Origin of the sequence: Microbacterium marinilacus (assembly GCF_019753765.1) — a bacterium.
GTDB lineage: Bacteria > Actinomycetota > Actinomycetes > Actinomycetales > Microbacteriaceae > Microbacterium > Microbacterium marinilacus.
Window position 1 is genome coordinate 115,343 of record NZ_JAIJZW010000008.1, and the last position, 54,857, is coordinate 170,199.

At 71.9% G+C, this 54,857-nt stretch carries 58 protein-coding genes and 1 tRNA gene (2 of these 59 running past the window's edge); 25 read left to right on the forward strand and 34 right to left on the reverse strand.

Annotation, left to right across the window (positions count from 1 at the left end):
* Together K5S26_RS13715 and K5S26_RS13720 are read left to right on the forward strand one after the other, a co-directional pair.
* On the forward strand, positions 1–177 hold the end of the coding sequence (locus K5S26_RS13715; RefSeq protein ID WP_221859139.1) for a CoA-acylating methylmalonate-semialdehyde dehydrogenase. The gene continues 1,317 nt to the left of window position 1, outside the view; the window shows 177 of its 1,494 coding nt (coding positions 1,318–1,494); the start codon falls outside the window, past its left edge; it ends in the stop codon at positions 175–177.
* Between the two features lie 150 nt (positions 178–327).
* On the forward strand, positions 328–2,127 hold the full coding sequence (locus tag K5S26_RS13720) for a hypothetical protein (RefSeq protein ID WP_221859140.1): 1,800 nt from the start codon (positions 328–330) through the stop codon (positions 2,125–2,127).
* Between the two features lie 63 nt (positions 2,128–2,190).
* On the opposite strand, the gene K5S26_RS13725 is transcribed toward K5S26_RS13720, so the two are convergent.
* Positions 2,191–2,841: an SDR family oxidoreductase gene (locus tag K5S26_RS13725; protein ID WP_221859143.1), complete on the reverse strand. Its 651-nt coding sequence runs from the start codon at positions 2,839–2,841 to the stop codon at positions 2,191–2,193.
* 67 nt (positions 2,842–2,908) lie between these two features.
* Positions 2,909–3,442 (reverse strand): TspO/MBR family protein, encoded by a 534-nt coding sequence (locus K5S26_RS13730; protein WP_221859145.1) that lies wholly within the window; start codon positions 3,440–3,442, stop codon positions 2,909–2,911.
* 99 nt (positions 3,443–3,541) lie between these two features.
* On the opposite strand from K5S26_RS13730, the gene K5S26_RS13735 reads away from it, so the two are divergent.
* The gene (locus tag K5S26_RS13735) at positions 3,542–6,064 is read left to right on the forward strand and encodes a DEAD/DEAH box helicase (RefSeq protein WP_221859147.1); all 2,523 of its coding nucleotides are present in this window, start codon (positions 3,542–3,544) and stop codon (positions 6,062–6,064) included.
* A gap of 63 nt (positions 6,065–6,127) precedes the next feature.
* On the opposite strand, the gene K5S26_RS13740 is transcribed toward K5S26_RS13735, so the two are convergent.
* On the reverse strand, positions 6,128–6,961 hold the full coding sequence (locus K5S26_RS13740; RefSeq protein WP_221859148.1) for a helix-turn-helix transcriptional regulator: 834 nt from the start codon (positions 6,959–6,961) through the stop codon (positions 6,128–6,130).
* Between the two features lie 171 nt (positions 6,962–7,132).
* On the opposite strand from K5S26_RS13740, the gene K5S26_RS13745 reads away from it, so the two are divergent.
* Both K5S26_RS13745 and K5S26_RS13750 read left to right on the forward strand, forming a co-directional pair.
* Positions 7,133–8,074 (forward strand): SDR family oxidoreductase, encoded by a 942-nt coding sequence (locus tag K5S26_RS13745; protein WP_221859150.1) that lies wholly within the window; start codon positions 7,133–7,135, stop codon positions 8,072–8,074.
* Positions 8,075–8,149: 75 nt separating this feature from the next.
* A complete protein-coding gene (locus tag K5S26_RS13750; RefSeq protein ID WP_221859152.1) occupies positions 8,150–9,436 on the forward strand; it encodes a glycosyltransferase in 1,287 nt (428 codons plus the stop codon).
* 21 nt (positions 9,437–9,457) lie between these two features.
* On the opposite strand, the gene K5S26_RS13755 is transcribed toward K5S26_RS13750, so the two are convergent.
* On the reverse strand, positions 9,458–10,105 hold the full coding sequence (locus K5S26_RS13755) for a TetR/AcrR family transcriptional regulator (RefSeq protein WP_221859154.1): 648 nt from the start codon (positions 10,103–10,105) through the stop codon (positions 9,458–9,460).
* A gap of 94 nt (positions 10,106–10,199) precedes the next feature.
* Between K5S26_RS13755 and K5S26_RS13760 the strand changes: the two genes are divergently transcribed.
* The 3 genes from K5S26_RS13760 (at position 10,200) to K5S26_RS19045 (ending at position 12,999) form a co-directional block, all read left to right on the forward strand.
* Positions 10,200–11,621, forward strand: a complete 1,422-nt coding sequence (locus K5S26_RS13760; protein WP_221859156.1) for an MFS transporter — start codon at positions 10,200–10,202, stop codon at positions 11,619–11,621.
* 95 nt (positions 11,622–11,716) lie between these two features.
* Complete coding sequence (locus K5S26_RS13765) at positions 11,717–12,676, forward strand: hypothetical protein (protein ID WP_221859158.1); 960 nt, start codon at positions 11,717–11,719, stop codon at positions 12,674–12,676.
* Positions 12,673–12,999, forward strand: coding sequence for a GntR family transcriptional regulator (locus K5S26_RS19045; protein WP_308122984.1), 327 nt, complete (start codon positions 12,673–12,675; stop codon positions 12,997–12,999). The genes K5S26_RS13765 and K5S26_RS19045 overlap by 4 nt, the downstream gene beginning before the upstream one ends.
* 19 nt (positions 13,000–13,018) lie before the next feature.
* Here the strand turns inward: K5S26_RS19045 and K5S26_RS13775 are convergent, their stop codons facing one another.
* From K5S26_RS13775 to K5S26_RS13810, 8 genes are all read right to left on the reverse strand, one after another.
* A complete protein-coding gene (locus K5S26_RS13775) occupies positions 13,019–13,819 on the reverse strand; it encodes an HpcH/HpaI aldolase family protein (RefSeq protein WP_221859161.1) in 801 nt (266 codons plus the stop codon).
* Positions 13,804–14,589, reverse strand: coding sequence for a 2-oxo-hept-4-ene-1,7-dioate hydratase (gene hpaH / locus K5S26_RS13780; protein ID WP_221859163.1), 786 nt, complete (start codon positions 14,587–14,589; stop codon positions 13,804–13,806). The genes K5S26_RS13775 and hpaH overlap by 16 nt, the downstream gene beginning before the upstream one ends.
* Positions 14,590–14,598: 9 nt before the next feature.
* Entirely contained in the window at positions 14,599–15,771 is a 1,173-nt protein-coding gene (hpaD, locus tag K5S26_RS13785) for a 3,4-dihydroxyphenylacetate 2,3-dioxygenase (protein WP_221859165.1), read from the reverse strand.
* Between the two features lies 1 nt (position 15,772).
* Positions 15,773–17,302: a 5-carboxymethyl-2-hydroxymuconate semialdehyde dehydrogenase gene (gene hpaE, locus K5S26_RS13790; protein WP_221859167.1), complete on the reverse strand. Its 1,530-nt coding sequence runs from the start codon at positions 17,300–17,302 to the stop codon at positions 15,773–15,775.
* A gap of 40 nt (positions 17,303–17,342) precedes the next feature.
* Entirely contained in the window at positions 17,343–18,008 is a 666-nt protein-coding gene (locus tag K5S26_RS13795) for a GntR family transcriptional regulator (protein WP_221859169.1), read from the reverse strand.
* A 4-nt stretch (positions 18,009–18,012) separates the two neighbouring features.
* Entirely contained in the window at positions 18,013–19,521 is a 1,509-nt protein-coding gene (locus K5S26_RS13800) for a fumarylacetoacetate hydrolase family protein (RefSeq protein ID WP_308122986.1), read from the reverse strand.
* A gap of 157 nt (positions 19,522–19,678) precedes the next feature.
* A complete protein-coding gene (locus tag K5S26_RS13805; RefSeq protein ID WP_221859171.1) occupies positions 19,679–20,146 on the reverse strand; it encodes a GNAT family N-acetyltransferase in 468 nt (155 codons plus the stop codon).
* A gap of 131 nt (positions 20,147–20,277) precedes the next feature.
* Positions 20,278–21,783, reverse strand: a complete 1,506-nt coding sequence (locus tag K5S26_RS13810) for a P-loop NTPase family protein (RefSeq protein WP_221859172.1) — start codon at positions 21,781–21,783, stop codon at positions 20,278–20,280.
* 340 nt (positions 21,784–22,123) lie between these two features.
* Between K5S26_RS13810 and K5S26_RS13815 the strand changes: the two genes are divergently transcribed.
* Complete coding sequence (locus K5S26_RS13815) at positions 22,124–23,599, forward strand: glyceraldehyde-3-phosphate dehydrogenase (protein WP_246604042.1); 1,476 nt, start codon at positions 22,124–22,126, stop codon at positions 23,597–23,599.
* A 77-nt stretch (positions 23,600–23,676) separates the two neighbouring features.
* On the forward strand, positions 23,677–24,270 hold the full coding sequence (locus K5S26_RS13820; RefSeq protein ID WP_221859176.1) for an asparagine synthase: 594 nt from the start codon (positions 23,677–23,679) through the stop codon (positions 24,268–24,270).
* A gap of 39 nt (positions 24,271–24,309) precedes the next feature.
* On the opposite strand, the gene K5S26_RS13825 is transcribed toward K5S26_RS13820, so the two are convergent.
* Positions 24,310–24,507, reverse strand: coding sequence for a hypothetical protein (locus K5S26_RS13825; RefSeq protein WP_221859178.1), 198 nt, complete (start codon positions 24,505–24,507; stop codon positions 24,310–24,312).
* 213 nt (positions 24,508–24,720) lie between these two features.
* Between K5S26_RS13825 and K5S26_RS13830 the strand changes: the two genes are divergently transcribed.
* Positions 24,721–24,793 (forward strand) — tRNA-Arg (locus K5S26_RS13830).
* 207 nt (positions 24,794–25,000) lie between these two features.
* On the opposite strand, the gene K5S26_RS13835 is transcribed toward K5S26_RS13830, so the two are convergent.
* On the reverse strand, positions 25,001–25,516 hold the full coding sequence (locus tag K5S26_RS13835; protein ID WP_221859180.1) for a MarR family winged helix-turn-helix transcriptional regulator: 516 nt from the start codon (positions 25,514–25,516) through the stop codon (positions 25,001–25,003).
* 170 nt (positions 25,517–25,686) lie between these two features.
* On the opposite strand from K5S26_RS13835, the gene K5S26_RS13840 reads away from it, so the two are divergent.
* The 4 genes from K5S26_RS13840 (at position 25,687) to K5S26_RS13855 (ending at position 31,026) form a co-directional block, all read left to right on the forward strand.
* Complete coding sequence (locus K5S26_RS13840) at positions 25,687–26,016, forward strand: DUF7882 family protein (RefSeq protein ID WP_221859182.1); 330 nt, start codon at positions 25,687–25,689, stop codon at positions 26,014–26,016.
* A 262-nt stretch (positions 26,017–26,278) separates the two neighbouring features.
* A complete protein-coding gene (locus K5S26_RS13845; RefSeq protein WP_221859184.1) occupies positions 26,279–28,429 on the forward strand; it encodes an LPXTG cell wall anchor domain-containing protein in 2,151 nt (716 codons plus the stop codon).
* 98 nt (positions 28,430–28,527) lie between these two features.
* Positions 28,528–30,738 carry an AAA family ATPase gene (locus K5S26_RS13850; RefSeq protein ID WP_221859186.1) on the forward strand — a complete coding sequence of 737 codons (2,211 nt, stop codon included), beginning with the start codon at positions 28,528–28,530 and terminating at the stop codon, positions 30,736–30,738.
* Positions 30,739–30,756: 18 nt separating this feature from the next.
* The gene (locus K5S26_RS13855; protein ID WP_221859188.1) at positions 30,757–31,026 is read left to right on the forward strand and encodes a helix-turn-helix domain-containing protein; all 270 of its coding nucleotides are present in this window, start codon (positions 30,757–30,759) and stop codon (positions 31,024–31,026) included.
* A 231-nt stretch (positions 31,027–31,257) separates the two neighbouring features.
* On the opposite strand, the gene K5S26_RS13860 is transcribed toward K5S26_RS13855, so the two are convergent.
* Positions 31,258–31,698: a MarR family winged helix-turn-helix transcriptional regulator gene (locus tag K5S26_RS13860; protein WP_221859190.1), complete on the reverse strand. Its 441-nt coding sequence runs from the start codon at positions 31,696–31,698 to the stop codon at positions 31,258–31,260.
* Positions 31,699–31,977: 279 nt separating this feature from the next.
* On the reverse strand, positions 31,978–32,973 hold the full coding sequence (locus K5S26_RS13865; RefSeq protein WP_221859192.1) for an RNA polymerase subunit sigma-70: 996 nt from the start codon (positions 32,971–32,973) through the stop codon (positions 31,978–31,980).
* Between the two features lie 63 nt (positions 32,974–33,036).
* On the opposite strand from K5S26_RS13865, the gene K5S26_RS13870 reads away from it, so the two are divergent.
* A complete protein-coding gene (locus tag K5S26_RS13870; protein ID WP_221859194.1) occupies positions 33,037–33,327 on the forward strand; it encodes a DUF1905 domain-containing protein in 291 nt (96 codons plus the stop codon).
* A complete protein-coding gene (locus tag K5S26_RS13875) occupies positions 33,328–33,996 on the forward strand; it encodes a maleylpyruvate isomerase family mycothiol-dependent enzyme (RefSeq protein ID WP_221859195.1) in 669 nt (222 codons plus the stop codon).
* 59 nt (positions 33,997–34,055) lie between these two features.
* Here K5S26_RS13875 and K5S26_RS13880 read toward each other — a convergent pair whose 3' ends face one another.
* The 6 genes from K5S26_RS13880 to K5S26_RS13905 form a co-directional block, all read right to left on the reverse strand.
* The gene (locus tag K5S26_RS13880; protein ID WP_221859197.1) at positions 34,056–34,589 is read right to left on the reverse strand and encodes a putative immunity protein; all 534 of its coding nucleotides are present in this window, start codon (positions 34,587–34,589) and stop codon (positions 34,056–34,058) included.
* Between the two features lie 67 nt (positions 34,590–34,656).
* Positions 34,657–35,289, reverse strand: coding sequence for an HAD-IA family hydrolase (locus K5S26_RS13885; RefSeq protein WP_246604022.1), 633 nt, complete (start codon positions 35,287–35,289; stop codon positions 34,657–34,659).
* A 58-nt stretch (positions 35,290–35,347) separates the two neighbouring features.
* A complete protein-coding gene (locus K5S26_RS13890; RefSeq protein ID WP_221859198.1) occupies positions 35,348–35,743 on the reverse strand; it encodes a TIGR03618 family F420-dependent PPOX class oxidoreductase in 396 nt (131 codons plus the stop codon).
* Positions 35,744–35,806: 63 nt separating this feature from the next.
* A complete protein-coding gene (locus tag K5S26_RS13895) occupies positions 35,807–36,835 on the reverse strand; it encodes a VanZ family protein (protein WP_221859199.1) in 1,029 nt (342 codons plus the stop codon).
* Between the two features lie 51 nt (positions 36,836–36,886).
* Positions 36,887–37,453: a DnaJ family domain-containing protein gene (locus K5S26_RS13900; RefSeq protein ID WP_221859200.1), complete on the reverse strand. Its 567-nt coding sequence runs from the start codon at positions 37,451–37,453 to the stop codon at positions 36,887–36,889.
* A 62-nt stretch (positions 37,454–37,515) separates the two neighbouring features.
* A complete protein-coding gene (locus K5S26_RS13905; RefSeq protein ID WP_221859202.1) occupies positions 37,516–38,241 on the reverse strand; it encodes an NRDE family protein in 726 nt (241 codons plus the stop codon).
* An 80-nt stretch (positions 38,242–38,321) separates the two neighbouring features.
* Between K5S26_RS13905 and coaBC the strand changes: the two genes are divergently transcribed.
* Positions 38,322–39,533 (forward strand): bifunctional phosphopantothenoylcysteine decarboxylase/phosphopantothenate--cysteine ligase CoaBC, encoded by a 1,212-nt coding sequence (coaBC, locus tag K5S26_RS13910; RefSeq protein WP_221859204.1) that lies wholly within the window; start codon positions 38,322–38,324, stop codon positions 39,531–39,533.
* 21 nt (positions 39,534–39,554) lie between these two features.
* Here the strand turns inward: coaBC and K5S26_RS13915 are convergent, their stop codons facing one another.
* Entirely contained in the window at positions 39,555–41,819 is a 2,265-nt protein-coding gene (locus K5S26_RS13915; RefSeq protein ID WP_221859206.1) for an LLM class flavin-dependent oxidoreductase, read from the reverse strand.
* An 87-nt stretch (positions 41,820–41,906) separates the two neighbouring features.
* Between K5S26_RS13915 and K5S26_RS13920 the strand changes: the two genes are divergently transcribed.
* Both K5S26_RS13920 and K5S26_RS13925 read left to right on the forward strand, forming a co-directional pair.
* Positions 41,907–42,392, forward strand: a complete 486-nt coding sequence (locus K5S26_RS13920; protein WP_246604023.1) for a MarR family winged helix-turn-helix transcriptional regulator — start codon at positions 41,907–41,909, stop codon at positions 42,390–42,392.
* A gap of 41 nt (positions 42,393–42,433) precedes the next feature.
* A complete protein-coding gene (locus K5S26_RS13925; protein WP_221859207.1) occupies positions 42,434–43,273 on the forward strand; it encodes an aldo/keto reductase in 840 nt (279 codons plus the stop codon).
* Positions 43,274–43,295: 22 nt separating this feature from the next.
* On the opposite strand, the gene K5S26_RS13930 is transcribed toward K5S26_RS13925, so the two are convergent.
* The 8 genes from K5S26_RS13930 to K5S26_RS13965 all read right to left on the reverse strand — a co-directional run bounded on the left by K5S26_RS13930 (position 43,296) and on the right by K5S26_RS13965 (position 49,504).
* Complete coding sequence (locus tag K5S26_RS13930) at positions 43,296–43,766, reverse strand: VOC family protein (RefSeq protein WP_221859209.1); 471 nt, start codon at positions 43,764–43,766, stop codon at positions 43,296–43,298.
* A gap of 87 nt (positions 43,767–43,853) precedes the next feature.
* Positions 43,854–45,368, reverse strand: coding sequence for an amino acid permease (locus K5S26_RS13935; RefSeq protein ID WP_221859211.1), 1,515 nt, complete (start codon positions 45,366–45,368; stop codon positions 43,854–43,856).
* Between the two features lie 32 nt (positions 45,369–45,400).
* Complete coding sequence (locus tag K5S26_RS13940; protein ID WP_221859213.1) at positions 45,401–45,610, reverse strand: PLDc N-terminal domain-containing protein; 210 nt, start codon at positions 45,608–45,610, stop codon at positions 45,401–45,403.
* 78 nt (positions 45,611–45,688) lie between these two features.
* On the reverse strand, positions 45,689–46,501 hold the full coding sequence (locus K5S26_RS13945) for a siderophore-interacting protein (protein ID WP_221859215.1): 813 nt from the start codon (positions 46,499–46,501) through the stop codon (positions 45,689–45,691).
* 41 nt (positions 46,502–46,542) lie between these two features.
* Entirely contained in the window at positions 46,543–46,731 is a 189-nt protein-coding gene (locus K5S26_RS13950) for a hypothetical protein (protein WP_221859217.1), read from the reverse strand.
* 19 nt (positions 46,732–46,750) lie between these two features.
* A complete protein-coding gene (locus K5S26_RS13955; protein ID WP_221859219.1) occupies positions 46,751–47,734 on the reverse strand; it encodes a DNA-3-methyladenine glycosylase family protein in 984 nt (327 codons plus the stop codon).
* Between the two features lie 98 nt (positions 47,735–47,832).
* Positions 47,833–48,579: a winged helix-turn-helix domain-containing protein gene (locus K5S26_RS13960; protein WP_221859221.1), complete on the reverse strand. Its 747-nt coding sequence runs from the start codon at positions 48,577–48,579 to the stop codon at positions 47,833–47,835.
* A 394-nt stretch (positions 48,580–48,973) separates the two neighbouring features.
* Positions 48,974–49,504 (reverse strand): hypothetical protein, encoded by a 531-nt coding sequence (locus tag K5S26_RS13965; protein WP_221859224.1) that lies wholly within the window; start codon positions 49,502–49,504, stop codon positions 48,974–48,976.
* A 103-nt stretch (positions 49,505–49,607) separates the two neighbouring features.
* On the opposite strand from K5S26_RS13965, the gene K5S26_RS13970 reads away from it, so the two are divergent.
* The gene (locus tag K5S26_RS13970) at positions 49,608–49,904 is read left to right on the forward strand and encodes a GNAT family N-acetyltransferase (RefSeq protein WP_221859226.1); all 297 of its coding nucleotides are present in this window, start codon (positions 49,608–49,610) and stop codon (positions 49,902–49,904) included.
* 1 nt (position 49,905) lies between these two features.
* On the opposite strand, the gene K5S26_RS13975 is transcribed toward K5S26_RS13970, so the two are convergent.
* A complete protein-coding gene (locus K5S26_RS13975) occupies positions 49,906–50,532 on the reverse strand; it encodes a hypothetical protein (protein ID WP_221859228.1) in 627 nt (208 codons plus the stop codon).
* Positions 50,533–50,753: 221 nt separating this feature from the next.
* Positions 50,754–51,275, reverse strand: a complete 522-nt coding sequence (locus K5S26_RS13980) for a hypothetical protein (protein WP_221859229.1) — start codon at positions 51,273–51,275, stop codon at positions 50,754–50,756.
* Between the two features lie 92 nt (positions 51,276–51,367).
* Here K5S26_RS13980 and K5S26_RS13985 point away from each other — a divergent pair, with 92 nt between their 5' ends.
* Complete coding sequence (locus K5S26_RS13985) at positions 51,368–51,817, forward strand: pyrimidine dimer DNA glycosylase/endonuclease V (protein WP_221859231.1); 450 nt, start codon at positions 51,368–51,370, stop codon at positions 51,815–51,817.
* Here K5S26_RS13985 and K5S26_RS13990 read toward each other — a convergent pair.
* Positions 51,814–52,566, reverse strand: coding sequence for an alpha/beta fold hydrolase (locus tag K5S26_RS13990; RefSeq protein WP_221859233.1), 753 nt, complete (start codon positions 52,564–52,566; stop codon positions 51,814–51,816). The two genes, K5S26_RS13985 and K5S26_RS13990, sit on opposite strands and share 4 nt — an antisense overlap.
* A 34-nt stretch (positions 52,567–52,600) precedes the next feature.
* Between K5S26_RS13990 and K5S26_RS13995 the strand changes: the two genes are divergently transcribed.
* From K5S26_RS13995 to K5S26_RS19225, 3 genes are all read left to right on the forward strand, one after another.
* Complete coding sequence (locus tag K5S26_RS13995; RefSeq protein WP_221859235.1) at positions 52,601–52,993, forward strand: PNPOx family protein; 393 nt, start codon at positions 52,601–52,603, stop codon at positions 52,991–52,993.
* A 91-nt stretch (positions 52,994–53,084) separates the two neighbouring features.
* Complete coding sequence (locus K5S26_RS14000) at positions 53,085–54,239, forward strand: exonuclease SbcCD subunit D (RefSeq protein ID WP_221859237.1); 1,155 nt, start codon at positions 53,085–53,087, stop codon at positions 54,237–54,239.
* Positions 54,236–54,857, forward strand: partial view of an AAA family ATPase gene (locus K5S26_RS19225; protein ID WP_221859240.1) — the 5' portion only. Its footprint extends 2,372 nt past the window's final position; 622 of the gene's 2,994 nt are visible here — the first part of the coding sequence; its start codon is at positions 54,236–54,238; its stop codon lies off the right edge, out of view. Before K5S26_RS14000 ends, K5S26_RS19225 begins: the two co-directional genes overlap by 4 nt.

Sequence of the window (54,857 nt, forward strand, 5' to 3'; positions counted from 1 at the left end):
ATCCCCGTCCCGGTCGCCTATCACTCCTTCGGCGGCTGGAAGACGTCGGCGTTCGGCGACACGAAGGCGTACGGGCGGCAGGGCTTCCACTTCTTCACGCGCGAGAAGGCCGTCACCTCACGCTGGCTCGACCCGAGCCACGGCGGCATCAACCTCGGCTTCCCGCAGAACGTGTGACCGGCGCCGCGGCGAGCAAGCTGCTGAAGGGATAGCGATATTCCGGACTGCGCTCCGTTGACGCGCTCATAGGAGATCCCTAGCCTCGGCACATCTGGAGACGCGGCCACCACCCCCCTCTCGGCCGCCCAGTCGAACGGAGCCCCCACCGTGTCTTTCGTCCCTTCCCTGCCCGGAGTCCGCACGCGCCTCGCCGCTTCCGCCGCTGCTCTCGCGATGGGCGCCACCCTCGTGCTGATCGCGGCGCAGCCCGCAAGCGCAGCGACCTCCCACTCCATCGACTTCGGGGCGGAGGGATACGCGCTCGGGCAGCACAGCCCCGACGGCCAGCCCGCCGAGGCGGCCGCCGCCGACAGTTGGTCCGGCGGTGGCGGTGACTGGGACTACGCGCTGGTCGAAAACAGTGAGTTCCCCCAGTCCGGCCTCGGCGACGGGCGCAGCCTGCGCGTCTCGAACGGACAGGCGCCCGCTCGCAACCGTTACCTCCACAGCCCGAACATCGAGGCGGCAGGCGAGCCGGAGAGCGGCGCGGCGTGGAACACCTTCGAGACGAGCTTCACCGTCGCCTCGGCGAGCGGAGGGCTACAGCCTGGTCTCAGCGTGGACGTCAACATCGACTCGGCCTCCCGGTACGGTGGCGTCCTCAACCTGCACCACGGCGAAGACGGGCTGGAGATCGGATCGTTCTGGGTGCCGGAGGAGGCGACGAGCGCAGCCAATGCTGACTGGGTCTCGACGGTGTTCACGACCGTCGACCCGTCCGTGCCTCACGACATCCGCATCGTGACCGTGTATCGCGCCGATGCGAGCGACAGCTACGACGTGTACGTCGACGACGAGCTCGTCTCCGCGGGGTCCGGGGTCACGACGTGGGAGCACTACACGCGCTTGGTGGGAACGGGGAACGATCACACGGTCGACGAGATCTCTTTCAAGTACGGCGCCAGCGTGCCGAGCGATGACGGTCGCGGCTATGTGTCGGTGCCGGTCGCGCCCGACACCCTCGGATACGGCTACCTGTTCTCGGACATCTCGTACGAGGTGAGCAACACATCGCTTGTGACACCGACACCGACTCCCACGGCGACGCCGACTCCCTCGCCGACACCGACTCTCACGGCGACGCCCACTCCCTCGCCGACCCCGACCCCCACGGCGACGCCCACTCCCTCGCCTGAGCCGACGACCCCGCCGGTCGAGCCCGGTCCGACGCCCACGCCGACCGCGGCGCCGACCTCTCCGCCCGGCGAGCCTTCTCCGGAGCCCACGGTCGCGCCGACCCCGGGCCCGACGGGAGAGCCGACGCCGGACCCGACGGGAGAGCCGACGCCGGAGCCGACGGCAGCGCCTACGCCCGGCCCGACGGCGTCTGCGCCGCCCGAGTCGTCGTCCCCGTCCCCCACGACGAGCCCGGTGCCGACCGACCCGGGATCGAGCCCGACGGCCCCGGGGCAAACTGGCCCGCAGACCCCGGCCGGACCGATCGTGCCGGATGGTCCGACGCCACTGCCCACGACGTCGCCGCAGCTGCCGGCCGAGCCCGATCCCTCGCCCGACGCGGTGGCGGCCGTATCGTCCGACGACGAGATCTCCGCGACGCGGGTCATCTCGTTCCGGGCCGCGGGCTTCCTGCCCTTCGAGAACGTCCACCTGACCTTCTTCTCGACCCCGGTCTTCGGCGGCTGGTTCCAGGCGGACGCCGCGGGGGTCGTCAGCGGCGAGGTCGAGATCCCGGCCGCTCTCGGTGCCGGGACGCACACGCTGCAGTTGACCGGAGAGATCAGCGGGTGGACCGCGGTCACCACGTTCGAGCTCGCGGCGGCTGAGCCGTCTGGGCTCGCCGCCACCGGTGCCGACACGAGCACTCCGCTGCTTGCCGCCGCCGCCCTGCTCGGCGCGGGCGCACTCTTCCTCGGCGGAAGCGCCCTGCGGCGTCGTCGCGCCGGCTGACGGCCGGGGCCGGTGCAGGCCACACGACCCGCACCGGCCCCGTGCCCGGACGCAGCCCCTCGGTCAGCGCGTGAGACGCGCGACGGCCTCCGCCACGGGCGTCGGCCCGTCCGTCAGCTCGACGATCTCGCGCCTGAAGGCGGGGGTGTGAAGCGCCTCGGCGATGAACGCCGCCACGTTGTCCCGGCGGACGTCGCCGTAGTCGATCGCCGGCCCGGCCGTCACCGACCCGTCGCCCGGCTCGTCCCGAAGCGTGCCGGGGCGGACGATGATCCAGTCGAGATCGGTGCCCGCGAGGTGCACGTCGGCGGCCTTCTTCACGCGCATGTAGTGCTCGAAACCCTCGCCGAGCTCGCCGCCGCGCCCGGCGTCCGGGATGACCGACACGAGCACGAAGCGCGAGATGCCCGCACGTGCTGCGGCCTCGGCCGACTTGACGAGCCCGTCGCCGTCGATGGCCGAGGTCTTGTCGGCGCCCGTGCCATGCGCTCCCGCCGAGAACACCACGGCGTCGTGCCCGCGCAGCCGGTCGGCCAGGGTCTCGACGTCGTCGGAGATGAGATCGCCGGTCACGGGCCGCGCTCCGGTCGCCGAGATCGTCTCGGCCTGGGCCGGGTCGCGATGCATGCCCGTCACCTCGTCGCCGCGCTCTGTCAGCAGAGCGGAGAGCCGCCGTCCGATGCCGCCCGCGGCACCGATCTGGAACACCTTCATCGTTCGTCCTCTCGTCGTCTGTCTCGGGGTCAACTCGGGGGCCCCGCGTCCCATTCCTGCGCCGAGATCAGTTCAGCGCGATGATGGCGATGTTCAGGGTCGACGCGAACGCCACCCACAGCGCGTACACGGCCATCACGATCGACGCCACGCGACTGCGGCGCCACGCGGTAGCCGCGAGCCACACGACCGCGACCAGCAGAAGCAGGATGATCGCGGCCGCAAGCCACCACGCCGCCTCACCCAGCAGCGGGTATCCGCCGAAGAACGCCGGCGTCCACGCCGAGTTCAGCGCCAGCTGCACGATGTAGACCGTCAGCCACGCCCGCGCGGTGTTCGGGGCGCCCCGCCCCGCGAACCCCGCGCGCCACACCAGGAACCCCGCCGCGGCGATGCCGGCGTACAGCACGGACCACACCGGCCCGAAGACGCCGTTCGGAGGGTTCCACGGAGCCTTCTGCGCACCGGCGTACCAGCCCTCGACGTTGTCGATCGTGGCGAGCGAGCCGACGAGGGCGATCACGGCCACCGCCGCGAGCAGCACCACGCCCGCCACGACCTGACGCAGTGCCGACGGCTTCTCGGCTCGTGCGATGTCCATGACCAAGACGCTACGGGTGCCGGTCGACCCGGAACAGGGGGTTGCGCAGACCGCGAACGCCGGACGGCGTGCCCGCCCCGATGAGGCAGACTCGAACGGATGCCTGACACCCTGCTCGACGCCGTCCGCGCGACCGGCTCGGATGCCGACGCCCTCTACGACGCGTTCGTGACGTGGGCGGGGGAGAAGGGGCTCACCCTGTACCCGGCCCAGGACGAGGCGGTGATGGAGCTCGTCTCGGGCGCCAACGTGATCCTGGCGACGCCGACGGGGACCGGAAAGTCGCTCGTCGCGATCGCCGCGCACGCCGTCGCGCTCGCCGCAGGCAGGCGTACGTACTACACGGCGCCCATCAAGGCGCTCGTGAGCGAGAAGTTCTTCTCCCTCGTCGAGGTCTTCGGCGCGGAGAACGTCGGAATGGTCACGGGCGACTCGTCGGTCAACCCCGACGCCCCGATCGTCTGCTGCACCGCCGAGATCCTCGCGAACCTCGCCCTGCGACACGGCGCCGACGCCGACGTCGACCAGGTCGTGATGGACGAGTTCCACTACTACGGCGACGCGGACCGCGGCTGGGCATGGCAGGTTCCCCTGCTGCTCCTGCCGCGCGCGCAGTTCCTGCTGATGTCGGCCACGCTCGGCGACACCGCCGAGATCGAGGCCGACCTGCGCCGACGCAGCCTCGCCGCGGGAGTCGGCCGCGAGACCGTGCTCGTCGCCGGTGCCGAGAGGCCCGTGCCCCTGCACCACACCTACGAGCGCAGGGCGGCGCACGAGCTCGTCGAGGCGCTGCTCGAGGAGGGCGAGACGCCGATCTACATCGTCCACTTCTCGCAGGCGGCGGCCATGGAGCGCGCGCAGGCGCTCTCGAACGTCAAGGTCGCCAGCCGCGAGCAGCGCGACGCCATCGCGGAGGCCATCGGCGGGTTCCGCTTCACGACCGCTTTCGGACGCACGCTGTCGCGCCTCGTCCGCGCCGGCATCGGCGTGCACCACGCCGGCATGCTGCCGCGTTACCGGAGGCTGGTCGAGACGCTCGCCCAGCGCGGGCTGCTGCGGGTGATCTGCGGCACCGACACGCTCGGCGTCGGCATCAACGTGCCGATCCGCACGGTGCTGATCTCGGCCCTGTCCAAGTACGACGGCACGCGGATGCGGCGCCTCTCGGCCCGCGAGTTCCACCAGATCGCCGGCCGCGCGGGGCGAGCGGGCTACGACCCCTACGGCAACGTGGTGGTGATGGCGCCCGACCACGAGATCGAGAACGAGCAGGCGCTGAAGAAGGCCGGCGACGACCCCAAGAAGCTCAAGAAGGTGCAGCGCAAGAAGGCGCCCGCCGGCTTCGTGTCGTGGAGCGAGGCGACGTTCGACAAGCTCGTCGACGCCGAGCCGGAGCCGCTCACCCCGCAGCTGCAGATCACGTCGGCGATGATCATCAACGTCATCGGGCGCGGCGGCGACGTCTTCGGGCACCTGCGCGCGCTGGTGTTCGACAACCACGAGCCCCGCCCGCGCAAGTACGCCCTCGCGCGCCGCGCGCTGGCGATCTTCCGCACGCTCCGCGACGCCGGGATCGTCGAGGTCGCCCCCGACGGATCCATCCGCCTCGTCGTCGAGCTGCAGCCGAACTTCGCCCTGAACCAGCCGCTGTCGCCGTTCGCGCTCGCCGCCATCGAGATGCTCGACCCGGAGGACGGGCCGGGCGCCGCCGGCACGGGGCACTACGCGCTCGACGTCGTCAGCGTCATCGAGGCGACGCTCGACGACCCCCGCGCGATCCTGAGCCAGCAGGAGTTCAAGGCCCGCGGCGAGGCCGTCGGCGCCATGAAGCGGGAGGGCATCGAGTACGAGGAGCGGATGGCCCTCCTCGAGGACGTGACGTACGAGCGGCCGCTCGCCGACCTGCTCGCCCAGGCGTTCGAGGTGTTCGCCACGTCCCAGCCATGGGTGCGCGACTTCGAGCTGCGGCCCAAGTCGGTGGTGCGCGACATGTTCGAGCGGGCGATGAGCTTCGCCGAGTTCACGAACTGGTACCAGCTGGGCCGCAGCGAGGGACTCGTGCTGCGTTACCTCAGCGACGCCTATCGCGCGATCCGGCAGACCGTCCCCGCCGAGGCGCGCACCGAGGAGCTGCTCGACATCATCGCCTGGCTCGGCGAGCTCGTGCGTCAGGTCGACTCGAGCCTCGTCGACGAGTGGGAGGCGCTCGTCTCCGGCGCCGACGCGCACGGCTCCGACGAGACGGTCGTGCCGCCGGCGCCGCCGTCGCTCGTGCAGAACCGGCGCGCGTTCACCGTGCTGGTGCGCAACGAGATGTTCCGCCGCGTGCAGCTCGCCGCGCGCGAGGCCGATGACGAGCTGATCGAGCTGGATCCGGACGCCGGCTGGTCGGATGCGCTCGACGCCTACTACCGCGAGCACGAGTCCATCGGCATCTCGGGGGCCGCCCGGTCGCCGGCGCTGTGCCGCATCGTCGAGGGCCGCGAGGCGTGGAGCGTCGAGCAGGTCATCGACGACCCGGCCGGCGACCACGACTGGCGCATCCGGGCCGAGGTCGACCTCGCCGCCTCCGACGAGGCGGGCGCCGCCGTGGTGCGCGTCACCGAGGTGGTGCGTCTGTAGCGCCCGCGAGTGCCATCTGGCACTCCGCGCCGGGTCGCGCGTGCCAGATGGCACTCGCGAAGGTCAGACGCCGGCGCCGATCACCGCCAGCAGCCGCAGCTTCTCGGCGCTCTCCGACCCGGGAACGGCGGTGTAGACCATGAGCGAGTGCGACTGGTCGGGATCGAGCAGGCGCTGGCACGTCAGCTCGAGCGCTCCGATCTGCGGGTGCACGAAGTGCTTCACGTCTCGCGGGCGCAGGCCCACCTCGTGCGCGTCCCACGCCTCCCGGAACTCCGGGCTGCGATCGAGCAGCAGGGTGGCGAGCTGCGTCGCCCGCGATCCGGGGCCGCGCAGCGTCGCGAGCTCGCGCAGCCCCGAGGCGTAGAGGCGCGTGAGGAACGCGTGCTCCTCCGGCGCATACAGCTCCCGCGCGGCGGGGTCGGTGAACCAGCGGTAGCCGAGGCTGCGATCGGGGCCGGACCTCGTGGTCGCGTCGCCCATGAGCGCGGCGCCGAGCGGCGTCTGCCGCAACGTCTCGCCCAGCTCGGTGACGATCTCCGCCGGGGTGTCGGTGAGCCTGTCGAGCACCCGCAGCAGCCCCGGGCTGACGTGCTCGCTCGACGGTCCGCGCGTGGGCGGATGGTGCCCGGCCAGGCGGTAGAGGTGGTCGCGCTCGTCGAGGGAGAGGTGCACGCCCTGCGCGATCGACGCGAGCATCTGCGGCGACGGATGCGGTCCCGTGCCGCGCTCGAGCCGTGCGTAGTAGTCCGTCGACATGTGACACAGCACCGCGACCTCCTCACGCCGCAGGCCTGCCGTGCGCCGCCGCGCGCCACGCGGCAGGCCGACGTCCTCTGGCTGCAGCGCCTCGCGGCGGTTGCGCAGGAACTCGGCCAGGCCGGTGCGATCGATCATCATCCGTTTCTACCGGCCGGAGTCGGCGCCTGCCACGGATCGCCGATCCGCCCTTCGGCGCCGAAGGGCGGATGCAGGGGTGGTCGGGTGAGCAGTGGATCGACGGGCCCTGGATGGCGCCCGGCCGCTGCCGGAGGCTCGACTCACCGACCACCTCCCGAAGGAGACCCCATGCCCCGTCGTCCCATCGACATCACCGTCCCCGACCTCGCCGGCAGGCGTGCGCTCGTCACCGGGGCCAGCGACGGCATGGGCCTGCGCATCGCGACGCGGCTCGCCGCGGCCGGCGCCGAGCTCGTGCTGCCCGTCCGCAATCCGGCGAAGGGGGAGCGGGCGCTCGCGACCATCCGTGCGGAGGTGCCCGGGGCTCGCGCGTCGCTGCACAGCATGGACCTCTCGTCGCTGGCGTCGATCGGCGCCCTGGGCGAGGCGCTGCGCGCGGAGGGCGAGCCGCTCCACCTCCTCATCAACAACGCCGGAGTGATGACGCCGCCCACGCGCCAGACCACCGCCGACGGGTTCGAGCTGCAGCTCGGTACGAATCACCTGGGCCACGTGGCGCTCGTCGCGCACCTGCTGCCGCTGCTGCGCGCGGGTCGCGCGCGCGTCACGTCGCAGCTGAGCGTCGCCGCCGAGAACGGCAGGATCAACTGGGACGACCTGCAGTGGGAGCGCCGGTACGACGGGATGGCCGCCTACCGCCAGTCGAAGATCGCGTTCGGCCTGTTCGCGCTCGAGCTCGAACGCCGCAGCGCCGCGCATGGGTGGGGCATCACGAGCAACGTCTCGCACCCGGGCATCGCCCCGACCAGCCTGCTGGCGGCGCGGCCCGAGGTCGGGCGCAGCGGCGACACCGCGGGCGTACGCCTCATTCGCGTGCTGTCGCGCCTGGGGATAGCGGGCACGGTCGACTCGGCGGGCCTGCCGGCGCTGATGGCGGCGACGGATCCCGCGTCGCGCGGCGGGGCGTTCTACGGTCCGGGAGGCCTCCGCAACATGGGTGGAGCGCCCTCCGAGCAGACGCTCTACGCGCCGCTGCGCAGCGCGGAGGAGGCGGGCCGCGTCTGGGAAGTGTCGGAGCGTCTCGCCAGGGCGTCGTTCTCCTCCGCCTGAGCGGCGTGCGTCGGGGTCTCCGCCGGATGCGGCGCGTCCCCGCGCATTTGCTATAGCCGTGCTATAACTAAATCGATGTCCACCTACCTCGTCTGCAGCACGCCGGTGCACGGCCACGTCGGCCCGATGCTGGAGGCGGCCCGCCACCTGGTGTCGCGCGGGCATCGGGTGGTCTTCCTCACGGGCACGCGGTTCGCCGAGCGCGTCGCCGCGACCGGCGCCGAGTTCCGCGCTCTCGAGGGGATCGCCGACTTCGACGACCGAGACGTCGACAGCTATCTGCCCGAGCGCGACCGCTACCGCGGCATCGCGCGTGCGCAGTACGACATCCAGACGATCTTCGTGAAGCCGATCCCCGATCAGCACCGCGCAGTACGCGAGATCGTCGCCGCCGAGTCACCCGCGGCGATCCTGGTCGACGGTGCCTTCGCCGGCGTCGCGCCGCTGCTGCTCGGCGGTGCGCCGCGGCCGCCCGTGCTCGCACTCGGCGTGACGCCGCTGACGCAGTCGAGCCGAGACGTGGCGCCGGCGGGAACGGCGCTGCCGCCGTCCTCGTCCCCGCTCGGGCGCGTGCGCAACCGCCTGCTCGGCCTGGTGGCCCGGCGCGTGCTGTTCCGCCAGACCCAGCAGCTCGGAGACCGGATCCTCGCCGAGCTGGGGGCGCGCGACTCCGGTCTGTTCGTCATGGACATCTCGGGCGCCTACGACAGGTTCCTGCACCTCGGCGCGAGGGCGTTCGAGTATCCGCGCAGCGATCTCGCGCCCAACACGACGTTCGTCGGTCCCATCCCTCCACAGCCGTCGTCGGCGGCGCTGCCGAGCTGGTGGCCCGACCTGCAGGCGGGGCGTCCCGTCGTCCACGTCACGCAGGGGACGATCGACAACCACGACCTCGACCGGCTGATCCGGCCGACGCTGCGTGCGCTCGAGCGGCTGGACGTCCTCGTCGTCGTCACGCTCGGCGGCCTCGATCCGAGTGTGCTGCAGGGAGAGGTGCCCGAGAACGCGCGGGTCGCCGAGTACCTGCCGTACGACCGGCTGATGCCGCTCACCTCGGTCTACGTCACGAACGGCGGCTACGGCGGGGTTCAGCAGGCGCTGCGCGACGGCGTGCCGATGGTGGTGGCTGGAGACTCCGAGGACAAGCCCGAGGTCGCGGCCCGCGTGGCGTGGTCCGGAGCCGGCATCGACCTGCGCACCGGAACCCCGTCGCCGGAGGCGCTGCGATCCGCGGTGCAGCGGGTGCTGTCCGAGGCATCCTTCCGCACGGCGGCCGGACGGATGGCGGAGGCGATCGCCGAGTACGACACGCTCGCCCTCATCGAGGCCGAGCTCGAGGGCGCCGTCGTCCGCGCGGGCTGAGCCCGAGACGCGTCGCGGGCTCTAGCCGGCCCGCGACGACGTGTCGGCGAAGACGAGGCGCTCGATCGCGTCGCGCAGCCAGGATCGATACCGTTCGTCGTCCCAGCCCAGGTCGCCCGTGAAGAAGCGGTAGGTGTCGGGCGAGACCAGGTAGGTCAGCACGTCGGTGCGCTCGTCCGCGTCGACCTCGCCTCGCAGCAGCCCGCGCGACTGCGCCCAGACGACGGCGGCCCGGATGTCCTCGTGACGACGCCGGTCGAGATCCGCCACCAGCGCCGCGACGGCGTCGTCCGTGCGCGCTGCGTCGTACAGCGCCCGGTGGATGCCGGCGGTGCGGGCGTTCGCCTGGGCCAGGAACGAGACGTACGCGTCGAGGGCGTCGTCCGCAGGCAGCGCCATGATTGCCGTCAGGGCGGGACGCTCGTGCAGCGGATGGGTGCCCTCGTCACCGGCGAGGGTGAGCTCGAACGCCGCCATGAGCAGAGATCTCTTCGCGCCGGCGAGGTGGACGCTCTGCGCCGAGACACCCGCCTCGGCGGCGATGGCGGCGATGGTGGTGCCGCTGTACCCGTCCCGCGCGAAGAGGCGGGCCGCCGCGGTGACGATCCGGCGTCGGGTCCGTGCCGACGCCTCCTCGCGGGCCGGCGAGTTGTACCGGCGCGTTCCCATGCCGAAGATCCTAATGGCGGGCCCCGCGCCCGCCCGCGGCGGCTGGGTTGCGCCGCGCGGATCCCGGCCCTCCAGACGGTGGGAGGATGATCCGATGAGCTCCACCCCCGCAGCTGTGGGCCTCCGCAGTGAGCGGGGGCCCATTCTGCTGTCCGTCATGGTGTCGACGGGTCTCGTGGCTATCGACTCCACGGTCGTCGCCACCGCCGTGCCGTCGATCGTCGCCGACATCGGCGGGTACGCCGCCTTCCCGTGGCTGTTCTCCATCTACCTGCTCGCGCAGGCGGTGCTCACGCCCGTCTACTCCAAGCTCGCCGACCAGCTGGGACGCAAGCCGGTGCTGCTCTTCGGCATCGCCGTGTTCCTGATCGGCTCGCTGCTGTGCGGGGTGGCCTGGGACATGCCGTCGCTCATCGTCTTCCGGGCGGTGCAGGGCATCGGCGCCGGCGCCATCATGCCGATGACCGTCGTCATCGTCGGCGACATCTACTCCGTCGAGGAGCGCGCCCGCGTGCAGGGCTATCTCGCGAGCGTGTGGGGAGTGTCGTCGGTGGTCGGCCCGACGCTCGGCGGCCTGTTCTCACAGCTCGACATCTGGCGCTGGATCTTCCTCATCAACATCCCGCTGTGCCTGCTCGCTTACTGGCTGCTCGCGCGCAACTACCGCGAGAGTCACGAGCGCCGCCGGCACCGGATCGACTGGGCGGGCGCCGCGCTGCTGACGTCGGGGCTGACGCTGCTGCTGCTCGGCGTGCTCGAGGGCGGTGTCGCGTGGGCGTGGGACTCGGCGATCTCCATCGGCGTGCTGAGCGGCGGCGCGGTGCTGATCCTGCTGTTCGTGCTCGTCGAGCGACGCGCTGCCGAGCCCATCCTGCCGCTGTGGATCTTCACGCGGCCGGTGGTGGCGTCGACCAGCGTGCTCAACCTGCTGCTCGGCGGCGTGCTGATCGGGTACACGGCGTGCATCCCGGCGTACCTGGAGGGCAGCGTCGGGGCGACGCCCCTGCTGGCGGGTCTCGCGCTCGCGACGCTGACCCTCGGCTGGCCCGTCGCCGCGGCGGTGTCGGGGCGGCTGTACCTGCGCTTCGGCTTCCGGCCGGTGATCATCGCCGGCACCGCGCTCGTGCTGGCGGCGGCGGCCGCGGTCGCGGCGCTGTCGGCATGGCCCAGCATCTGGGTGGTCGCCGGGGTCCTGTTCGTCGCCGGGCTCGGCTTCGGGTTCACGGCGGTGCCCTCCCTCGTCGCCGTGCAGTCGAGCGTGGCGTGGGAGGAGCGAGGCGTCGCGTCGGGCGCCCTGATGTTCTCGCGCTCCATCGGTCAGGCGGTGCTGGCGGGGGCCCTCGGAGCGCTGTCGAACGGGATCATCGCGCAGCTCGGAGGCGACGAGCGCGACCCGTCGACGGTGATCGCCTCGTCCGGTGCCGTGTTCCTCGCCTCCGCGATCTGCGCCGTGGCCATGTTCGGCCTGGCGTTCGCGGTCCCGCGCTCTCGCGCCGTCGCGGAGCCCACAGCCTGACCGCGTGCCTCGGCCGCTGTGACGGCGCCGGGCGACTCTTGTGCCATCTGTGTGACACAATTCGCTGAGATGCGTCGCGGCAGGACGGAGAACGCATGGAACGACTCGCCCAGCTCACCCTCGTCGACTGGCTCTCGCTGATCCCGGCCACGCCCGTCGTGAGCCTGGTCGTCGCGCTCGCGGTGGGCAACGCGGTGCTGCTGTTCCGGCGGGAACGGCGCGTGGCCCCGGCGCTGACGGCCGACAGGCCGGCGCACGCGGACGCCGCCTTCGGCGCCGCCGCGGTGATCGTGCTGCACCTCGGCACGGACATCGTCGGAGGGCGCCTGCTGGAGGTGGACGCCCAGACCGTGAGCTGGTGGCGGTGCGCGATGCCCCTGCTCGCGGGAACGGCGGTGCTCGTCGTGATGCGGCTTCTGCTGCCCGGACGCCGCCCGGGCGCGCCGCCGGTCATGCCGACCACGCGTCGCACCTGGCTGACGTTCGGTCGACGTGCCGAGCGCCTCGCCGCCGCCGCAGCGGTCGCGACGCTCGTCGCCGTGACGGTCGCCTCCGGGCTCCAGTCGACGCCGGATGCGGACGGCAGGTACGTCCACGTCGAGATCCCGATCCCGAACGAGGACATCGATCCGCTGCGGCCGTGGTTCTACGGGTGGGCGTACGGCGTTCCCGTGCTCATCTGCCTCGCGGTCCTGCTCGTGGCGGGGATCGCGGTGCTGCGCGGCAACGCCGCGCGCCCCTACCGGGATCCCGAGACGGTCGCGGCGGAGCGCCGCTCGCGCGAGTCGATCGCCCGGGCGGCGACCGCCGTCGTCGGGGGCGCGGCGATGCTCACGCTCGGCGGCGCGTTGCGATTCGTCTCGCACGCCAGGACCACGTCGCTCGAGATCGACGGCCAGGGCATCTACGAGGCGTCCTGGCGGTACGCCGAGCTCGCCGCGATCGGAGGATGGCTCGCGCCCGTCGCGGAGGTGCTGGGCTTCCTCGCCCTCTTCGCCGTGATGGTGGGGTCGCTCGAGCACGTGTTCGAGCGGGAGCGGGAGCTCGCGGGGTGACTCCGGACGAGATCTACCGCCGCTTCCGGGGGCTGATCGTGACCGGGCGGCTGGGAGCGGGGGAGCGGCTGCCGACCGTGCGGCAGACGGCCGCCGATCTCGCGGTCGCCCCGGGGACGGCGGCGAAGGCGTACCGGATGCTCGAGCAGGACGGCCTCGTGGTCACGCGGACCGCGGCGGGCACGCGGGTGGCGCCGTCGGCCGCCGTGCTGCCCGCGTCGATCGTGCGCCGCGTGCGGGACCTCGTCGAGATCGCGGAGGCGGAGGGCGTGACCGTGGATCAGGTCGCCGACGCCCTCAGAGCATCCTGGTCCGCCCGCTGACGGCGGGCGGGCCAGGACATCAGCGCGACGTGCTCCGACCGGTGTCGGCGGGGATGTAGGTCGCGGCAAGGCGCTCGGCGCCGCGCGCGGCCAGGGCGACGTCGGCGCCGACGAGCACGAAGCGCGCGCCCGAGTCGACGTAGCCGCGCGCGGCGGACTCCGCGAACGCGTTCACGCCGACGGGCTTGCCCGCCGCGCTGACGGCGGCGAACGCGCGCTCGACCGCGGCCACGACGTCCGGGTGCGTCTGCTGTCCGATGAGGCCCATCGACGCCGCCAGGTCGCTCGGCCCGACGAAGACGCCGTCGACCCCCGGGGTGGCGGCGATCGCCTCGGCGTTCTCGACTCCCTCCGACGTCTCGACCTGCACGATCACGGAGGTGTGCTGCGCCGCCGTCGCGAGGTAGTCGTCGACGCGGTTCCACCTGCCGGAGCGGGCGAGCGCGTTGCCGACTCCGCGGTGCCCCCGAGGCGGATAGGACGCGTGGGCGACGGCGGCCTCGGCCTCCGCGGCCGTCGAGACCATGGGCACCATCACGGTCTGCGCGCCGAGGTCGAGCACCTGCTTGATCCAGACCGCGTCGTTCGCCGGCACGCGCACGATCGTCGTGACGGGGTAGGCGGCCGTCGCCTGCAGCAGGGTCTGCACGTCGCCCAGCCCGACCGGCGCGTGCTCCATGTCGATCATGATCCAGTCGAGCCCGGAGCCGGCCATGATCTCGGCGAGCACGGGAGAGTCGGAGCACACCCAGCCCCCGAACAGCGCGCGGTCCGCTCCGGCGATCGCGTCGCGGAGTGTGGGAGCTAGACGAAGCGGCATGCGATTGTCCCCATCCGTCCGTAGTCGCACAGGATGCTGTCGCCCGCGGTGACCCACACGGGACGCGTGAACGACCCGGCGAGGATGATCTCGCCGGCCTCGAGGCGGTCGCCGTGCTGATGCAGCTTGTCGGCGAGCCAGCCGACGCCGGCAGCGGGGTGGCCCAGCACGCCTCCCGAGACGCCGGTCTCCTCGATCTGCTCGTTGCGGTGCAGCATCGCGCCCACCCACCGCAGGTCGATGTCGTCCGGTCGCATCGGACGTCCGCCGAGCACCATCCCGCCGTAGGCGGCGTTGTCGCTGATCGTGTCGACGATGGTCCGCCCCTCCAGCTCGATGTGCGAGTTGAGCACCTCCAGGGCGGGGGTGACGTACTCGGTCGCCCGCAGCACGTCGAACAGCGTGCAGCCCGGCCCCTTGAGGGCGTCCCTCAGCACGAAGGCGAGCTCGACCTCGATGCGGACGTTCGAGAACAGCGCGGCCGGGATCGTCGCACCCGACTCCCACACGGTGTCGTCGAACATGACCCCGTAGTCGGGCTCGGAGATGCCCGTCGCCTGTTGCATCGCCTTGGACGTCAGCCCGATCTTCCGGCCGACCAGGCGGCGTCCGGCGGCGGCCTGCGAGTCGCGCCAGATGCGCTGGATCGCGTAGGCGTCGTCGACGGTCGCATCGGGGAAGCGGGCGGTGATGCGCGGGATGACGCCGTGCGTCCGGTCGGCCTCCGCGAGCTCCGCCGCGAGCTGCTCGATCTGCTCCGTTGTCAGCATGGCCGGGCCCTAGAGCTGCTCGCCGAGCTTGTACTCGCCCTGTTTCCAGGCGGGCAGGGCGTCGTCCTCGTCCCCCGCACGGGTGTACGAGAAGCCGTCGGCCCCGATGGTCACGGCCATCTCGCTCCGGTCCTCGCGCGAGACGACGGGCCGCGGGTTGCCGTCGAGGTCGAGCACGAGCGACGCCTCGGTGTACCAGCTCGGGACGACGGGGTTGCCCCAGAAGTCGCGGCGCTGGTTGTCGTGCACGTCCCAGGTGACGACGGGGTTGTCGGGGTCGCCGGTGTAGTAGTCCTGCGTGTAGATCTCGACGCGGTGGCCGTCCGGGTCTCGCAGGTACAGGTAGAAGGCGTTCGAGACGCCGTGCCGCCCGGGCCCGCGCTCGATCGCGTCCGACCGGCGCAGGGCACCCAGCTTGTCGCAGATCGCGAGGATGTTGTGCTTCTCGTGGGTGGCGAACGCCACGTGGTGCATGCGCGGGCCGTCGCCGCCGGTCGCGGCGGTGTCGTGCACGGTGGGCTTGCGCCGCAGCCAGGCGCCATAGACCACGCCGTCCTCGTCCTGGATGTCCTCGGTCACGCGGAACCCGAGGTCCTGATAGTGGCGCACCGCCCGCGGCACGTCGGGCGTGACCTGGTTGAAGTGGTCGAGCCGCACCAGCTCGCCGGGGGTGTGCAGGTCGTAGCGCCAGGAGAGGCGTTCGACATGGTCGGTCTGGTGGAAGAACTCGTAGGGGAAGCCCAGCGGGTCCTCGACGCGGACCGAGTCGCCGATGCCCTTCGTGAAGCCCTCCGGCCGACGCTCCACCCGGCAGCCGAGCTCGGTGTAGAAGGCCACGGCACGGTCGAGGTCCTGCGGCTCGCGCACGCGGTACGAGAACGCGGCGACCGCGGCGACGGGCCCCGCGCGCAGCACCAGGTTGTGATGGATGAACTCCTCCGTCGAGCGGAGATAGACGGCCTCGTCGTCCTCCTCGGTGACGTGCAGGCCGAGCACGTCGACGTAGAACTCGCGGGACGCGGCGAGGTCGGTCACGACCAGGTCCATGTACGCGCAGCGCAGGATGTCCGGCGGGGCGCTGGACGGGGTCGCGACGGCGTCGTCGGCGCGGATCGGGGCCTCCTGGGACACGAAGAAGCCGGAGGAGGTCAGGATGCCTCGGCGGTCGGTCGATGCGTCCATGTCAGCGTCCTCGCTTGCCGAAGGTCGGGTTGTGCACCTCGCCGAGCGTGATGTGCACCGCCTGCTGGTCGGTGTAGAAGTCGATCGACCGGTAGCCGCCCTCGTGGCCCAGGCCCGACGCCTTGACGCCTCCGAACGGCGTGCGGAGGTCGCGCACGTTGTTCGAGTTGAGCCAGACCATGCCCGCCTCGATCGCCTGCGCGAAGTTGTGGGCGCGCGTGAGGTCGTTCGTCCACACGTACGCGGCGAGGCCGTACTTCGTCGCGTTCGCGAGCGCGAGGGCCTCCTCGTCGGTGTCGAACGGGGTGATGGCGACGACGGGGCCGAAGATCTCCTCCTGGAAGATGCGGGCGTCGGGAGCGACATCGGCGAACACCGTCGGAGACACGAAGTTGCCGCCCTCGAGGCCGTCCGGGGTTCCGCCTCCCGCCACCAGGCGGCCCTCCGACCTGCCGAGCTCGATGTAGGAGGTGACCTTCGCGTAGTGCTCGGGGTGCACCAGCGCGCCGACCTCGGTGGCGGGGTCGTGCGGGTAGCCGACCTTCACGCGCTCGGCCTGCGCGGCGTACCTCTCGACGAACTCGTCGTACACCTCGCGCTGGACGAGGATGCGGGATCCCGCGGTGCAGCGCTCGCCGTTGAGGGAGAAGACGCCGAAGATGGTCGCGTCGATCGCCGCCGCGAGGTCGGCGTCGGCGAAGACGACCGCCGGGGACTTGCCGCCGAGCTCCATGGACAGGCCCTTCAGGTGGGGCGCGGCGTTCGCGAAGATGAGCTGTCCCGTGCGGCTCTCGCCCGTGAACGAGATGAGCGGGACGTCCGGGTGCGTGACGAGCGCGTCGCCGGCGTCCTCGCCGAGGCCGTGCACGAGGTTGAACACGCCTTCGGGCAGACCCGCCTCCTCGAAGATGCCGGCCCAGAGAGATGCCGAGAGCGGGGTGAACTCCGCCGGCTTCAGCACGACGGTGTTGCCGGTCGCGAGCGCGGGACCGAGCTTCCACGACTCGAGCATGAACGGGGTGTTCCACGGCGTGATGAGGCCGGCGACGCCGATGGGCTTGCGGTTGACGTAGTTGATCTGACGGCCAGGCACCTTGAAGGTGTCGTCCGACTGCGCCACGACCAGGTCGGCGAAGAAGCGGAAGTTCTCGGCCGCACGGCGGGCCTGGCCCAGCGCCTGCGTGATCGGCAGCCCCGAGTCGAACGACTCGAGCTCGGCGAGGCGGGCGTCGCGGGACTCGACGATGTCGGCGATCCGGTGCAGGACCCGCGAGCGCTCGCGCGGCAGCATCCGGGGCCACGGCCCCTCGGCGAAGGCCGCGCGGGCGGCCGCCACCGCGGCGTCGACGTCGGCCTTCTTGCCGGCCGACGCGGCGATGTAGGTCTCGTTCGACACCGGGTCGAGCACGTCGAACGTGCCGCCGTCGAGCGAGTCGACGTGCCGGCCGCCGATGTAGTGCTGGATCTTCGTCGGCAGGTCCGCCGGGACGTGCCGACGGTCGTACGCCGGGGCGGTGGAGGGGGTGCTCATCCGGGTTCTCTCCTCTGAGAAGGGACTGCGACAGGTGGGGTCAGCGCGACTCGAGGTAGGCGTTCATGGTGCGCCAGCGGTGCTGCCGGGCGGCCATCTCGATCTCGACGGGGTCGGCGCCGGTGCGGATCAGGTCGAGGATCTCGACGTGCTCCTCCACCGACTCGTGGGCGCGGCCGGGCACGAACGCGAACGTCGAGTCGCGCAGACCCTGCAGGCGCGCCCAGCCGCGGTGCACGAGGTCGAGGAGGTGGGGGTTCGGGCACGGCTCGAACAGCACGGCGTGGAAGTCCTGGTTCAGGCGCGTGAACGTCACCGGATCGAAGTCGTCGAGCAGCGCCGCGAGGTGGTCGTTCACCGACTCGGCACGGGCGAGGTCGGCCGCGCCGAGCGCAGGGGCGGACAGCGCGGTGGCGATCCCCTCGACGACGCCGAGCGTCTGCATCGAGTGCACGTACTCGTCGCGGTCGACGATCGACACCCGCGCGCCCACGTTGCGCGCGAACTCGACGAGGCCCTCGGCCTCGAGACGGCGGATCGCCTCGCGCACCGGCACGACGCTCATGCCGAGCTGCTGGGCGACCGGCGCGAGCACGATGCGGTAGCCGGGCCCGAACTCCCGTCGCGCGATCCGCTCGCGCAGCCAGCCGTACGCGCGCTCGGACTTGCTCGCGGCTGCGGCGGTGGCCGTCTCGACGCTGGTCATGGGATCACGCGTCCTCGGCGGGTGTGTCGGGCCCGTCCGACTCGGCCTCGTAGCGCGCACGCCAGTCGGCGTTCATCGGGAACAGCCCGTCGACGGGGTGCCCGGCGGCGACCTGGGCGGAGATCCACGCGTCCTCGGCCTCCTGCGCGAGCGCGGCGTCCGCGACCTCCTCGGCGAGGGCGGGCGGGATCACGATCACGCCGTCGTCGTCTCCGACGATGACGTCGCCGGGCTGCACGACCGCGCCGCCGCAGGCGATCGTCACGTCGTGCTCCCACGGCACGTGCAGACGACCGAGCACGGCAGGATGGGCGCCTCGGCTGAACACCGGCAGGTCGAGGCCGGCGACCTGCGCGACATCGCGCACGCCCCCGTCGGTCACGATACCCGCCGCGCCGCGCACCTGCGCGCGGAGGGCGAGGATGTCGCCCAGCGTGCCGGAGCCGGTCTCGCCCCGTGCCTCGATCACGATGACCTCGCCCGGATCCACGGCGTCGAACACGCGCTTCTGAGCGTTGTAGCCACCGCCGAACTCGGCGAACAGGTCCTCGCGGAGCGGCACGAAGCGCAGGGTCCTCGCGGTGCCGACGAGCTTCGCGCCCGGCGCGATGCTCTGCGGCCCGTCGATGAAGACCGAGCGCAGGCCGCGCCGGCGCAGCTCCTGCGACAGCCCCGAGACCGGCGCGGCCATCAGCTTGTCGCGCACCGCGTCGGCGAGAGCGGCCGGCGTCTCGGCCAGCCCGGCCGCCGCGCGCGATCCCCACGCCTCCTCGCGCTGCGCGTCGTCCACGGACGGCAGCGAGCCGAGCGACCCGTCGAAGCGGCCGGCCCCATCGACCACGCGCGACACCAGACGACCGGTCGTGGGAGCCCCGGGTGCCTGGGGAGCGTCGACCTCGACCTCGATCACGTCCCCGGGGACGGCGACCGAAGACCCGGCAGGGGTGCCGGTGAGGATGACGTCGCCCACCTCGAGCGTGAGGTGCTGCGACAGGTCGGCGACGAGCTGCGCGAAGGGGAAGACCAGCCGGCCGGCGGCGGTGCGGTCTTCCTGCACCAGCTCGCCGTTGCGCCACGCACGGACGCGCAGCTCGGCGGGGTCGACAGTGCGCGCATCGATCAGCGTCGGGCCCAGTGGCGTGTAGCCGTCGCGCCCCTTGTTGCGCAGGTTCGACCCCTTGTCGTTTCCGCGCAGGTCGTAGAGCCCCCAGTCGTTCGCCGCCGTGACCCAGCCGACATGGTCCCACGCCTGCTCGAGCGTCACCCGGCGGGCCGGAGCGCCGATGACCAGCGCGACCTCGCCCTCGAACGCCAGCAGCTCGGTGCCCTCGGGGCGCTCGACGTCCGTGCCGGGGGAGGCGACCGAGCTCGTCGGCTTCAGGAAGTACGACGGGGCCGCGGGCCGACGTCCGCGCTGCGCCGCCCGGGACTCGTAGGACAGGTGCACGGCGATGACCTTGCCGGGGACGGCCGGGAGCGCCGCGAAGCGGGCATCGATCGGCAGGTGGGTCACGTCGAGCTCCTTCGCTCTCGTCTCGCCGGTGGCGTCGTATCCGAAATCATATACGATCCACTCGCGTCGGCAAGAGGCCCGGGCGTCGCGCAGCCCCCGCCGTGGGCACACGGACCGGGGCCGCCGCGGCCACGCCGCGTCAGCAGGTCGAGCGGACTCAGAGCTGCTTTCGCATCTTGACCGTGGTGATCTCGTACCCGACCGACTCGTACAGTGCGCGCGCGGTGGTGTTGTCGCCGAACACGCTCAGGCCCAGGGTGCGAGCGCCCGCCGATCGCGCGTGCTCCTCCGCGAGCCGCATCGCCGCCCGGCCATAGCCCTTGCCCCGGTGCTCGGCCTCGACGACGACGTCCCACACCCACCACGACGTCTCGTCCCCCGAGCTGTCACGACCGACCCAGAGGTACCCGACGGCGCCGGACGTGTCATGGACGAGGTCGAACACGGCGTTCTCCGTCGTAGGGGCCCCGGCGGGGAAGGCCCGCTCCAGTGACTCGGTCGCCTTCTGCGCCGCAGCGTGCGGCGTCTCGCCGGCGGCGATCAGGTCTGTCTCGTACGCGGCGCGACACCGCTCCTGCCAGGCGGGGAACCGCTGTGCGGTCATCGGGACGAGGGCGATCGGCATGCGACCAGTCTGACAGCGCCTCGGTCTCGCTCATCCGGCGGCGCGGCGCGGCGATGCCGGCGGGCTGCGGAAGGCGAGCACCAGCGGAACGGCAGGGCCGGATCGTCCCTTCGGGACGCGTCCCGAGGCCGTCAGGAGGCCTGTGGGCCGAGCCCTCGGGCGATCGCGGCGGTCGCCGCGAGCCAGGCGCGCTGCGTCGCCGGGCGGAGGGCGCCGTAGTGCAGGAAGCCCCCGGTCATCGCGGGATCGTAGGGGATCGCGACGACCTCGCGGCTCAGCGCCTCGTAGCCCTCGACCACGTTGCGCACGTCCGACGCCTGGGCGTACTGGTCCGCCTGGCTGACGACCGCGACCGAGCCTCTGACGAGCGCCGCCGACCGCTCGTCGCGTTCGGCGAGCGCCTCGAGCAGGAGGGCACCCGCCTCCGCGTGCTCCGCCCTCGTGGTCGTCGCGACCACGAGCTGGTCGGTCCGCTCGATCATCTGTCGCCACATCGGGTCGGACTCGTCGTTGCCCGAGTCCATCACGATGAGGCGGTAGTACTTCGCGGCCACCGCATGGATCCGGTCCACGTCCTCGCGCTCTACCCGCTGCTCGTGCGCGAGCAGCACGGGCCGCGAACGCAGCACGTCGTACCGGTCGCGGGTCTGGTGATGCACATAGCGGGCGAGGTCTGCGGACTGCGCGCTCGCCGACAGCAGGCGCTCGGTCTCGGGCAGCAGGTCGTGCAGGCTCGCGTCGTGCGGGCCCTGCTCGGTGCGCCAGCCCAGGGTCCCGCGGGTCTGGTTGTTGTCCCACGCGAGCACCCCCACACCGCCGTATCGGGCGAACACCGCCGCGGTCAGGATCGTCGTCGGGGTCTTGCCCGATCCGCCCTTGCCGTTCACGATCGCGATCGTGCGGGGGCCGGGCCAGTGCTGCGACACCGTCGACATGTCGGCGCGCTCCGCCCGCTCGGCGGCGTTCGGGGACATGCGCATCCCGAGCCGGATCAGCGCTCCGCGCCAGCCGCGCGACGCCGGCTCCTCGAGCCTCTCGGGGGTGAGGAACGACCGGCGGCCGTCCGCGGCGCCGCCTCTGCGTGCGCCCGGCCGCGTCGTCGGGCCCGGGGTGGGCGACGCGGCGGCGGGCGGCACGGCCGCGACGTCCGCCACGAGGGCGTCCGCTCCGGCCGTCGCCCGGTCGTCGATCGCAGCGGAGCGCGGCACCGGCGCCGGGGCGGCCGGCTGCGGCGCCTCGCGTCGGCGCCGCGCGGGCGAGTCGTCGCTCGGGTCGTCCACCACATCGCTGTCGTCGTCATCGAGGTCGTAGGGGGTGCTGGGCACGGGCGAGCCCGTGCCGCTCCCCTCGCCACGGCTCGCCGGGGCGGGCGGCTGTTCCTCGGGGACATCCTGGTCCGGCTCGACCTCGCCCGAGGCGCTGACGACGAGGGGCCAGACGCCGTCGGGCTCGGTGACCCGCACCCGCACGGGGAGGCCGCGCTCCGCGGCCAGCGCGATGGTGTGCAGCATGACGGCCTCACGTCCGGCGTCGATGGTCGACGTGCCGAACTCCGTGACGGCCTCGCCCGCGACGATCCTGGCCGACCCGTCCTCGTGCACCGTCGCCAGCAGCGCCGGATCGTCCGAACCGCCCATGTCGCTCCTCCCGCGGCGCGCCCCAGACGCGCAGAGTGCCGCCACACCCCACAGTAGCCATCGCCTCTGCCCGCCTCCTCGCGAAGTTGTGCTCGTCCTCTCCCGTCGAGCGGGCGGGAGACCCCCATATTCCTCGCGATCCCGAAACTTCAGGGATTCTTGCTCTTGTCATTCGTGGAAGACGGCGCGTTCTGCTTCCTAGGCTCGAAGCGAGAGCCGCGCGGGAGACCCCCCGCTATCTACGAAGGAGTGATGAGCGAGCGTGAGCGACAACCGAGAGGCACCCCGCTACGAGCAGCACCGGGCCGAATGGATCGCCCGTGAGGAGCTGGCAGAGCGGATGATCCCGCTCATCGGCCGTCTGTATCGCACGCACGGCATCGTGACGTCGATCCACGGGCGCCGGCTCATCAACCGCTCGCCGATCGAGATCCTCAAGGCCCACCGCTTCGCTCGCCTGCACGGAGACGACGTGCTGAACCCGACCAAGACGTACGCGCTGCTCGAGGCGGTCGAAAGGGCCGGCCCGGGCGCCTCGTCGATCGACGTGGCGCGGCTCGTGTCGCGCTACGACGACGAGGGCGGCACCTACGAGCCGGCGCAGCTCGAGGCGTTCCTGCGCCGGGAACTGGCAGCCGTCATCGATGCGGACGCGCCGAAGCCGACGGACGTGGTCCTCTACGGATTCGGGCGCATCGGGCGGCTGCTGGCCCGCATCCTGCTGGCCCACACGGGCAACGGCTCCGGGCTGCGCCTGCGCGCCATCGTGGTGCGCAGGGGCGGCGACGCCGACCTCAAGAAGCGCGCGAGCCTGCTGCGCCGCGACTCCGTCCACGGTCCGTTCGCCGGCTCGATCGAGGTCGACGAGGAGAACGACACCATCCTCGCCAACGGCACCCTGATCCAGGTGATCTACTCGGACGATCCCGCGACCGTCGACTACGAGCGATACGGCATCCACGACGCGATCATCGTGGACAACACCGGCCGGTGGCGCGACGAGGCGGGGCTGTCGCAGCACCTCCGCGCGAAGGGTGCCGCACGCGTGCTGCTGACGGCACCGGGCAAGGGCGACATCAAGAACATCGTGTACGGCGTCAACGGCGAGGCGATCACGGACGAGGACGCGATCCTCTCTGCCGCCTCGTGCACGACGAACGCCATCACGCCGGTGCTCGGCGTGCTCGACGAGTCGTTCGGGGTGGTGCGCGGCCACGTCGAGACCGTGCACTCGTTCACCAACGACCAGAACCTGATCGACAACTTCCACAAGGGCGATCGCCGAGGCCGCTCGGCGGTGCTCAACATGGTCATCGCCGAGACGGGCGCGGCGAAGGCCGTCGCGAAGGCGCTGCCGCAGCTGGCGGGGAAGCTCTCCGGAAACGCCATCCGCGTGCCCACCCCGGACGTCTCGCTCGCCATCCTGAACCTGCAGCTGGGCCGAGCCACGACGAAGGACGAGCTCAACGGCTTCCTGCGCCAGGTCTCGCTGAGCTCGCCCATGCGCCAGCAGGTCGACTACATCGAATCGCCGGAGGTGGTCTCGACGGACTTCGTCGGCAGCAACCGCGCGGGCATCGTGGACGGGCTGGCGACGATCGTCGACGAGGACGGCGACAACGTCGTCCTCTACGTCTGGTACGACAACGAGTACGGCTACTCGTGCCAGGTCGTGCGGGTGATCGAGAAGATGGCCGGCGCGCATCCGACAGTGCTGCCCGAGCGTCGTGCCGTCATCGCGGAGCCCGTGGCCGCCGAGCGATCCGGCGATGCGCTGGACGACTCGCGCGTCGGGGCGGTCCCCGCCACCGTCTGAAGCCGCCCGGCGACTACCCTTGAGGGGCGGGCCGATCGGTCCGCTCCGCAGGAGAACCGTGCTGCAGGGGAGGCGCCGTGGGACGCAACGCAGACGCCATCGACGAGGGCGTGGCGATCGCGCTGGCGGCCGCGCGCCTGTCGGTCAAGAACACGATCCTCGTGAGCACGATCTCGCTGGGGGAGTCGTTCGATTCCCAGCACTTCACGGGTACGGCGCGGGGGGTGCTCATCGCCCTCGCCGACGAGCAGGCGGCGGCCGCCGAATCGGTCTCCCGCGCCCGGAAGGCGGCGTGGGGCCGGCACACCCAGCCGCACGGCACGCACGATTATCGCGACCGCGACGTCCGCAACCTCCGTCGACGCGCGAAGCAGTATGCGGGCGTCGCTAAGGCTCTGCGGGTCAAGGCCGAGGAGCCGGACGAGCTGCGCGCGATCGTGGAGGGCGCCCGAGAGGCCGCCTGGCATGACGTCGAGGTCAACCTGCAGGGCCGTCTGAGGGTCGAGGCCATGCGTCCCGATCAGGACCCCGACTACGCGTCGATGCGAGACGCCCGGATGCAGGCGCTCAGGCTCGTAGACCTGCAGAAGCTCTCGGCGCAGGCGCGTCGCCGTCGGAAGGTCGGCGCCGCCGCAGACGACGACGCGGCGGACGCGGTCGACGTCTCCTGAGAGTCGTCTCGCGCGCCCGCCGCGTGTGGCGGTCGGGGGTCAGTCGCCCCGCAGCTCTTCCTTGACCTCGTTGCGGTTCTGCACCCGGTCGCGGTCGTGCTCCGCCTTCTTCACGTCTGCCTCGGCCTTGGCCTCGTCGGCCTTGTCTCCGATGCGGTCGGTGGTGTCGTCCCACGCATCCTTCGCCTTGCGTGCGGCGGTCTGCGCGGCGTCCTTAGCGTCGTCCAGGATTCCCATGTCGGCTCCTCTCGTCATCGGATGGTTCTCGTCCGATGTCGGACATCGGATCTATCTCGACAGTAGGTCGCGGCGGGGCGGCGGCACAGGGGCTTGCGGTGGGGCCCGCGGAGCGTTATCGAGCGACGCGCCCGGCCCGCCGAGCGGGCAGCCTCGATTCGCGGACGACTGCCGGGGTGATGTACAGTAGACGGGTTGCCGAGGCAACGGAAAGCGCCCGTAGCTCAATGGATAGAGCATCTGACTACGGATCAGAAGGTTAGGGGTTCGAGTCCCTTCGGGCGCACCGAACAGGCCCCCGGATTCTTTGAGAGATCAAGGAAGCCGGGGGCCTTCGGTTTGCCCGGATGTCTTTGCCCGGATGCCTCTGCCGGGTGGTGGGCCGATTAGGGTCGATCGGATCTCGGTCGCTCGCGCGTGAGGCGCGCCTCCACCGCTCGACGCCGGAAGGACGCGGCCGCGCATCCGGTCGATGCGCGACGCGGCTTCGGCGTCAGCCCTCCGCCGGCTCGTCCTCGGTGGCCTCCTCGACGGCCTCGGTCATGCCCTTCAAGAACCGCGCGACGATGACGCGCTCGCGGTCGGTGAGGCTGTCGACGAGGCCCAGCATGCTCTGGTGCATCTTTCCGAGGGTCGCGCGGACCTCTTCGTCGCTGTGGGAGGTGGGGGCGATGATCAGCGTGCGCCGGTCGGTCGGGTGCGGCTCCCGCTGCGCGTGGCCGTCCCTGACGAGGCGGTCCACGAGCGCGGTGACCGACGCGCTCGAGATGTGCAGGTGGCGGGCCAGGTCGATGGCGCGCACGGGGCGCCCAGCGTGCTTCTCGCGCAGCAGGTGGCGCAGCGCCATCAGGTCGGTCTCGTTCATGCGCATGGACGCGCGGGTGCGCGCGCGCATCGCCGTCTCGGCCGAGCGGTAACGGCGCAGCAGGTTCAGGATCTCGACGGTGGTGGCGCCCTCGCTGTCGGGGTACCAGTAGCCAGACGTGGCGTCGTTCGTCGGGGGTGCCATCGGGCTGAGCATACTTCTCTTCCTTTGCCGGGCTCATGGCGGTCTGGGTGACGGCACGCCGTAGGCGAAGCCGACTTGATATTACTTCAGCATGACTACTAGTCTCTCTAAGTATAAGGCAGACTAAGCAAGGTTGCACACCGCGACCCGCGCGATCGAAGGGGAACGTCATGGGACAGCTGTTCTACGGATCGATGGACGAGGCGATCGAGGTCGACGACGTGTTGCTGATGCACGCGCAGGCGGTCGCGTTCACCAAGCTGCGCCGAGGCGAGTCGTTCCTCATGTCCTGGAAGCGCCCGTCGGGCTCGGGCCGGGAGACGATCTGGGTGCAGCCGTCGATCCCGCTGAGGTTCATCTGGGATGCGGAGGGTGACGTCTCGCTCGACGGACGCCTGCTCGATGAGCTCGTCCAGGCGGCGGCGTCGATGAAGGGCATGGACCTGAGCCCCCGAGCGCCCAAGCTATCCGCAGTCCCCCCGATCGACGTCGCCGCCTGACGGACGGTCACCCGACTGGCCGGCGGGACGTCCTCAGAGCGTCCGGCCCCCGGAGAATACGGGTTCTCTGACCTCAGAGCAGATCCATAGATTGTGAGCGCGGCAGGGCAGGCCCTGTTGCGTGCCGAGAATCGTTGCCGCAGAGCGGCACGGGATCGATCCTCGGCATCACGCCATGGAGAGAGCTTGTGAGGTTCGAATGTCACGACCACCCGCACCCGACGATCGCACGGCCGGGGCACGCCGCCGATACACCGTGGCGATGGCAGGCGCAGCCTTGGCCCTCGTCGTCGCTCTGGGCGTCGCCCCGCCCGCCTCCGCCGAGGCAGCGGGCTCCGCCGAGGCAGCGGGAGGGAGCGCGTCTCCACGTGATGAGGCCATCGTCGACGTCTCTGCGGAGACTCTCCCCGAGGCAGAGCAGGACGAGGCGTCCTCCGAGCAAGGAGACCAGCAGTCTGTCGAGCCCGGAGAAGCCGAGGGGGCGTCGGAGAAGGCAGCCCGGCTCGATGTCGACGAGTCCGAGGACGCCCAGCGAGATGCAGCGGTTGCGGCCGAGGACGAGGCCGACACCGGACAGGCCGTCGCGACGGAGGACGAGCCGGTCGAGGTCGCGGACCAGCACTCGCTCTGGGTGGTCCCGGAGGAGATCAGTCAGCACGACCTCGAGTTCACCGGCGTCGCCATCGAGGGCAACGGTTTCGCGCCCGGCGCGGAGGCTGTCATCAGGCTCGACGGCGATGTCATCGAGCGGGTCACGGTGGAAGACGACGGCTGGGTCCAGATCGAGTACACCGCGAAGCGCGCTGCTGGCAGCTATCCACTCTCCATCGCGGCCGGCGGGCTGACCGCCAGGACCGAGCTCACCGTCACAGCAGGCGGCTACGAGCCGCGCATCACGCTGGGAGCCGAGTCCCTGCCCGTGTGGGAGCTGGAACGCACAGGGCTCTCGGTCTTGGGCTGGGGCTTCTCCGCCGAGTCCGCCGTGACCGTCCTCGTGGATGGAGAGGCTGCGGGCGAGCAGGTCGCGGATGAGACCGGCGAGGTCGGCTTCGCCTTCACCGTCGAGCTGGAGCCGGGGAAGCACACGCTCGCTCTGCGCGCCGACGAGGGCGAGGTTGCAGACTCCTTCTCCGTCGTCGCGGATGCCGAGTGGTTCGACGACGAGTACTCCGACCTGTTCTCGCCCTCCGCTCAGACGTCCTGGTCTGTCGTCACCGAGAGCCAGTTGGCCGAGACCCCGCTGCGGGTCAGCGCGACGGGCTTCCCGGACTCCGCGCCCGTCGACCTCTACCTGGGGTCGGAACGGGTGGCGACGCTCGAGGCCAACAGCTCGGGTGAGCTCAGTCACGAACTGACCGGCCCTCTGGAGCTCGGACATCACGAGGTGCGCTGGGTGCATCCTGTCGGTGAGGCGACCGCTGGGTTCGACCTCGTCCCCGACGGTCAGGGCGCCCTCCCACGGGCAGGGCTCTATGAGGGCACGTCCGAGCAGACGCACGCGAGCAGTCGTCCGCTCGATGAGGTCGAACGCCGTCCCATCTCCTTCGAGGTGAACGACGCCGGCGAGCTTTCCGGCCTCTCCGGCGAGTACTGGTGGGCGTGTGTGAGCGGCGGCTTCCACGGTTCGGGACATGCCGACCTCGCGGACCGGGATTTCCCGACGACGGCCGTCACGGCGGATCGACCGTTCGAGATCCGCTGGGACGACGAGGCCGGCTCGACCTCCTACGTCCTGGAGGGCGTCGTGCGTTCGGACGGCAGCGCATCCGGAACCATCTATGCGGGCGTCGGCGTCTGCGGTGCCTCGATCCTCACCTGGGTCGCGGAGGCGGACGCGCCCGCTCCTGCCCCGACCCCGACCCCGACCCCGACTCCGACGGAGCCCGCGCCCAAGCCGACGGAGCCGGCACCCGAGCCGACCGAGCCTGCGCCCGGCCCGTCTGAGCCGGCTCCTCAGCCGACCGAGCCCGCTCCCGCCCCTTCTGAGCCGGTCTCCGACTTCCCCGCACCGAGCGAGGAAGCACTCACTGCCGATCTCGAGGGACGCATCACCGCGCCGGCGGTGGCGACCGCGGGCGATGTCATCCCCGTCGGGGTCGGAGGGGACCGCGAGGGCGAGCGCATCGGGCTGTGGCTGCTGTCGGATCCGCTGTCTCTGGGCGTGCACACCGTCGACGGTGAAGGCTTCGACGCCACTCTGCCGCGAGACGTGACCGGCGTGCACCGCCTCGCCGCGGTCACCGCCGACGGCACGGTGATCGGCTGGCAGCAGATCAGGATCGTGTCGGCGGATGGCGGGACGCCGCTTGCAGCGACCGGGACGGAGATGAATCTCGCGTTCCTCGCAGCCGGGACCGCCGCGCTGGCAGCGGGCGTCTTGCTGCTCGTCGTGCGTCGGCGCTCCGTCGGCTGACCACCCGCATTCGAGCCCGCCCCGAGAATCTTGTCGGGGCGGGCTCGAGCGCGGTGCCGAGCGTTCCTAAGATCGGCGACAGAAGCAAGGAGGTAGGCGTGATCGGACGCGACCGAGAGCTGCGACGGCTCATCGAGGTCGCAGCCCGGAGCGGTCCCGATGGTCGGTCGGTCGTACTGCTGGAAGGCGTGATGGGCATCGGGAAGACGGCTCTGCTCAACGTCGCGGCGTCGCGGTTGGCTGTCCCTGTCCTCCGGGAGCAGGGCGTAGACGCGTCGGCTCCGCTGCACGCAGCGAGAAACCTCGTGCGGCATGCCCATCGTCGTTCGCCGGAGAGGCTCCTCGAGGAAGGGATCTCCGTCTCCGACATGGCCTCCCGCTGCATCCGATACCTGTCAGAGCATCCCATGACGGTCGTCGTCGACGATGTGCATGCGGCCGATGACGCGTCCGTCGAGTTGCTCGAGCAGATCGTGTCGTCGCCCGCCCACGGCGCCACTATGGTGCTGGCGCATCGTCCCCACCGCCTGCCGCCATCCCTCGTTTCCGCCGCGCGGCGTTCAGGCTTCCCCATGCACCACATCCTGCTCGGTCCTCTCTCAGACGCCGAGATCCGCGAGATCACGCGCACCGGAGACGAGGACACGTCGGATATCGTCGTGCAGCGCTCGCAAGGAAATCCGCTGTTTGCGCATACTCTCGCGATGGCCCGGCGGGACGGCGAGGATCCGGTGGCCTGGCTGGGCCCGCCAGGAGATGGCTGGGCGGTCACTCTGTTGGACGCGGTTCGCAGCGAGCTGGACGCGCTCCCGGCGGACGCGCGGCTGTGCGCGTCGGCCGTGGCCGTGCTCGGCACCGCCTCTGCTCGAGGTGTCGGCGTGCTGACGGGCCTGAGCGATGCCCGTCTCGCCGCCGCGCTGCATGTGCTGAAGCAAAGACGGCTCCTCGCCGACCTGCCGGATCGCATAGAGCAGATGCACCCGGTCATCCGCGACGCTGCGCAGCACGTCGCGGACCCGGCCTGGCTCGTGAACGCGCACCGTTCGGCCGCCGGGCTCCGGGGAGAGCTCACGATGCACGAACGGATCGAGCATCTCGCGTTCCTGGGGGGACATCAGACCCCGAAGGAATCTGACAGTGTGATCCGCGCCGCGGCTCCGCTGATCGGCACGTCCCCGGCCACGGTGGTCCGGTGGTTGCGCTCGACGACTCATCTCAGAGACGAGGGTCGGGACGTGCTGCTCGCCCGCGGGCTCGTGCTGAGCGGCCGCCCAAGGGAGGCGATAGACCTGCTCGTTCCCCTGACGACGCACCCGCAGCATCGGGGCGAGTCCCGTCAACTGCTCGCGCACGCGCTGCGCATGTTGGGAAGGCTCGAAGACGCGAGCGACGTCCTGGCTCGACGAAGCGAGGAGGAGGATCTGCCTCTGCGTCTCGAGCGTGCGACCCTCGCCATCATGCACGAGGCTCGCCACCCCGTCGACATCGACCTGCCTGTGGACGGCGACGGCGGGGCGGCGGAACTCGCCGGTCGTGCCCTGCGAGCGATGTCGATGCTCAATGCCGGTGACGTGCCCGACGCGCGGCACGAGTTCGCCGGCGTCGCCGACGGGCTCGCCGCCCTTGCCGACGAGCAGCTACGGGACATCGTCGACACCCTTGCCGTGGCGGGCTGGAGCGCCTACGTGCTGGACGAGTTCGACGACGCCATCCGCCTCTCCCGGCTCGGCATCCGCACCGCGGAGCGCCATGGCCGCTCTCACGTTCTGCCGCATCTGAGAGCGGTGCTCGCATACTCGCTGATTCACCGCGACAGGATGCGGGAGGCCGACGACGCGGCTCGAACCGCTGTCGTCGAGGCGGGGCGCTTCTCTACACCCGACATCGTGCCCCTTGCTCTGACCGCACGCGTCCTCTGCGCACAGTGGCGCGGTGATGTCGCGGCGATGCGCGAGCGGATGGCGGAGCTCACCCGTGCCGTGCCGTCGACCGTCCCCTGGTGGCGGCGCACGACGGAATCGGCCGTAGCTCGCATCCGCGCGTCGCTCGAGGGAGGCGGGGCGATCCCCGTTCAGCCCGAGGTGCTGGATGCGACCGTCGCCATGCGACTGCTCGATCGGGCGACGATCGCATTGATCAACGGCGACGCGGCTCGGGCACGAGGGCTCGTCGAGGAGGCGAGAGCCGAGTCCGTTCGCACCGGTCTGCGCTCGCAGCGGGCCTTCGTCGGCATCCTGGACGCGGAGGTCGCATTGCGGGAAGGGGGCGACGCGCTGCAGGCGGCGAACACGGCAACGGAATCGGCTTGATGCTTCGAGGAGCTCGGCATGCCGCACCGCCGCGCGTTCGCTGAGGAGGTGGCGGCGCGTGCCCGCCGCGCCGACCCCTCCGAGCACGGCGCGTCGTTCACTCGCCGCGAAGCGGAAGTGGCGGAGCTCGTGGGCGAAGGGCTCTCGAACAAGCTCATCGCCGTGCGCCTCGGGATCAGCACGCGCACGGTGGAGGAGCATGTCTCGAACGTGCTGCGAAAGCTGGGTGTCGCATCGCGCGCAGCTGTCGGGCGGCGTCTCTCGGGGGAGTCGGGCCGAGGCGGCTGAGCGAGACAGCAGACGGTGCCGTAGACTGGGATCGCACCAGCGCCTCTGGTGAGGCCTTCGGGTCGAGGGGTTCGAGTCTCCTCGGGCGCACAGGTTCTCCGGAACCGACAGAACTGTGTTGAGACAGTGTGAGGACGGCCCGCTTCGGCGGGCCGTTCTTGTCTTACGTGCGGGCATGAGCGGCGGACGCTCGCGATGGCCGAGCCGCTGTTCGCTCTGAGCGAACGGGTCCTACTCGTCGGGCCGCGTGGCCCGGAGCTTCTTCGTCAGGTCGCGCAGGGTGCGCAGCTCGTCCTCGGACAGGACCGACATCCGCTCGGCGATCGAGCGACCGTGCGCGGTCGCCAGCACGCGGAAGGCGCGCGCGCCGCCCTCTGTCGCCGAGACGACCGCGCCGCGGCCGTCCTCCGGGTCAGCGCACTTGGTCAGCAGGCCGCGCGCGACCATCCGGTCGACGAGTCGCGAGACGCTCGGCTGGCTGATGAGCATGTTCGACGTGACGTCGCGGAGGCGTGCGGACATCCCCGGCGCGCGCGTGACGGTGAGGAGCACGTCGTACTCCGGTTGGGAGAGCTCGGTGCCCGCGAAGTCGGATGCGACCTCTGCGAACACCTCGTACTGCGCGCGGAACAGGCTCTCCCATGCCTCGACGGCGAGCCTGCGATCAGCCATGGATCCAGAGTATCCGCGCGGACGGGCGCCGGAGCACATGGTGAGGGGCCCGTCGGAGAGGCATCCGACAGGCCCCCTGTCCCTTGCACCAAGAGTGTCCTGCAATCACATGTCCGGCATCCGCCACAGCAAAACGGCTGCCGGTGAGAAGCACTCTATAACGGTGAGGTAACGGCACACAAGAGCTCGTCGTTACTTTTTCGTGATTTGTCTCGGGGGGCCGCGCTCGCCGTCGATCCTCGTCCGTGATGCCCGGGATCGTGCTGGCGGCGCCGGCGTTCAGTCGATCTCGGCGGGCAGGCCGAACCGTTCGAAGAGCGCCGGCTCCAGGAAGGACACGATGCTCTCGACACGTCCGTGGCCGGAGGCGGCGAGCAGGGTCAGCGACCAGGCACGGTGCGGACCGTCGGCGCTCTGCCCGAGGTAGAACGCGACCGCAGGGTGCCCGTTGGCCGTGAGCACCCGTGTTCGCCAGCTCGGGCAGAGCGTCATCGGCACGGCCTGCGCGAAGGACGCCACCGCCTCCACGCCGCTGTACCACTCAGCCAGCGGAGGCATCTGCCAGGTGACGTCGCGAGCGAGCAGCGCGACGAACGCGTCGACGTCGGACGACGTGAGCGCATCGGCGAACCGCCGAGCGAGAGACAAGACGGGCGCCGACGGCCGCGGCGCGACGGCATGGGGACGGGCTGTGCCTGCGAGCCTGCGCCGCGCGCGTGCGAGGGCGGAGTGGACGGCAGTCGGGGTCGCCCCGAGGCTCTCGGCCGCCTCGGCCGCGGAGAAGCCGAGCACGTCGACGAGCAGGAGAGCCGCCCGCTCGTTGCCGGTCAGGTGCTGCAACGCGGCGATGAAGGCCACCTCGAGGCGTTCCATCCGTGACGCGACGTCCGCGGGATCCGGGTAGGGGGTGAGCCACAGGACGTCTTCGCGGGGCATCCCGCCGCGGTCGGCGCCAGACGAGGCGGGGCCGAGATCCACCGGCAGAGCGCGCCTTCGTCGCGCTGCCGCGGCGTCGATGCACGCCCGCGTCACCACGGTGTAGAGCCAGGTGCGGAGCGAGCTGCGTCCCTCGAACCCGTCGAACGCCCTCCACGCGCGCACGAGACCCTCCTGCAACGCGTCATCGGCGTCGAACACCGATCCCAGCATCCGGTAGCAGTGCGCGTGGAGCTCGCGCCGCAACGGCGCCACGGAGCGTTCGAACCGTTCGCGGACGTCCTGGTCGGATGCGTCAGACGGCTGGACGGCCGAGCCGTCTGAGAGATTCTGCGCCACGCGACGATTCTCGCGCGTTCGCGCGGTCTCACCTTCGACAGCATCCACACGGAGGAGAATCCCATGCCGTTCGAGCCGACCGCTCTCGATCACACGTTCACCGCCCCGATAGGGGTCGAGGTCAAGGGCGAGGTGTGGGCGTGCGTGGAGATGCCCGGGTCGGCCGAGTACTTCGGCACCCGCCGCTCTGTGCGGGTCGACCTGACGGTCGACGGCCTGCCTCTGCCCGACGTCGGCATGATGGTCACCGGAACGGGCGGGCACATGGTGTCGCTCAATGCCGCGGTGCGCGGAAAGCTCGGCAAGGACATCGGCGACGTCGTCACGATCCACCTCTCCCGGCGGGTGAGGTAGATGAGCGCGGTCGACCTGTGGTCGCTGATCCACACGGAACGGCGGCGGCTGCACGATCAGACGCGCTCGCTCACCGACGACCAGTGGCGGCGTCGTGCCCTGGTGGGTCCCTGGACGGTTGAGCAGACCCTCGCGCACCTCACGGTCGGCGCCGAGCAGAGCATCGCCGCATGGCTTCGCAGCGTGATCTCGGCGCGATTCGACTTCGAGCTGCACAAGCGACGCGGCGTGACCGCGGCGATGGGGCGCACACCGCAGGAGACGCACGCCCGGTACCGGCGATCGATCGAGAACCGGCGCCGCGCAGCGGGGCCTCTGTTCGCCGGCCTGGGCGAGGTCCTGATCCATGGCGAGGAGATCCGCCGCCCGCTCCGCATCCCCGCGGACGTCCCTCCCTCGACCGCCGCCGTCACGCTCGAATGGTTCGCCCGACACGACTTCACCGAGTACTCGCGTTCCCGCGCACGCGGTCTGCGGCTCGTCGCCACCGACGCCCCGTTCGCGAGAGGGCAGGGCCGCGAGGTGCGGGGCCCGGCGCTCTCGCTGCTGCTCGCGCTCTCGGGGAGGCCGCTCGCGGAGGACGAACTGCAGGGGCCGGGCGCATCCGTGCTGATCGAACGCCGCGGTGCTGCCTGGCGGCCGCCGCGCAGAGAGCGCACCGATCGGTAGGTCGGCGGCGATCCGACGGCCGTGCGATGCCCGCGGCGGACGAGGTGCGCCCGGGACGATCAGTCGCGGGCTCGGATCGCCGCGTCGAGCTCGCTCATCAGCTGCGACAGGCGCGACGCCCCTCGCGGGGCGTTCGGGTAGCGCCGGAGCACCTCCGGCACCGGGTGGACGGCGCGCTGTGCGAGGCTCCGGACGCTCTCACCGCGGCGGTCCTCACCACCCCTCAGCTCTGCGACCCTCACCGCGCACGCGGCGGGACGGAGCACGTGGCCGACCTGCGTCGCCTTCGCGATCGGGTGGAGGTACGCGGCTGCGGCGGCGTCGCCGCAGGCGAGGGCCGCGAGCTGCGCCGTCTCGGTGGAGGCGGTCTTCGCCGCCCGATGCGCGGCGAACGCCGTCGCCCGCTGGAGGTTCGTCCGCGCCGCGCCCTCCGCGAACGCCCGCGCGGCGTCGAGCGCCTCCCTCGGGCGCGTGTCGCCCGGAGCATCGGCCTCGAACTCGGCGAGCAGGCTCTCCGCGCAGTCAGCGGCGTACCGCGCCACGGCGCGCAGCTCGTCCAGGGTGAGCTCGAAGTCGCCGTTCGTGGAGGCCATGCGTCCAGTGTCCCGCGAGAAGGAGCGAAGGCCGCGACGCCCGGCGGCTACTCCCCGCCAGAGCGCCTCACGGCGCGAGCGGATCGGAAGCCGGATCGAGGAGGAGCTCCTCGTAGTCGCGGATGCGCCGCAGGCCGAGCGTCGCGGGGGAGTCCCATCCGCCGACGACGATGACGGTCGCGCCGGACGAGAGCCCGGCGTGCACGCCCGCCTCGGCGTCCTCGAAGACGCAGCAGCCTCGCGGGTCGACGCCGAGCCGCTCCGCGGCGAGCAGATAGCCGTCGGGCGCGGGCTTGCCGTGCAGCACATCGCCCGCCGTGACGAGCACGTCCGGCTCCGGCAGCCCGACCGCCCGCAGGCGCGCCTCCGCCAGCGGCCTCGAGGCCGACGTGACGACGGCCACCGGCACGCCGCGCTCACGCAGCCCCGCGACGTACGCGAGGGCTCCCGGGATCGGGAGGGTGCCCTCCGCCGTGGCGATCTCCTGCGCCTCCAGCGCCGAGACCGCGTCGTCTACCTGATGGGCGGGCAGGAAGCGCCGTATGGTGTCGGACGCCCGCATTCCGTGCGCGACCGCGAGGATCTCGCCGACGTCGAGCCCGTGCACCGAGGCGACCTCCGTCCAGACGGCCTCCACTGCACCGGTCGAGTCGACCAGGGTGCCGTCCATGTCGAACAGCGCAGCCTCGAACCGCTGCATCCCTCTCCCTTCCGGCGCCGATCCATCGCCGAGCACCGTCGTGCGTCTGCACTCGTCGTCAGTCGCTGTAGTCGCGCGCCCAGCAGACCTGCGGCTCGATCAGGAACGCCACCAGCCCGGAGCGCAGCTCGTACGGCTCACCGGTGTACCCATGGGCGATGCGGTCGACGATCGGCAGCGCGTCCTCGCCCTCGATGCGGCGCACCGCACGGCCGCGCACCGTCGCCATGTCCAGCGGATCGTCCGGGGAGGTGACCGAGAGCGCGAGGCGCGGATCGCCCTGCAGGTTCTTGTCCTTCCGCGACCCGGCGATCATGAAGATCGCGAGCTGCTCGCCCTCCACGCCGACCCATACGGGCACGGAGTGGGGAGAGCCGTCGGGAAGGATCGTCGCGACGTGCGCGACCGCGTTCGTCGCGAAGTAGCGTCGCACCGACGCCCAACCGGAGGCCATACGCCTACGCTAACCCGCGTGCGAGCGGTGCGGGGCGGCGGGGAGCGGGCGGGCCGTGGCGGCTCATCGCACCGGATGGATCGTCCGCCGCAGCAGGAGGCCGGGCAGCCCGCGCCGATCCCGCGTCGTGAAGACGAGGATCAGGCTGACCAGTGCGAACAGCCCGTCCAGGCCCCCGAGCAGCCCGAGCAGCTGGAAGCCACCGATCCCCGCCAGGTACCGCAGCATGCCGTCGACCGGGCGGCTGTGGCGGGGCTCGTAGGCGACGCGCACGGCGTGGTCGCCGATCGTGCGCCCCGTGACGAGGGCGACGACGCCCACCGCGAGGAAAGGCACCGCGAACGCCGCCGCGTCGGCGACGCTCTCGTCGCGCAGCACGTCCGGCACGCCGGGCAGCCAGAGCTGCGCCATCCGAGCTCCGACACCTGCCGCGCCCCCGAGCAGCAGCACGGTGATCGCGTCGGAGAGCATCACGAGGAGGCGTCGTCCGGCGGTGACCGTGTCGGGAAGCGCCACAGCGCGCTCGCCGTGGGGACGGATGAGCAGCCGCGCGATCAGGGCGCCGAGCAGCCCGCCCACGGTGTTGGCCAGCAGATCGTCCACGTCGAACAGCCGGTAGGCGCAGCCGTAGAGGCCGAAGATCCCCGTCAGCTGGGTGACCTCGATCAGCAGCGATGTGGCGAACGCGGCGCTCGTCGCGACGACGACACCGCGGTTCCAGAGCGCGCGCAGCAGAAAGCCCATCGGGGCGAACAGCGCCACGTTGAGCACCACCTGCTGCACCGCCGGGTTGCGCAGCAGCGCGCCGGCGCTGGAGACGTCGTACGTCAGGATGTCGAGGACGAACTGTCCCGGGACGAGCTGAGGTGCGACGCAGCGGATGTCCGCCGGGTCCGGCAACGGCAGCAGCGTGTAGGTCCACAGCGCCATCGCGTACACCAGCGAGCCGAGCCACAGCAGGAGCCGCCGCAGCGGCAGCCGGCCTCGCGAGCGGTACTCGCCCGCCACGAACGGCACGAACAGCAGCACGGCGATCGCGATGCCCGCGAGCACGGCGATGACCGCCGGATACATCTTATCCCCCACGCCCACCACGCTACCTTCGGGCGGTCTCCGGCCCGCGGCGCGGGCCGTGTGCCCCGGTCAGGCTCTGCGGCGTCGCCAGAACGCCCGGCGCCGCGGCGCCGCGTCGCTCTCGGCCCGCTCTCGCGCGGCGCGTGCGCGTTCCTCGCGGCGCTCCCGCCACGCGGCCGCCTCGGCGTCGACGTCGCGCAGCGCCGTGACGACGGGCGGGCCGCCGAGCAGCTGCAGCCTGGCGTACCGCACGCGGGAGTTGAAGTCCTCGAGGACGGACCGCACATCGTCCTCCCTGGCCAGCGCGTCAAGGCGATCCGTCAGCTCGGCGTCCTCGACCCGCAGCGCCAGCGCCGGCGGTCCGAGCCCGCGCAGGTCCTCGGACTCGATCTTGCGGCGGATCCACCAATCAGGGTCGTGGCCGCGGCCGAGCCCGGTCAGCGGCTTGCCGGCACCGGGGAGGTCGTCGAAGTCGCCACGACGGATCGCGTGCTGGATCGCCTGCTCGACGACCGCGGCGCGCTCCTCCGTCGACCAGGCGGGTGAGGCGCGTCCGTCCGACCCCTGCTCGGCGGCGTCGCCGTTCCCGTCCCGCGCAAGGCGGTAGCGCGCTGCGTCGCCGCGCGGATCCGGCATCGGATCACCTCCGAGGGGTTCGGTCCGTCCAGGCTACGCCGCGCGCGGGGCGGTCGGACCGGTCAGAACACGAGCGGGTTCCAGGCGCCCGGGCGGTCGAGCTGCGCGTAGCGGACGTCTGCCCCCGCGGGCGAGACCTCGGCCACGCACGCCAGCAGCGACACCGTCGGGTAGCCGTGCGGGTGGTTGTCGCGGATGATCGCCCGGTCGTCCGCGGGGTCCAGTCGTGCGCTGTCCGCGAGCACCGCGACCCAGTCGTCCCACCACCCGTCGCCCGCGGGTGTGCCCGCCCGCTCGAACGCGCGGTGCCACTGCCGGATGCGGGGCGTGGCCTCGTCGTCGACGTCGTCGTGCGCGAGCATGTGCGTGCCCGGCGGCAGCTCGCGCCGGGTGATCCGCTCTCCGTCCCAGCTCGTGACGGTCGCCGCGGTGCCGTCGACCTCGACGAGGTTGAACCCCAGCGTGCGCGGCGTGCCCGCGGGGGACTGGCCGCCGACCGACGCCAGCACGATGCCGCCGCGCGACTCCAGCTCCTCCGGGCCCACGCCCGCGGGGTGACCCGCTCGGTTCAACAGCACGGCGAGCCGGGGTCCCTCCGCCGCCAGCCAGGCGCCGCCCGCGAGGCGGTCCTGCACGCCGATCAGCCCGGGGCGGTCCGGCCACCACTCGCCCAGCGGGTTCCACGGGCGCTGGGGGTCCTCGTCGCGCACGGCGAGCAGCCGCACGGGCTCGACCCCGGCATCCGCATCGGCGGGAGGGGGCGGGACGCGGACGACGACGGTGCACATGGGATCGCGACAAGCCTATGACGTGTGCGTCTTCGCCCGGCGCGGGCGGCGAAGGCCCCGCAGGTGCGAGAATCGCGGGGATGAACATCGTCGTGGGAGTCACGGGCGGCATCGCCGCGTACAAGACGGTGCAGCTCGTGCGCCTGCTGGTGAGGGACGGGCACGACGTGCACGTCGTGCCGACGGACGACGCCCTGCGTTTCGTGGGCGCGCCGACCTGGGAGGCGATCAGCCGGAACCCCGTCACGACCTCCGTGCACGACGACGTCGCCCAGGTGCGGCACGTGGCGCTGGGACAGGCCGCCGACGTCGTGGTCGTCGCGCCGGCGACGGCGAACACCATCGCGAAGATCGCGGTGGGCCTCGCGGGCGACCTGCTCGGAACGACGCTGCTCGCGACGCGCGCGCCCGTGCTCGTCGCGCCGGCCATGCACACCGAGATGTGGCAGCACGCCGCCACGCGGGCGAACATCGCCACGCTCCGAGCCCGCGGCGTTCGGATCGTCGGCCCCGACAGCGGCCGCCTGACGGGCGCCGACAGCGGGCCCGGCCGGATGAGCGAACCCGAGACGATCCATCGCGAGGTCAGCCGGATGCTCGCAGCGGGCGCCGACCTCGACGGCACGCGCGTCGTCGTGTCCGCAGGAGGAACGCGAGAGCCGATCGATCCGGTGCGGTTCATCGGCAACCGGTCGAGCGGTCGCCAGGGCATCGCGATCGCGCTCGCCGCAGCGGACCGCGGCGCCGACGTGACGCTCGTCGCCGCGCACGTCGAGGACGCGCAGCTCGATGCCGCGCACGCCCATCCCGCGATCCGTGTCGAGACCGCGGGGACGGCCGCCGAGCTGGGGGAGCGCATGCGCGCGCTCGCCGGATCCGCCGACGTTATCGTGATGGCCGCGGCCGTCGCCGACTACCGGGTGGCCGACGTCTCCGACCACAAGCTCGCGAAAGAGGACGGCGCGCCCGTGCTGTCGCTCGTCGAGAACGACGACATCCTCGCCGGCCTCGCCGGCGCCCGCCGCGACGGTCAGACGATCGTCGGCTTCGCCGCGGAGATGCCCACCGACCACGAGACCGTGCTCGAGCGCGGCATCCGCAAGCGCCGGCGCAAGGGCGTCGACCTGCTCGCGGTCAACGAGGTCGGCTGGGAGGCGGGCTTCGAACGGGCCGAGAACGCCGTGGCGCTCATCGGCTCGGACGACCAGGTCGTCGCCGAGGCCACGGGGTCGAAGCGCGAGGTCGCCGACGCGCTGCTCGACGCGATCGTCGCGCTGCGATCGCGGCCCTAGCGGGGCGCGGGGCCTCCGGCCTCACCCGGCCGGCGGAATGGGGAAGTTGGCCCGGAAGACGTTCTCGGGATCCCAGGCGCGCTTGACCTCGCGCAGCCGCGGCAGGTTCGCGCCGAAGGCGTCCACGAGCCGCTCGGGTCGCTGGTCCGTGTCGAACGACAGGTAGAGCCCGTCGGTGTGCGGCGCCACCACCGTGTCCCACAGCGGGTCGAGCTGGTCGTGCGAGCGGCCGAGCGCCGTGAGCAGGAAGCTCTGGTGACGGTGCGGATAGGCTGTCGCGTCGGCGGCCAGGTCGAGAGCCGCGCCGCCCGTCGCGCGGATCTGCAGGAAGTAGGCGGCGCCGGACGCGGCGAGATCGGCGAACGCGCGCGCGGTCGCCCGGTCGACGTGGTCGACGAGCCCCGTGCGGGAGACCGGATCCCCGCCGCCGCCGTGGTGACGGTCGCCGGTCTGCACGACGCCGGAGTACGGCATCGCGTAGGCCTTGTGGTCGAGCAGCGTCCCGGCGTCCGCCAGCCGCTCGAGCGCGCGGATCGCGGCGTCCGTGTCGTCGCCCGCGAAGACCGTCATCAGCTGCGCGACGGCCTGCTGTCCCGGCCGCACCGGAGACAGGATCAGGAAGCTGGTCAGCTCGCGTGGTGCGGCCTCGACCGCCGCGCCCCACCGTTCGAGCAGCCCGGCGGTGTCCGTCGCGTCGAACACCATCTGCGAGAACACCACGCCCCGCAGCGGCATCGCCTCGATCTCGACCGAGGTGACGACGCCGAGATTCCCGCCGGCGCCGCGCAGACCCCACAGCAGGTCGGGGTTGTCCGCGGCGCTGGCCCGCACCAGACGGCCGTCCGCCGTCACCACGTCCGCCGCGACGACGTGGTCGATCGTCAGGCCGAACCGGCGCCCCAGCAGCCCGATGCCGCCGGTCGTGGCGAGGCCGCCGACGCCGACGCCGCCGTAGTCGCCCGAGCTGATGGCGAGCCCGAGCGGTGTGAGGGCCTGCGCCACGTCGCCCCAGGTGGCTCCCGCGCCGATGCGGATCCGGTCTCCCGGGCCCTCCAGCGGCTCGATCGTCGACAGCCGGCGCAGGTCGATGACGACGCCGCCGTCGTTGGTCGAGCGTCCGCTCACGCCGTGCCCGCCCGAGCGCACGCCGAGCGGCACGTCCTGCGCGCGGGCGTAGCCGAGAGCCTCGGCCACCTCGGCCGGAGTCGAGGGCATCAGGACGAGGCCGGGGCGTCCCGAGCGCAGGTAGTTGTGGCGCAGGTCGGCGTAGCGGCGATCGCCCGGCTCGACCGCACTCGCCGCGAGGGAGGCGGGGACCGCGTCGTAGTCGATGCCGTCACGTCGCAGGGCGAGCGCCGCCGAGCCGCGTCGCGCCGAGGCGGCGACCGTGCCGCGCCCGGCCCGCTCGCGCGCCACGGCCTCGCGCACCGCCGGCGCGATCTCCTCGCCGAAGGCCTGCAACGTGTCCGGGTCGTCGCCCGCCAGGGTGAAGGTCGACACGCCGTCCTCGAGCGCGAGCTGCGTGAGCTCCTCGATCCACTGCGTGACGGGGCCCTGCAGCTGTCCCTGCCGTCGCTGCTGGATCGCGCCGCCGATGTTGAGCAGGCGTCGGATCTCGGACGGGCTGCGGCCGGCCTTCTCGGCGGCCTCGTCGATCACGGCGTTGCCGCGAGTGAGATCGCCCGGCTGCATGTAGCCGAGCGAGGGCAGCCAGCCGTCGGCGGCGGTGCCGGTCAGGCGCAGCATGCGCGGCTTGTAGGCGCCGAGCCAGATCGGGATGTCGTGAGCGGGCTTCGGCCCGCGCTTCGCGCCGCGCACGTGGTGGAACTCGCCCTCGACGCGCAGGGGACGACGGTTGCCGGCGTCCCAGATACCACGGATGATCTCGATCGCCTCGCCGAGCGCCGTCACTCCCTGGCCGGGGGTGAGACGCGTGCCGCCCATCCCCTCGATGGCGTCCCAGAACCCGCCGGCACCGAGACCGAGGGCGAAGCGCCCTCCCGACAGGAGGTCGAGGGAGGCCGCCGAACGGGCGAGGACGGCCGGCTGCCGCAGCGGGAGGTTCAGCACGTTGCCCGACACCGTGATGGTCGACGTGCCGGCGGCGACCCAGGTGAGCAGGGTCCATGTGTCGTGGAACGCCGGTTGATACGGGTGGTCCTGGAAGGTCGCGAGATCGAGCCCCGCCTGCTCGGACACCTGCGCGAGGAGCACCGGCCGATGCGGGTCGGCGTTGCTCGGGGTGATGAACGAGCCGAAGCTCAGATCCTGACCGTAGTCGGGCATCGCGATGCGCTCCTCGAAGTGTGTTGTGTGTCAGATCATATGTCCGACAACTCATCTTCTGGACATCATATCCGCTACCATGGACCCATGGCCGCCTCGATGTCCGCTCCTGCCCGCGCCGCGGGGCGATCCACGCTCGGCTGGTCGCTCACGGCGTTGCTGCGCGAGTGGAAGGCCCTGGTCTCCGCCGCCGCCGCAGAGCTGCCCCATGGCGAGCGCAGCTATCAGGTGCTCTCGGCGAGCGTGCACGAGGAGCCGCCGACGCAGGCGGCCCTGGCCGCGCGGCTCGGGATCGATCGCACGGTCATGACGTACGTGCTGGACGAGCTCGAGTCGGCAGGCCTGATCGAGCGGCGGCAGGACCCCTCGGATCGCCGCGCACGCCGCATCGTCGCCACGGAGCGAGGCCGCGCCGTCGTCGCCGACCTGGACGCCCGGGTGCTCGAGGCGGAGGACCAGCTGCTCTCCGGGCTCGACGCGCAGCAGCGCGAGACGCTCTGCGGGCTCCTGGAGCACGCCGCATCCGGAGCGGCTCCCGGCGACGACCGCTGCGCCGTGGTCGCCCGAGGCTGAGGGCCGCCCCTGCCGGCCCTCACGTCGTTAGGCTCGGGGACATGGCCACCATCGACATCCCCCGCGTCACGCTCAACGACGGCACCGTGTTCGCGGAGCTCGGACTCGGCACCTACAAGCTGACCGACGAGGAGGGGATCGCCGCGATCGAGTCCGGCATCCACTCCGGCTACCGGGTGCTCGACACCGCCGTCAACTACGGCAACGAGCGCGAGGTCGGCGAGGCGGTGCGTCGCAGCGGCATCGAGCGCGACGAGATCGTGGTGACCACCAAGGTGCCCGGCCGCCACCACGGCTACGAGGAGGCGATCGCGAGCGGCCGCGAATCGAACGCGACCCTCGGCCTCGGTCGCATCGACCTGCTGCTGATCCACTGGCCGAACCCGCGCGTCGACAAGTACGTCGACACGTTCAAGGGGCTGGTGGCGCTGCGCGACGAGGGCCTCGTGCGCTCCGTCGGCGTCTCGAACTTCACCGAGGACATGCTGCAGCGCCTCATCGACGAGACCGGCGTCGTGCCCGCGGTCAACCAGGTCGAGCTGCACCCCTACTTCCCACAGGCGGCCCTACGCGCGTTCCATGCCCGCCACGGCATCCGCACCGAGAGCTGGAGCCCGCTCGCGCGCCGCAGCGAACTGCTCACCGAGCCGCTGATCCAGGAGCTCGCCGAGGTCTACCGCGTGACCCCGACGCAGGTGGTGCTGCGCTGGCACGTCCAGCTGGGCTCCACGCCGATCCCGAAGTCCGCCGACGCCGACCGCCAGCGCGAGAACGCCGACGTGTTCGGCTTCACGCTCGACGACGAGCACGTCGAGGCGCTCTCCGCGCTCGAGCGGGGGCGCCTCTGGGACGGCGACCCGCTGACCCACGAGGAGTTCTGACAGAACGGGGCGCGGCCCCGGCTCAGTCGTCGGCGAAGCCGTCGTCCCCGTCCTCGTCGAAGCCTTCCTCCTCGTCCTCGAAGTTCTCCTCGTCGAGGATCGAGATCATCCAGCGCACGCCGAAGCGGTCGGTGAGCATCCCGAACAGGCCGCCCCAGTCCGGTTCGGTGAGCGGCAGGACGACCGTGCCGCCGTCCGACAGCGCCTCCCACCACTCCGCGAGGTCCTCCTCCTCGTCGCCGCTGATCGACACGGCGTGACCGCCGGGGCCTGCGAACGGAGCGCCGGACGGAGTGTCGCTCGCCATCAGGACCATCCCGTCGGGCGTCTCGAGCACGGCGTGCAGCACGAGGTCGGCATCGGCCGGATCGTGGTCGACGCCGCCGTCGGCGAACGTCTCCACCTCGAGCTCCCCGCCGAAGACGGAATGGTAGAACTCCATCGCCGCGCGGGCCTCGCCGCGGAAGGCGAGGTACGGATTGAGCACGGGCATGACCGACTCCTCACGGGGCGCCGACGGGGATCGGGATCAGTCTCGTCTCCGTGCCGGGAGCCCCACAAGGCCGCTGAGGGCGTGTCGTCAGCCGGCCCGATCCACGCCGCGCGCGGGCGCGGCGCCCTTCTGCTCGGCCGCGCCGAGGCGGCTGTGACGGCGCGAGTACACGAAGTACACGACCACGCCGATCGCGAGCCAGACGACGAACCGGATCCAGGTGTCGAGCGTGAGGTTCAGCATCAGGTAGAGGCAGATCACGGCCGACACGATCGGCAGCACGGGCACCCACGGCACGCGGAACGCGCGCGGCAGGTCCGGGCGGGTACGGCGCAGGACGATGACGCCGATCGAGACCAGGACGAACGCGGCCAGGGTGCCGATGTTGACGAGCTCGGCGAGGGTGGACAGCGGCACGAAGGCCGCGAGGATCGCGACGACCACGCCGGTGATGATCGTGATGCGGTACGGGGTGCCGAATCGCGGGTGGGTCTTCGCGAGTGCCTGCGGCAGCAGCCCGTCACGCGCCATCGCGAACGCGACGCGCGTCTGCCCCATGAGCAGGATCATCGACACGACGACGAGCCCGATGCAGGCGCCGAGCGCGATCACCGACCCCATGAACGGCAGGTCGGCGGCGACGAACGCCGTCGCCAGGGGAGCGCCGTCCTCCGGATCGATGTCGCGGAAGTTCTGCATGCCGGTGATGACGAGCGAGACCGCCATGTAGAGGACGGTGACGATCGCGAGCGCGCCGAGGATGCCGCGGGGGAGATCCCGCTGCGGGTTGCGGGTCTCCTCTGCCGTCGTGGCGACGACGTCGAAGCCGATGAACGCGAAGAACACCATCGCCGCGGCCGCGAACACGCCGCCGATGCCGTACACGCTCGGGTCCAGGCCGAAGATGCCCTGCACGATCGGCTGATGGAAGACGTCGCCCTCGCCACCCTGAGCGGACTCGGCCGGCGGGACGAACGGCACCCAGTTCGACACCTTCACGAGGAACGCGCCGACCACGACGACCAGCAGCACCACGAGGATCTTGATGCCGGTGATGATCTGGTTGAGGCGGCTCGACAGCTTGATTCCGCCGATCGTCACCGCGGTGAGACCGAGCACCAGCAGGCCCGCGGGCAGATTCACGAACCCGCTCTCGACGGTCGCGATCTCCGGCGGGATCTCGAACCAGGTGCCCTGCAGCACGACGCCGAGGTACTGGCTGAAGGAGGTGGCGAGAGCGGCCGCACCGACCGTGAACTCGAGGATCAGATCCCAGCCGATGATCCACGCGAGCAGCTCGCCGAGGGTCGCGTACGTGAAGGTGTAGGCGCTGCCCGCGACGGGCACGGTCGAGGCGAACTCCGCATAGCAGAGCGCCGCCAGAGCGCAGGCGACGCCCGCGATCAGGAACGACAGCGCGATCGCGGGGCCGGCATTGGTGGCGGCGGCATGCCCGGTGAGGACGAAGATGCCGGCGCCGACGCAGACGCCGATGCCGAACAGGATCAGATCGAACACACCCAGGTTCTTCTTGAGCTGGTGCTCGGGCTCCTGGGTGTCGGCGATGCTCTGCTCGATCGACTTGGTGCGGAACAGACTCATCCGTAAAGCCTTACACGGCGAGGCCGTCGTCGTCAGCGCTTGACGCCGAAGACGAAGTACGCGAGAGGGCCGAGCCAGTTGATCAGGATCACCGGGATCCACGCCGGCTTGCTGCCGCGGACCTCGCCGTCGCGGCGGGCCCACAGGTCGGAGAAGGCGGCCAGCGCGAGTGCGATCTGCACGAGACCGACGACGCCGAGCAGCAGCCGGCCGGGAAGGGAGACGTCCTTGTTGGCGGTCATGCGTCCATTCTGCGCACGGCCCGCGTGCTTGTCACGGGATTCTCGCGGCGGAGCCCCAAGCCAGGGCGACCACGGGCCTCAGGCCGGCGCGACCGGGCCGTGAGGCGCGTGGTACTCGGACTCGCCGCGCTTCCAGTACCCCTTCACCACCACGCGGTCGGCGTCGAGGCCCCAGCGCTCCACCAGCAGCGCCCGGCCGGTCTTGACGATCGCCTGCTCTGCCGCGACGAAGCCGAACACGTGTCCGTCGGGGCGGTCGGCGGCGGTCAGGGCGTCGAGGCGGGCTGCGAGGACGGAGCCTGCAGCGGCGTCGCCACGGTGCAGGTACTCGACATCGACCGCGGCGTCGATCGGGATCTCGTGCTCGGCGTCCGCGACCTCGATCAGGATCGTCGCCGGGGCCCCGGCAGGGATGAGCGCGGCGTAGCGACGGATCTGCGGGACCGCCGTCTCGTCGCCGGCGAGCAGCCAGGCGTCCGGCGTGCCCGACACCGACAGCGAACCGCGCGGCCCGCCGATCCCCGCGAGCGAGCCGAGGGGCGCTCCGGCCGCCCACAGGCCCGCGACGCCCTCGTCGCCGTGCACGGCGAACTCCAGGTCGAGCCACCCGGTGCCGTCCTCGGCCGTGCCCCACGCGAGGGGCGTGTACTCGCGGCTCGGGAACTCCCGCATGGTCTCGATGGTGTCGGCCGGACCCTGTGCGAAGAACACGCGGATGTGGTCGTCGTGGCCCCGAGACCCGAAGCCGACGAGGTCGGCTCCCTGCAGCCGGACCCGCACGTAGTCGGCGGCGATCCACTCGCGGGCGACCAGCGTGGCGAAGCGGAACTTCAGGTCGAGCCTCTCGCGCTCCAGGGTGAAGGACTGCGGAATACCGGAAGCGGTGCTCATGTAGGGGAGCCTAACTCAGCCGCGCTCGCGCGGTCCGGGGATCAGAGGCGGGCGCCGTCGTCGCCCTCGTCGCGCCCCGGGTTCTTGCCCTTGCGAGCCTCGAACGCCACGAACAGGCCCATCGAGACGAGCAGGCCGATCAGCAGCCCGAGCCACACGCTGTCGAGGTACGCGGCGCCGAGGACGGCACCGGCGATGAGCACGGCCGCGCTGCGCAGGATCAGCCACATGCTGCCAGCGTAGGCGCGCTCAGCGCGACCGGTGGTCCTCGGGGTGCAGCCGCGGCGCACGACGGGGCTCGCGCACGCCCGAGGCGAGGATGAGCCGGATGACCCGCTGACGGTGCCCGGCCCACGGCGCGAGCAGCTCGAGCATGCCGTCGTCGTCCACGCGGGAGCCGGTGAGCGCATAGCCGACCTGGTGGGCGAGGTGGAAGTCGCCGACGCTCACCGCGTCGGGATCGCCGAGCGCCCGGATGCGGGTCTCGGACGCGGTCCACACGCCGATGCCGCGCACGCTGGTGAGGACGGCGTCACGCCCGGGGCCGTCCGCCGCGGCCTCGACCGCGCGCACGAGCGACTCGCCGCGGCGCGCGGCCTCGACGATCGCACGGCTCTGCGGCGGCTCGAGGCCGGCGCGGTGCCACGCCCACGACGGGATGCCACGCCAGCCGTCGATCGAGGGCGGCGCGAACATCGGTCTGGGAGTGGGGCCCGGTGCGCGATCGCCGAACCAGGCGACGAGCCGGCGCCACGCCCCGAACGCCTGCTGCAGCGTCACCTTCTGCTCGGTGACCGACTGCGCGAGGGCGTCGAACAGCACGTCCCCCCGCCCCAGCCGGAGGCCGTGTCGGCGGCGATGCGTCTCCCGGAGGAGCGGGTGGGGCGACGGGTCGAACCCCGCATCGTCGTCGGTCGCGCCGCACAGCGCGGGGACCTGCGCGATCGCCCATTCGCGGCCCGGTCCCCAGGCGGCCGCCCTGACCGATCCGTCGGCGCTCTGGCGCAGCACGGTGGTCGCGACCCCCTGCGGCGTCCGGGTGGCGCGCCAGATGCGCTCGCCTTCCCAGGCCTGAGCCGGGTCGCCCGGCCCGCGCTGGAGGCCCGCCACGGTGGCATACAGGTCGAGCTCTCGCCTCGGCCGGTACACCGTCTCGAGCCGCGGCCCCGGATCCGGCCGCGGGTCGCGTTCGCGCACCGGATGGCGCGACACGAGCGCGGCGGACGGGATCATGCGCTCACGCTACGCGAGGCGACCGACAAAGCCGCCTTCGGCTCCCAGTCGTCTGCCACCCGGGTGACCGGCGGCCCGGCGCGGCCGGCGCCGACGACTCAGAAGCGGTCGGGCGAGGGGGCGCCGGAGCCGTAGCGCACCGCGACGTCGGCGTGGCGGTCGAAGCGGTAGCCCGCGCCGCGCACCGTCCGCACGATGTCCTGGAACGCGCCGAGCTTAGAGCGCAGGCGACGCACGTGGACGTCGATCGTGCGCTCGCCGGGAGCGTCCGCGTCGCCCGCGTCCCAGAGGGATCCGACCAGCTCGCCGCGCTCGATCGTGCGGCCCTCGCGCAGCACGAGGTACTGCAGCAGCTCGAACTCCTTGAAGGTGAGGTTCGCCGACTCGCCGTCGATCACGACGCGCTTGCGGGAGATGTCGACGACGACGCCGCGCGCGGCCTCGGTCTGCTCCTCCGACTGCGCCTTGGTGCGCGCGACGGCGCCGGGCTCGTGCAGGGCGAGGCGCACGACGTCGACGTCGCGTCCACCCGCCTGCTGCGGGGCGAGTGCGACGGCGGCGTAGGTCTCTGCGCTGGGCGCGAGCTCGGCGAGCGTGCGACGCAGCGCGTCGACGATGACGGGAAGCGAGACCCCGTCGGCCGCGGCCTTCAGCTCGTCGAGGCCGACGTAGAGGGCGAATCCGCGCGGGGCGGCGTTGGGCTTCGGTGCCTCAGCGGCCTGCTGCGCGGGCGCGGCGACGGTCGTCGGGCGCTGCTCGGCCAGCTGGGGGAGCGGACGGAGATGGCGGACCGGGCGCGTGGTGACGGTGGCCGGGCGGTCGAGGAGGGCGGTGGCGTTCGACATGATGATGTGTCCTTGCGGGGGATGCGCAGCCGATGCGAGCGGCCTTGCGAAGTGTGTGTCGGTCAGGCCGTTCACGCTCAGATCGCGAGGGCCTGTGCCGGCGGCATCCGGTGATGCCGAGCGGCGGGAGAGACCGGCGGACCGGTGCTCTGGCTCCGAGAGGCTGTCGCCTCAGAGGAGCGGTGCGGCGAGGAGGTCTCTACTCAGCGGCACATTCGACAGCACATGTCAGCGCGCCCGGGCATCATCATCCCGGTGGTCCCGTTCGCCTCCCAGGCGGACAGAAGCGTGGCGTCGCTGTACATGCCGTCATTGTGTCCGGGCGTGTCGCACGATGTCAAACCGTTTCAGTGCCCACGGCGGTTCATGACGCAATGTGACACGCGGCGGCTGTTCACGTGGCGCAGATCCCGCTGTCGTCGCCCGCCGCATACGCGACGACGAGGTCGCCTCCCCCCGCGGAAACGAACAGCACCGCCAGCTCCTGGCGCGGCGTGGGCGTGCCGACGGCCTCGCCCTCGCGGTCCAGGTACTCGACGCCGGACGCGTCGAGACAGACCCGGGCGGCGATGTCGGCGGTGGCCGGAGAGACCGACAGGCCGTATTCGGCCGGTACCTCGACCTGGGTCGCATCGACGATGCGGAAGACGGCGACCTCATGGCGCCCGCGTTGCATGATGCCGTCCGCGGCGAAGCCGGAGAGCTTCCACCGGAGCATGGCGTACATGTCGTCGTCGCTGCGGGCGCGCAGCCGGGCGTGGGCGGCCTCGGCGTCGCCGCCGGTGAGGAAGTCGTCCTGCGCGGCGACCCATTCGGCGTACGCCGTGCGCGCCGCGGCGGTCTGCGGCTCGGCGGGAGCACCGCACGCCGACAGCGGCGCGAGCAGGAGGAGGACGGCGGGGGCGAGGGGCGATCGACGGCGCATGCCGCCGACGTTAGGGAGCGCGACCGCCCCGATCGGCGCCGTCCACAGGGAAACGCCAGCGGAGAGTCGTCCGCCTGTCTGTGGACGGACGTAACCTCTCAGCGTGAGTGAGTGGACTTTCTCGAACGACAAGGGTGCGTCTCGCTACGAGCTGCGTCGAGGCGGCGAGCTGGTCAGCGTGCTGGAGTACCGCGACAACGGGCGCACCGTGGCGCTGACCCGTGCCGTGACCGTGCCGGCCCATCGCGGCAAGGGCTATGCCGCCGCGATCACGGAGCACGCCGTCTCGGAGATCGAGGCGGCAGGCGACCGCTCCGTGCTGCCCGTCTGCTGGTACGTGGCGGAGTGGTTCGCCGACCATCCTGAGCGAGCGGGAGTGCTCGCGGGCGCCTCCCGCTGACCTAGCCCGGGCAGCCGACGCCCGCCGGGTCCTGCAGACAGTCGCGCTGCACCAGCGCGGTGTGGACCTCGACGATCCGGATGTCTCGCGCCGCGGCAGGTGCCTCGACGACCCCGTCGACGGCGCGCGTGCCCCAGGGGCCGAAGTCGACCACGGCGGTGTAGAGCGCGGTGACGGTGAGGGAGTACGAGCCCTTCGTCGCGTAGGCGTGGCTCGTGTCCGTCGGGGTGAACTCGGCCTGCTGGAGGGCGCTCCACGACGCCCCGCCCTGCGCGGTCTCGGTGACGGTGCCGTCGCCCCAGTCCTGCCGGAACCCGGCGGGCGCGAACGCGACCGAGACCGGGAACCCGAACAGCTCTCCGTGCACCGTCTGCGGCTGTGCCGTCGCGATCGCGTTCAGTGGCAGGCCTCTCGCACCGATGCCGTCCGGCTCGGTGGTCACGCTCGGCGGCGCGGGGACGAAGCTCGCGATGTCGGAGACCGTGACGTACGCCGGAGGCGCGACGGGCGCCGCAACCTCCGGCTGCTCGTCGACCTCCTCGGGGATGTCGATGCACAGCCCGGTCACCCCGAAGTTGCGTATGCAGCGTCCCTGGCCGTCCGCCGTCTCCTGCGTCGCCTCGTCCAAGCTTCCAGGCGGTGCCCCTCCGCTTCCAGGAGGTGCGAAGCTCACGCCGGGAGCGGGTGGAGACTCGACGGTGATCGTAGATCCCACGTCGACGCCCGCGCCCGTGTTCGCCGAGTCGGGGCAGCCGATGAAGACTGCTGCTTCGCCGCAGCCGGTTTCCGCAGCAGGCGGGTGCGCATCCATAACGGGCAAGAGCGCGACGATAGCGAGTACCCGCGAAGTCAGCACACTGCGTCCTCATTGACAACGCTACTCACGATTCGGAGACCTCCGCCTTCGGCTGTTGCGATCTCCGAACGGAGAGCGATTAGTTCGTCTCGGGCAGGCGTCACATCCTCGCCGTCGGCGTCAAGGACTCGCGTGGTCGAGGAATCCAAGCAACTCCGAAGCTCGATGCTCCAAGCGCTTCCAACGAGTTCAGCGGGACCGCGCTCGAGGGACCGGATCACCAGTGCGCCCTCGATCCGCAGGCCCAGGTCGTCCATCTGCTCGAGGATGCTCTGCTCTTCAGCCAAGGGCTGGCCGGACAGATAGTCCGCGGGTTCGTACTCGGGGTTGGAACCGGCGTAGTACGCGTTCAGCTCGTCGACGTGATCGCGGTAGAGCTCCTCCGCGGCGGCGAAGGCCTCCTCTTCCGTCGAGAACCCGGTCGGGGTGGGCGTCGGCTCGGGCGTCGGGGTGCACGCGGTGATGCTCGCCACGAGGACAGCGGCGAGGCCGAGGGAGGCGAGGCGCGACGGCATGCCACCACCGTAGGCAGGAGGGCGGATGCGGCGCGGAAGTTATCCCCAGCCGCCGCGGGGCCTTACGGTGGAGCGACGCGCGGGAGGTGCGGATGAGGATGTGGTCGCTGCACCCGTCGCTGCTCGATCGGCAGGGGCTCACCGCGGTGTGGCGCGAGGGGCTCCTCGCGCAGGCGGTGCTGCTCGGTCGAACACGGGGCTACAAGGCGCACCCGCAGCTCGCCCGGTTCCGCGACCACGACGATCCGGTCGGCGCCGTCGGCGCCTATCTCTCAGCCGTCGCCGCCGAGGCGTCGCGTCGCGGATACCGGTTCGACGTCGCGCGCATCGACGCCCCGGACGGGGCCCTCGCGCCCATCGCGGTCACCTCCGGTCAGCTGGAGTTCGAATGGCGCCATCTGCTGGCGAAGCTGGCGGAGCGCTCGCCGGAGGTCCACACGAGGCTCGTCGGCGTCAGCCCCGAGGCGCACCCGATGTTCGAGGTCGTGCCCGGGCCCGTCGAGGCCTGGGAGCGAGGCGTGTCGCCCACGGGTCGCGCCTAGGCGCCGTCGAGCCATTCGAGGATCAGCGCGGCGGCCGGATCGGGGTTCTTGATCATCGTCTCGTGACCGCTGTCGGGAACCTCGTGCAGCCGGCTGTTCGGGATCGAGTCGGCGACGCGGGCGCACCATGCGTACGGGGCCACGGTGTCGTTCTCGCCGCGCAGCACGAGGGTCTCTCCCGTGACGCGGGGGTAGGCGAGCTCGGGGCGGTGCACGAGCATCGACCGCATCTTGCGGTGCAGGTGGGGCCCCGCGCGCAGATACTCCCGTCCGCCGGCGACGAGCACGCGCGGGCTCTCGTCGAGAAGGTCGTGAGCGAGGCGCGCGAGCTGGGTCAGGGCACGGCGGCGGCCCGCCTCGACCGTGGGGCCGACGAGCACGAGCCGTGTGCCGCGCTCCGGGTGCCGTGCGGCGACCTCGGTGATGACCTGCGTGCCCATCGAGTGGCCGATCAGGACGGGATCGCGCACGACGTTGGCGCGCAGGAACGCGGCGACCAGGTCGGCGAGGCGCTCGATGGTGGGCGTGCGCGGCGGCTCGGGCGCCTCGCCGAAGCCGGGCAGATCGATGGCGATCACGCGTCCGTGATCGGCGAGCAGGTCGGCGAGCGGGGTGAACACGCTGCGGCCCATGCCGATGCCGTGCACCAGCACGAACGTCTTGTCGCCGCCCCCGCGCGCCTCCCAGATCAGGGTGGAGCCGTCGTGCGTGAACGGCCGGGCCTCTTGGAGGGTCGGATCGGACAGCATGGATAGACCGTAGCGAACCGGGCAGACTGACCGCATGGGCGGCTTCCGGCAGCGATACCTCGCGTGGCTCAACCGCACGCTGAACCCGCTCACGCTGCGCGCGGCCAAGCGGGGCCGAGGACCGTTCTCGCTCGTCGAGCACGTCGGGCGCAAGTCGGGCCGCACGTTCGAGGCGCCGCTGATCCTCGCACCGGTCGACGGCGGACTCGTCGCCGAGCTCACGTACGGGGATCGCGTGAACTGGTACCGCAACCTGCTCGCGGGCGGCGGGCGGGTGCTGCACCGCGGCCGGTGGTACCGGGTCGTCGGAGTGGAGCCGTATGGCGTGACGGAGGGGCTGCACGCGTTCGGGGCGCCGGCATCGTGGATCCTTCGGCTGCTGCGGCGACGGGAGTTCCGGCTGCTGCGGGTCGAGGCGGAGGGATAGCCCGCCCCTCGAGACGCGCGTCAGTCGGCCATCCGCGGGATCCGCGGCGGTGCTGCCGCTCGATGTCGGACCTCGTCCTTACCGTGGAGGCATGCGCATCCTGCACACCTCCGACTGGCACATCGGGCGGTCGTTCCACGGCCACCAGACGCTCGATGCGCTTCGCGGTGTGCTGGCCACGCTCGCCGGTCAGGTGCGCGAGCACCGCGTCGACGTCGTCGTCGTCGCGGGCGACGTGTTCGACTCGGCCACGCCGGCGGCCGCCTGCTACACGCTGCTGACCGACGCCCTTCGCGACATCAGCGCGGCCGGCGCGCAGATCGTGCTCACGAGCGGCAACCACGACAACGCCGCGCGGCTCGGGTTCCTCGCGCCGCTGCTCCGCGACGGCATCCACGTGATCACCGACCCCGCGGGCGTCGGCACACCCGTCACCCTGTCCGACGAGCACGGGCCGGTGCACGTGTACGGCATCCCCTACCTCGAGCCGATCATCGTTCGCGGCGTCTGGCCGGGCAGCGGGCTGCGCACCCAGCAGCAGGCGATCGCGCACGCGATGGGGCTCATCGAGGCCGATCGCAGCGGGCGCGGCGGTCGGTCCGTCGTCGTCTCGCACTGCTTCGCCGCCGGGGTGGAGGCGAGCGACGGCGTGGAGCGCGAGATCCGGCAGGGCTCGCTGGACGTCGTCCCGCTGTCGTCCTTCGACGGCCCCGACTACGTCGCCCTGGGACACATCCACGGACGCAGCCGGCTCGACGACGGCGTGCGCTACAGCGGCGCGCCGCTGCACTACAGCTTCAGCGAGGCAGGCAAGCCACGGGGGTCGTGGCTCGTCGACCTGGACGCACACGGGCTTGCAGCCGTCGAGTGGCTGGAGCTCCCCGTGCCGCGGCGGCTGGTCACGCTGCGCGGCACCCTCGAGGAGCTGCTCGGCGACCCTGCTCTCGACGCGCACGCCGACGCCTGGGTCTGCGCCGTCCTCACCGACGCCACGCCCCAGACCGACCCGATGCGCCGCCTGCAGCAGCGGTTCCCGCACTGCGCCACCATCCAGCTCGACCCGCAGAACCGGGCCGCCGAAGACGGACTGAGCTACCGCGCTCGCGTGCGGAAGGCGGCCAGCGACGCCGACCTGATCGACTCCTTCCTCAGCCTGGTCCGCGAGGGCGACGGCGCGAGCGACCAGGAGGCCCGGATCATCGGCGACGTCGTGTCCGAGCGCGCGGCGACCGAGGTGACCGCGTGAGGCTCCACCGCATCGAGATCGAGGGGTTCGGGCCGTTCCGTGCGCGCCAGACGATCGATCTTGACGCCTATGCGGGCGACGGGATCTTCCTCATCTCCGGCCGCACCGGCGCCGGCAAGTCGAGCATCCTCGACGCCGTCTGCTTCGCGCTCTACGGCAGCACCCCTCGTTACGAGAGGGGCGAGGCGCGTCTGCGCAGCGACCACGCCGAGCCCGACGACATCACGGAGGTCGCGCTCGAGTTCACCACCGGCGGCCGCACCTGGCGCATCGAACGCAGCCCCGACTACATGCGCCCGAAGAGGCGTGGCGACGGCTTCACCCCGCAGAAGGCCGAGGCCCGGATGGGGGAGCGAGCCGGCGACGACTGGGACTGGCAGGCGGCGCGTCCCGTCGACGTCGCGAACCTCGTCGACGAGATCGTCGGGCTCAACCAGCAGCAGTTCCTGCAGGTGATCCTGCTCGCCCAGGGGCGCTTCGCGCGGTTCCTGCTCGCCAAGAACGACGAGCGTCAGGCGCTGCTGCGCACGCTCTTCGGCACCAGGCGGTTCGAGGAGTACGAGACCGCGCTGGACGAGCGGCGCAAGGACGCCGTCGCACGCGTGGAGCGTGAAGCGC

Coding starts and splice junctions, on each gene's coding strand:
- K5S26_RS13725 (WP_221859143.1), bottom strand. CDS start 2,841: ATGAAGGTGTTCCAGATCGGTGCCGCGGGCGGCATCGGACGGCGGCTC.
- K5S26_RS13730 (WP_221859145.1), bottom strand. CDS start 3,442: ATGGACATCGCACGAGCCGAGAAGCCGTCGGCACTGCGTCAGGTCGTG.
- K5S26_RS13735 (WP_221859147.1), top strand. CDS start 3,542: ATGCCTGACACCCTGCTCGACGCCGTCCGCGCGACCGGCTCGGATGCC.
- K5S26_RS13740 (WP_221859148.1), bottom strand. CDS start 6,961: ATGATCGATCGCACCGGCCTGGCCGAGTTCCTGCGCAACCGCCGCGAG.
- K5S26_RS13745 (WP_221859150.1), top strand. CDS start 7,133: ATGCCCCGTCGTCCCATCGACATCACCGTCCCCGACCTCGCCGGCAGG.
- K5S26_RS13750 (WP_221859152.1), top strand. CDS start 8,150: ATGTCCACCTACCTCGTCTGCAGCACGCCGGTGCACGGCCACGTCGGC.
- K5S26_RS13755 (WP_221859154.1), bottom strand. CDS start 10,105: ATGGGAACGCGCCGGTACAACTCGCCGGCCCGCGAGGAGGCGTCGGCA.
- K5S26_RS13760 (WP_221859156.1), top strand. CDS start 10,200: ATGAGCTCCACCCCCGCAGCTGTGGGCCTCCGCAGTGAGCGGGGGCCC.
- K5S26_RS13765 (WP_221859158.1), top strand. CDS start 11,717: ATGGAACGACTCGCCCAGCTCACCCTCGTCGACTGGCTCTCGCTGATC.
- K5S26_RS13775 (WP_221859161.1), bottom strand. CDS start 13,819: ATGCCGCTTCGTCTAGCTCCCACACTCCGCGACGCGATCGCCGGAGCG.
- hpaH (WP_221859163.1), bottom strand. CDS start 14,589: ATGCTGACAACGGAGCAGATCGAGCAGCTCGCGGCGGAGCTCGCGGAG.
- hpaD (WP_221859165.1), bottom strand. CDS start 15,771: ATGGACGCATCGACCGACCGCCGAGGCATCCTGACCTCCTCCGGCTTC.
- hpaE (WP_221859167.1), bottom strand. CDS start 17,302: ATGAGCACCCCCTCCACCGCCCCGGCGTACGACCGTCGGCACGTCCCG.
- K5S26_RS13795 (WP_221859169.1), bottom strand. CDS start 18,008: ATGACCAGCGTCGAGACGGCCACCGCCGCAGCCGCGAGCAAGTCCGAG.
- K5S26_RS13805 (WP_221859171.1), bottom strand. CDS start 20,146: ATGCCGATCGCCCTCGTCCCGATGACCGCACAGCGGTTCCCCGCCTGG.
- K5S26_RS13810 (WP_221859172.1), bottom strand. CDS start 21,783: ATGGGCGGTTCGGACGATCCGGCGCTGCTGGCGACGGTGCACGAGGAC.
- K5S26_RS13815 (WP_246604042.1), top strand. CDS start 22,124: ATGATCCCGCTCATCGGCCGTCTGTATCGCACGCACGGCATCGTGACG.
- K5S26_RS13825 (WP_221859178.1), bottom strand. CDS start 24,507: ATGGGAATCCTGGACGACGCTAAGGACGCCGCGCAGACCGCCGCACGC.
- K5S26_RS13835 (WP_221859180.1), bottom strand. CDS start 25,516: ATGGCACCCCCGACGAACGACGCCACGTCTGGCTACTGGTACCCCGAC.
- K5S26_RS13840 (WP_221859182.1), top strand. CDS start 25,687: ATGGGACAGCTGTTCTACGGATCGATGGACGAGGCGATCGAGGTCGAC.
- K5S26_RS13845 (WP_221859184.1), top strand. CDS start 26,279: ATGGCAGGCGCAGCCTTGGCCCTCGTCGTCGCTCTGGGCGTCGCCCCG.
- K5S26_RS13855 (WP_221859188.1), top strand. CDS start 30,757: ATGCCGCACCGCCGCGCGTTCGCTGAGGAGGTGGCGGCGCGTGCCCGC.
- K5S26_RS13860 (WP_221859190.1), bottom strand. CDS start 31,698: ATGGCTGATCGCAGGCTCGCCGTCGAGGCATGGGAGAGCCTGTTCCGC.
- K5S26_RS13870 (WP_221859194.1), top strand. CDS start 33,037: ATGCCGTTCGAGCCGACCGCTCTCGATCACACGTTCACCGCCCCGATA.
- K5S26_RS13875 (WP_221859195.1), top strand. CDS start 33,328: ATGAGCGCGGTCGACCTGTGGTCGCTGATCCACACGGAACGGCGGCGG.
- K5S26_RS13880 (WP_221859197.1), bottom strand. CDS start 34,589: ATGGCCTCCACGAACGGCGACTTCGAGCTCACCCTGGACGAGCTGCGC.
- K5S26_RS13885 (WP_246604022.1), bottom strand. CDS start 35,289: ATGCAGCGGTTCGAGGCTGCGCTGTTCGACATGGACGGCACCCTGGTC.
- K5S26_RS13890 (WP_221859198.1), bottom strand. CDS start 35,743: ATGGCCTCCGGTTGGGCGTCGGTGCGACGCTACTTCGCGACGAACGCG.
- K5S26_RS13900 (WP_221859200.1), bottom strand. CDS start 37,453: ATGCCGGATCCGCGCGGCGACGCAGCGCGCTACCGCCTTGCGCGGGAC.
- K5S26_RS13905 (WP_221859202.1), bottom strand. CDS start 38,241: ATGTGCACCGTCGTCGTCCGCGTCCCGCCCCCTCCCGCCGATGCGGAT.
- coaBC (WP_221859204.1), top strand. CDS start 38,322: ATGAACATCGTCGTGGGAGTCACGGGCGGCATCGCCGCGTACAAGACG.
- K5S26_RS13915 (WP_221859206.1), bottom strand. CDS start 41,819: ATGCCCGACTACGGTCAGGATCTGAGCTTCGGCTCGTTCATCACCCCG.
- K5S26_RS13920 (WP_246604023.1), top strand. CDS start 41,907: ATGGCCGCCTCGATGTCCGCTCCTGCCCGCGCCGCGGGGCGATCCACG.
- K5S26_RS13925 (WP_221859207.1), top strand. CDS start 42,434: ATGGCCACCATCGACATCCCCCGCGTCACGCTCAACGACGGCACCGTG.
- K5S26_RS13930 (WP_221859209.1), bottom strand. CDS start 43,766: ATGCCCGTGCTCAATCCGTACCTCGCCTTCCGCGGCGAGGCCCGCGCG.
- K5S26_RS13935 (WP_221859211.1), bottom strand. CDS start 45,368: ATGAGTCTGTTCCGCACCAAGTCGATCGAGCAGAGCATCGCCGACACC.
- K5S26_RS13940 (WP_221859213.1), bottom strand. CDS start 45,610: ATGACCGCCAACAAGGACGTCTCCCTTCCCGGCCGGCTGCTGCTCGGC.
- K5S26_RS13945 (WP_221859215.1), bottom strand. CDS start 46,501: ATGAGCACCGCTTCCGGTATTCCGCAGTCCTTCACCCTGGAGCGCGAG.
- K5S26_RS13950 (WP_221859217.1), bottom strand. CDS start 46,731: ATGTGGCTGATCCTGCGCAGCGCGGCCGTGCTCATCGCCGGTGCCGTC.
- K5S26_RS13955 (WP_221859219.1), bottom strand. CDS start 47,734: ATGATCCCGTCCGCCGCGCTCGTGTCGCGCCATCCGGTGCGCGAACGC.
- K5S26_RS13960 (WP_221859221.1), bottom strand. CDS start 48,579: ATGTCGAACGCCACCGCCCTCCTCGACCGCCCGGCCACCGTCACCACG.
- K5S26_RS13965 (WP_221859224.1), bottom strand. CDS start 49,504: ATGCGCCGTCGATCGCCCCTCGCCCCCGCCGTCCTCCTCCTGCTCGCG.
- K5S26_RS13980 (WP_221859229.1), bottom strand. CDS start 51,275: ATGCCGTCGCGCCTCGCCTCCCTCGGCCTCGCCGCTGTCCTCGTGGCG.
- K5S26_RS13985 (WP_221859231.1), top strand. CDS start 51,368: ATGAGGATGTGGTCGCTGCACCCGTCGCTGCTCGATCGGCAGGGGCTC.
- K5S26_RS13990 (WP_221859233.1), bottom strand. CDS start 52,566: ATGCTGTCCGATCCGACCCTCCAAGAGGCCCGGCCGTTCACGCACGAC.
- K5S26_RS13995 (WP_221859235.1), top strand. CDS start 52,601: ATGGGCGGCTTCCGGCAGCGATACCTCGCGTGGCTCAACCGCACGCTG.
- K5S26_RS14000 (WP_221859237.1), top strand. CDS start 53,085: ATGCGCATCCTGCACACCTCCGACTGGCACATCGGGCGGTCGTTCCAC.